Genomic DNA, 55663 nt, shown 5'->3' with positions numbered 1-55663 from the left:
CAGGCCCCTGTCCATCATGGGCTTGCCGAGGGCCAGCGTCGGCTGGCTGTTGGTGAAGGAGGTGCGGAAGACGTTGGGTGCGCACAGCGCGCGGGTCGCGGCATGCGCGCCGGCATTGGGAATCAGGTTCAACACGCCGGTCTCGCGGGCCACGCGCTGTATCCCCATCTGCACGCCCGAGTGCACGGTGCCGATGAGGACATCGACCTTGTCACGCTGCACGAGCCGGTTGGCGTTCTCCACGCCCTTGGACGGCTCCGATTCGTCATCGAGCTTGAACCACTCGATCTCGCGGCCGCCGAGCTTGCCGCCCTGTTCCGCGATGGCCATGCGCACGCCGTTCTCGATCGCCACACCGAGCTGCGAGTAGGTGCCGGTATAAGGCAGCATGAAACCCACCCGGATGCGGCTGGATTGCGCGCGCACGATCCCGGGCAGCAGCAGTCCGGTGGACGCCGCTCCGACGATGGCGGCGCCGCGGGACAGGACGAGGCGGCGGGTGGTCATGAAGGTTCCTTCGTTGTGGCTGTCGCGGGCGCGATTTGACCGCGCGCCGCCGCCCGCCGCCACATGGCTTTCCCTCAGCCGGCGGCGCGCAGCTTGAAGCGCTGGATCTTGCCGGTGGCGGTCTTCGGCAGCTCCGAGACAAAGGCGATCCAGCGCGGGTACTTGAAGGGCGCGAGGCGGGTTTTCACGTGCGCCTGCAGTTCCTCCGTGCTCACCTGCTGCCCGGACTTGAGCACCACGTAGGCCTTGGGCTTGGTCAGGCCGTCCGGGCCGGCCACGCCGATCACCGCTGCTTCCAGCACGCCGGAGTGCGTCATCAGGCAGGCCTCGACCTCGAAGGGCGACACGTAGATGCCGCCCACCTTGAGCATGTCGTCGCTGCGGCCGCCGTAGGTGTAGTAGCCATCGCCATCGCGCGTGTACTTGTCGCCGCTGCGGGTCCACTCGCCGGCGAAGGTTGCCTTGGTCTTGGCGCGGTTGTTCCAGTACATGATCGCGGCGCTCGGGCCGTTGATCTGCAGCTCGCCGATCTCGCCGACACCGCATTCGCGGCCGTCATCGCCGACGATGCGAAGCTCGTAGCCCGGAACGGGTTGGCCCGTGGTGCCATAGCGCACCTTTCCGGGGCGGTTGGACAGGAAGATGTGCAGCATCTCGGTGGAGCCGATGCCGTCCAGGATCTCGCAGCCGAATTCCGCAGTCCAGCGCTGGCCGATCTCCGCCGGCAGCGCCTCGCCCGCGCTGGTGCACACGCGCAGCGCGATCGCTTCGCGCTGCGGCCGATCGCCGTCCGCGAGCAGCGCGGCAAACAGCGTCGGCACGCCGCAGAAGATCGAGGGCCGGAACTCCCTGAGGATGCGGAACACCTCGGCGCAGGTGGGGCGCGTGGGCAGCAGCACCGTGGTGGCGCCGACACTGAGCGGAAAGGTGAGGGCGTTGCCCAGGCCGTAGGCGAAGAACAGCTTGGCCGCGGAATAGACGACGTCATCCTCGCGGATGCCAAGAATCGCGCGGCCATAGAGTTCGGCGGTCTGCACCAGGTGCGAGTGCAGGTGCACCGTGCCCTTGGGCGTGCCCGTCGAGCCGCTGGAGTACAGCCAGAAGCAGGCGTCGTCGCTGGAGGTACCGGCCACTTCCATGTCGGCGCTGCCCGAGGCGATGAGATGCGCCACCGAGTGCTCGCCGCTGTCGCCGGCCACGAACATCTGCTTGAGCGTGCCGATCTTGCCCACCAGCGGCTCGAAGGTCGGCAGCAGCGGCTTGGAGACGAACAGCGCCTGCGCGCGCGAATCGCGCAGCATGAACTCGAAGTCCTTCGTGGTCAGCAGCGTGTTGGCCGCCACCGGCACCACGCCGGCGAGGATGCAACCCAGGAAGACCACGGGCCACTCGAGCGTGTCGAGCATCGCCACCAGCACGCGCGTCTCCGGCGCCATGCCGTGGGCGCGCAGGGCGCTGGCGAAGCGGTGCGCCTGGTCCTCGAGCTGCGCATACGTGAGCTGCGCGCCGCTGCTCGCGTCGACATAGGCCACCTTGTCGGGCCGCGCGGCATTGCGCCGCAACAGGTCATGCGCCGCGTTGTAGTCACGCGGAATTTCGACGCGCGGCGGCGTGGTGCTGTGGTCGGCGTGGCTCAGGTGCATGGTTGTCTCCTCGTACCGATCGTTCTCGCTGGATGTCGTGGATGCCCTGGATGCCTGGATATCCCGGATGTCATCCCGGGCTTGACCCGGGATCCACGACGGCGCTCACTCAAGCGCCGCATGGATTGCGGGTCAAGCCCGCAATGACATGGTTTGCGTATCAGGCCGCCTGCTTCTGCAACGCCGGAATCGCTTCCTTCTCCAGCCATTCGCGGCACCACGCCGTCGCCACTTCCTCCGGCATCGTGCCCGCGCTCGCATCGTGGCACCAGACCTCGCCGATGCGTTGCGCGCCCAGGTCGCGCAGGCGCTCGTCGAACTTCTTGCCGCCGAAGCAGAAGGTCTGCAGGTAGGTGCGGTCGCCCAGCGCGATCACGCCGAAGCGCACGTGCCCGAGAAACTTCGGCTGCGCATCCAGCGAGTCGTACAGCGCGCGGGCGTTGTCCGGCACGTCGCCCGAGCCATAAGTGGAGGAGCAGATGAGATAAAGTGCATCTTCGTCGAAGGCGCTGATGTCCAGCCCGTCCATCAGCACGACCTCGATCTCGGCCACGAGGTCGGCGCAGTCCATCTGGATCGCCTGCGCGACATAGTCGGCCGTGCTGGTCATGGTGCCGACGAGGATCTTGAGCTTCATGCGGTTCCGATCAGATGCAGTAAACTGCTTGACATGGCGATGATCGGAAGTATATTGCAATCTTGATCCAGCGCAAACTCCCTGCCGAAACCGCCGCCATGCAGCCCCTCACCGACAGCGCGTCCCGCGCCACACTCGCGGAACTGGGTTCCCGCGTGCGGGCCTGGCGCGCCCGCCGCGGCATGACCCGCAAGCAGCTCGCCGCCGATTCGAACTTGTCCGAGCGCTTCCTCGCCGACGTGGAAAGCGGCAAGGGCAACGCCTCGATCAACTCGCTGGCGCTGGCGGCGCAGGCCCTCAACATCACCATCCTCGACCTGCTGCAGGACGCCCCGCGACCCGCGCTGGCCCGCGTGCAGGGCCTGCTCTCGCGCCTGGACGACGGCCAGCTCGATCAGGCGTACTCGCTGCTGGGTGCCACCTTCGGCCTGGCCGATGCGCAGGGGCGTGAGCAGCGCATCGCCTTGGTCGGCCTGCGCGGCGCCGGCAAGACCACGCTGGGCGCACAGCTTGCGCAGGAGCGCGGCGTGCCGTTTGTCGAACTCGACCGCGAGATCGAGCGCGAGGCCGGCACCAGCATGAACGAGATCCTGCTGCTGCACGGCCAGGCCGGCTATCGCCGCTACGAGCGGCGCGCCCTGCTGCGCATCGCCGAGGAGCATGGCGACGGTGTCGTGATGACCACCGGCGGCAGCATCGTCAGCGAGCGCGAGACCTTCGACCTGCTGCAAAGGCACTTCTACTGCGTGTGGGTGAAGGCCAGCCCCGAGGAGCACATGAGCCGCGTGGTCGCACAAGGCGACATGCGGCCCTTCAATGCGGGCGACGGCGGCGACTCGTCGCGCAGTGCCATGGCCGGCGCGCTCGAGGACATCCGCCGCATCCTGGCCAGCCGCGAGGCGCTCTATGCGCGGGCCGACGCCGTGGTGGACACCGCCGCGCGCAGCATCAAGCAATCCCTGAAAGACCTGGAGCGGGCCGTGCCCGCGCCGCAAGCCATCCTGGAGACCCGATGAATGCGATCACCGAACCCCTGCTGTTCAAGCAGGTGCTGGCTGGCGAGGAACGCGAACTGGTGAGTTTCGCCACGCATCCCTCCCGCTACCGCCACTGGAGCCTCTCGGTGGACGGCGAGGTCGCGCGCCTGAAGCTCGATATCGACGAAGACGGCGGCATCAAGCCCGGCTACAAGCTCAAGCTCAATAGCTACGACCTGGGCGTCGACATCGAGCTGCACGATGCCTTGAACCGGATCCGCTTCGAGCATCCTGCCGTCAAGGTGGTGGTGTTCGAAAGCGGCAAGGACCGCATCTGGTGCTCCGGCGCCAACATCTACATGCTGGGCCTCTCCACGCATGCCTGGAAGGTGAACTTCTGCAAGTTCACCAACGAGACCCGCAACGGGCTGGAAGACTCCTCGCGCCAGGAAGGACTGAAGTCGATCGCCGCCGTGACGGGCGCCTGCGCCGGCGGCGGCTACGAACTGGCGCTGGCCTGCGACCGCATCGTGATGGTCGACGACCGCTCCTCCACCGTGAGCCTGCCGGAAGTGCCGCTGCTGGGCGTGCTGCCCGGCACCGGCGGCCTCACGCGGGTGACCGACAAGCGCAAGGTGCGACGCGACCTGGCCGACATCTTCTGCACCACCAGCGAAGGCGTGCGGGCCGATCGCGCGCGCGACTGGAAACTGATCGATGCGCATGCGAAGCCGCAGCAATTCGGCGCCCTCCTGGAGAGCGAAGTCGCATCGTTGCGGGCGCAATCGAATCGCAGCGGCCCGCGGCAGGGCCTGGAACTCACGCCGGTGAAGGTGACGATCGACGAGCAGGGCTATCACTACCAAGTGGTCGACGTGCAGATCGACCGCGCGGCACGCATCGCCACCTTCACCGTCCACGCGCCCAAGGCCACGGTCGAAGCCACGCCCGAAGCGATCGTCGCGGCCGGCGTGAACTGGTGGCCGCTGCAGCTGGCACGCGAGCTCGATGACGCCATCCTCAACCTGCGCGCCAACGAACTCGAGATCGGGACCTGGGTTCTGAAGACCCGCGGCGACGCGCAGCTCGTGATGCAGGCCGACGCCACGCTGGAAAAGCTCCAGCAGCATTGGCTGGTGCGGGAGACGCTCGGTGCGCTGCGCCGCACGCTGGCGCGCCTGGACGTGACTAGCCGCTCGCTGATCGCGCTGGTGGATGAAGGCTCCTGCTTTGCCGGCACCTTGTACGAGCTGGCCCTGGCCTGCGACCGCATTTACATGCTGGACCTGCCGGATGCGCCCGATGCAGCGCCGGCCCTGCGAATGAACGCAGCCAACTTCGGCCGCTATCCGCAGGTCAATGGCCTCACGCGCCTGCAGACCCGCTTCAACGAGGACGCCGACACCATCGCGCAACTGCAAGGCCTGCAGGACAGCCCGCTGCGCGCCGACCAGGCGCTGGGCCTCGGCCTGGTCACCTTGACGCCCGACGACATCGACTGGGACGACGAAATCCGCCTGATGCTGGAAGAGCGCGCCTCACTGTCGCCGGATGCATTGACCGGCATGGAAGCGTCGCTGCGTTTCCCGGGCAAGGAGACGATGGAGACGCGCGTGTTCGGGCGCCTGTCGGCCTGGCAGAACTGGATCTTCATCCGGCCGAATGCGGTGGGGGAAGAGGGCGCACTGAAATTGTTCGGCACCGGCAAGAAGGCGAAGTTCGACTGGAAGCGCGTTTGACGTTGAAAGCGCTGGGGTGCCTTCGGCAGCCCAGCCTACGAAGACCGGTATGCGTAGGCTGGGCTCGCGCAGCGACCCCAGCGAAGAACCACAAGGACCCCCATGACCACCATCGACCTCCAGGCCAAGATCCCCAACAACGTCAACCTGGCCGACAACCGCCAGCTGCAACGCGCGCTGGAACACTGGCAGCCGGCGTTCCTGAACTGGTGGGACGAGATGGGCCCGAGCGACTTCAAGGCCAAGGACGTCTACCTGCGCACGGCCGTCGGGGTCGATGCCTCGGGCTGGGCGCAATACGGCTACACGCCCATGCCCGATTACCGCTGGGGCATCTTCCTGGCCGACCGCGAGGAGAACCGCAAGATCGGCTTTGGCGACCACATGGGCCAGGAGGTCTGGCAGGACGTGCCCGGCGAATACCGCTCCACCTTCCGGCGCCTGATCGTCACGCAAGGCGACACCGAGCCGGCGTCGGTGGAGCAGCAGCGCCTGCTCGGTCACACCGCGCCCTCGCTCTACGACCTGCGCAACCTCTTCCAGGTCAACGTCGAAGAGGGCCGCCACCTGTGGGCCATGGTCTACCTGCTGCACGCGCACTTCGGTCGCGACGGTCGCGAGGAGGCCGAGGAACTGCTGATGCGCCACAGCGGCGACGCCGACAAGCCGCGCATCCTGGGCACCTTCAACGAGCCGATGGACAACTGGCTGTCCTTCTTCATGTTCACGTACTTCACGGACCGCGACGGCAAGTTCCAGCTGAAGTCCTTTGCCGAGAGCGCCTTCGACCCGCTGGCGCGCACCACGCGCTTCATGCTGACGGAGGAGGCGCACCACATGTTCGTGGGCGAGACGGGCGTCGGCCGCGTGATCAAGCGCACGCTGGAGGTGATGAAGGAACTGGGCACCGACGACTGGCAGCGCGTGCGCAATGCTGGCGCGATCGACCTCCCGACGATCCAGAAATTCCTGAACTTCTGGTTCACCAGCTCGCTGGACCTGTTCGGCTCGGAGTCCTCCTCCAACGCCGCCAACTACTTCGCCAACGGCATCAAGGGCCGCCCCGACGAAGCGAAGTTCGCGGACCACGTGGAGTCCGGCACGACGATGAGCCTCCAGGTGCCGGACGGGCAGGGCGGCTTGAAGGACGAGAGCGTGAACGTGCGCAACGGCATGAACGAGGTGACGCGCCTGGAGTACGTCAAGGACTGCAACATCGGCATCACGCGCTGGAACATGGCGATCAAGCGCGCGGGCGTGCCCTTCGAGCTGAAGCTGCCCTCCACGCGCTTCCGGCGCCAGGTGGGCGTGTGGGCCAGCGTGCCGACCAACCCGCAGGGCCAGCCGATCGCGCAAGCCGAATTCGATGCCCGCAAGGGCGAGTGGCTGCCCGGCGACGAGGACATGACTTTCATCAAGAGCCTGATGCACCGCGTGACCGACCCCGGCAAGATGGCCGCCTGGATCGCCCCGCCGGACCGCGGCATCAATGCGCAGCCGGTGGAGTATGAGTACGTGAGGCTTTGAAGCGCGGGTTGTGCGGATGTCATCCCGGGAGCTGGATTTCGCCCGGGCCGCTCCCGCGTAGAATGCAGGTTGGCGGAGCGTAGCGCAGTCTGGTAGCGCATCTGGTTTGGGACCAGAGGGTCGTAGGTTCGAATCCTATCGCTCCGACCAATGAAATCAGGGACTTAGCGTGGTCCCAGTTGGTTCGATTGCTCTCCGGGGTAACGCCTGGGTAACGCAGCGCGGAGCCGAGGGGCTTTTCCGCGCCGCCTCGCACCACGTTGAGCACGGCTACCAAGGCGCTTGGGGGGGAACTGCTCAGGTCCCTTCAGTCCAAATCCGGCGTTGTTGAACAGAGCGTGTCCGGCGTGATCGCTGTCGCCAGTTCGCGCGCTCGCGGGTGGTTGCGGTGCCGCCCGGAGTGGTCCTACGCGCCATCGTGTTCATGGCCAGGTGCTTCCAAAGTTGGCTTTTATCCAACTTCAGGGGTCTACCATGGGATCAAGTTCGCGCCCTTTGCGAGCACTGCTCACACCAGCGGAGGTTGCCGCATTGCTGCGAGTCCCGGTGACAACCCTCGCCGCGTGGAGGTGCACCGGTCGGGTGGCGTTGCGTATATGAAGGTTGGCGGGCACGTCCGCTATCGCCCGGAAGACGTGGAACACCTGAGAGACCACGGGACCGGAGGCTCGCTGCGATGACGTCCAGAGTGCGCGACCGGCGTCCCGCTTGGTGGCCTGCCCGGAGGGACTCGAACCCCCTACCTGCTGCTTAGAAGGCAGCTGCTCTATCCGGATGAGCTACGGGCAGTGTCGTTGCGATTGACGCCGGAATCAGCATGCCGAGAAGGAACGCGTCGCGGGCGGATTCTCGCATCGTTTCGCGCCGTGGCCGCGGCATGGCCGCACACCGCGTTGAGCCTGCATCAGGTCAGTCCGCGCACTTGCCAGGGTCGCCTCTGACGCAGCGCACGGTGTCTTGTTGCTGCGCGAGTGAATCGCCCCGGCTTTTGAGGAGGCTCAACACTCTGAGAGGATTGAGCCATGAACAAGTCGAACAAGTTCTCACCCGAGGTCGTGAGCGCGAGGTGACCGCCACTCAAATCCTGAAGGATTTCATCGACAAGCACCGTGACACCTTCGGGGTCGAGCCGATCTGCAAGGTCTTGCAGATCGCCCCGTCAGTTTATCGGCGACACGCGGCGCTGCTGCGCGAGCCGCATAGGCGCTGCGCCAGGGCGCAGCGCGACGAGGCCCTCGCACCGGAGATCCAACGCGTCTGGCTGGGCAACATGCAGGTCTATGGCGCCGACAAGATCACGAGGCAGTTGGCACGCGAGGGCACGGTCGTAGCTCGCTGCACGGTGGGGCTGATGCGGCGCCTGGGAGTGCGAGGCGTGATGCGCGGCACGGTCGTGAGGACCCAGCGACAGCAAGGCGCCTTGCCCGCTGGACCGGGTCAACCGGCAGTTCCGGGCAGAGCGGCCGAATCAACTGTAGGTCAGCGAGGCCCTCTTGCCGGCCAGTTCGCTTGGCGAGGTCAAGGAGCAACTAAGCCACCGCATGCACCACAGCATCCCCGAGCAGGGCCGATGGCTGAGAGCTGTGGTGAGGGGGTACTTCGCATAGCACGCTGTGCCGACCAACGCCCGGGCGCTCGGCGCATTCCGGCACCACGTTACAGACCTCTGGCGACGAACGCTGCGGCGTCGCAGTCAGAAGGACCACATGAGTTGGAGCCGAATGACGAAGCTCGCTGAAGCGTGGCTGCCGCCACCCCGAATCCTTCATCCATGGCCGGACCAGCGCTTTGCCGTCACTCACCTGAGATAGGAGCCGTATGCCCGAATCGGGCACGTACGGATCTGTGCGGGGGCGTTCAGCAATGGGCCTCCCCACCGTAATCCTCGGTCGAAAGCAGCCGTCCAGGACATCCGGGAACAACGAATTGACCATCGCGCACGCTGCCAACCGTTTCACCGGACGCCCACAGTTGCCGGGCTCTCAGTGCGATTCCGTGACTACGCGGTTTTCGATCGCGCCGATGCCCTCTACCTCACAGCGCACCACGTCTCCGGGCTGGAGATAGCCTGGCGGCTTCATGAAATGCGCCACGCCCGCCGGAGATCCCGTGGAAATCACGTCGCCTGGGTACAGCGTCATGGCTTGGCTGATGTACGCAACGAGTTGCTCAACGCCGAACACGAGGTCGCTTGTATCGCCATCCTGCCGCACCTTCCCGTTGACGAAGGTCTTCAGACCGAGGGGTTTACCCCACTCGATCTCGTCGAGCGTGACCAGATATGGGCCCATAGGGTTGAAGGTGTCGTAGCTCTTGCCCATGAAATGAACTCGGTAGAACGGGTTCGACTCGTGTTCTGCCAACTGGATGTCGCGTGCCGACATCTCGTTGATGACGCAGAAGCCCGCTACGTGGTCGCGTACCTCGGCTTCGCTGATCCTGCGGGCGCGGCGGCCGATGATGACCCCCAGTTCCACTTCATAGTCCAGCTTGCGCGTCTCGGGCGGATGCACGACATCGTCGTTGGGCCCGCAGATGCTCGAAGTCGCCTTCGCCAGGATCATCGGTTGCCTGGGCGCGACCGACTCCTTCAGCACAGCCGTGGCCTCCGCCACGTGCGTGTGGGTGTTGGCGCCGGCGATCATCAGCTTGCGCGGCACCGGCACGGGCGCGCCGAGTCGGACCTCTGCCAGGGCGACGCTCGGGGCGCCATCGCGGCGCGCCCAGGCGCGGGAAATCAGCTGCTTCCAATCCTCCTGCTCCAGCAGCAGGCGCATGTCGCTGACCGGGCGCAGGGCACCCGCCGCTTGCATGGCAGCCTCGAGATCGATGATCCGGTCGCGGTCGACCATGCCGGCGCGTTCGGCGCCAAATTTGCCGTAGCTGGCAAGTCTCATGTGTGCTCCTTACTTGCTCACTGCAGTGAGATGTTGCTGGCCTTGATCACACGCGCCCAGCGCGCTGTTTCGCTTGCCATGTACCTGGAAAACTCCTCCGGTGTCCCCGTCAGCGGTTCGACCTCGGCTTCGGCCAAGCGCTGCTTGACGCCCGGATCCTGCATGGCAGTCGCAAAGGCGGAATTGAGCTTCGCGATCACTTCGCGCGGCGTGCCTGCGGGCGCGACGAAACCCTGCCAGGCGTAGACCTCCACGCCGGGGACACCGGATTCGATGACGGTAGGCAGGTCTGGGAACGCCGGGCGGCGCTTGTCGCTGGCGATGGCGAGCGCCCTCAGCTTTCCGCCCTTGAGCTGCGCCTGGGCGGTGGCGATGTCCAGGAACATGACCTGGACCTGGCCGGAGAGGAGATCGTGCGCGGCGTCGGCGCCACCCTTGTAAGGCACGGCGACCATGTCGAGGTCTGCCTGTTGCTTCAACAGCTCCATCGCCACATGCAAGGGGCTGCCGGGGCCGGGCGCCGCGTAGTTGATCTTTCCCGGATTGCTCTTCGCGTACGCCAGGAACTCCGCCATGTTCCTGACCGGCAACGTGGAAGGGTTGACGAGCAGCAGCAGCGGGAAGCGGCCGGTCAGGCTGATCGGCGCGAATGCCTTTTGCGGGTCGTAGCGCAGCTTCTTGTACAGCGAGGTATTCAAGGCATACGTGCCCACGTCCCCGATCAAGAGGGTGTATCCGTCCGGCGCGCTGTTTGCCACCAGTTCGGAGCCGATGGTGGTGCCTGCTCCGGGCTTGTTGTCGATGACCACCGGCTGACCCAGGACCTCGCCGACCTTGCCGAACACCGTCCGTGCGAAGAAGTCCGTCGCGCCGCCGGGTGGGTAAGGCACGATCAGACGGACCGGCTTGGTGGGATACGCGGTCTGCGCAAAGGCCGCTGTGGTAAGAACCGCAAGCAGGGCCGCAAGGAAATTGATCAATAGCCGTCTCATGGCGTTGTCTCCGTGTTCTCGTTGGTTCCAGCACCGGCTGGCGCAAGTACGATAGGCCGGTCCGCGGCTTCGCTCAAGAACTTGATTGGGTCTGTCCGCCGAGCGGACGCTTCCATGGCCCCCCACACCTCTGCCTCTTCAGCTGACCGTGCGTCCCGCGAGCCCGGCAAGTCCATGCGTGGCGCCGCGCGGACGCTGGACGTGCTCGCGGCATTGAACCGGAACAACCGGGTCACGGTCAGTCAGCTCGCCCTGGCCACGGACATCTCGCGGCCGGCCCTGTACCGATTTCTCGCAGCACTTTGTGACCAAGGCTATGTCGTCAGGCGGCCGGGCAGTGACAAGTATGAGTTGACGCCGCTCGTGCGCTCCCTGAGCGAAGGCTTCAAGGACGAGGACTGGCTCCGCACCGTCGCCACGCCGGTCATCAAGCATCTGCAGGAGCAGGTCGTTTGGCCCACCGACCTGTCGACGTTCCACGGCAACGCGATGTACTTGCGCGAGACCACGCGGCTCGCCAGTCCCATGACCATCGACCGTGTCACGGTGGGGATGCGCCTGCCGATGCTCCGCTCGGCGGCCGGGCGCGCGTACCTGGCGTGGTGCCCTGTGAGCGAGCAGCAGTTGATCCTGGAGAACCTGCGGGCGAGCGAGCATCCGGATGATGCAGGCGCCCGCGATGCCCAATGGGTAGTCAATCTGATCGCGAACACGCGCCGTCGCGGCTATGGAGAGCGGCAGGAGGAGGTGGTGGAACGAACCGGCGCGATCGCGGTTCCCATCCAGCTGGGCCGACGTATCGTGGGGTGCCTGAGCATCACCTTCATCGCTTCGGCACTGACTCCGCAGCTGGCCGCGCGTCGGCACCTCGAGGCCATCCGCTGCGCTGCGCACGACATCGAAAACGGATTGGATTGCCTGGAACTGGCGGCACCCGCGGACCCCTTTTCGGTTGATGCGCAGAGCTGAGGTCAGTCCTGCTGCAGCTGCGAAGCGAGAAAGCCGACCAGGTCCAGCAGTTGCGTCCCCACTGGGTCGGTGTGCCCGCCGGCATACACGGCCAGCTGCTTTTCGCGGCTGGCGAGCGCCTCGTAGATTTCCACCTGTCCTTCGGACGTGAAGAATTCGTCTTCGCTCTTTTGCTGGAAGAGCACGGGGATGGTGACGCGGCGGGCATCCTCCACCAGCCGGCCGCTGTTGACGCGGCTGGTGCCCCACATCCCCAACACGGCCGCCCGGATGCGCGGCTCGCAGGCCACGAAGGGCAGCCCATACGCCGTTCCCATCGAGATTCCGTACCAGCCGATCGCCTGGGGATCGACCTCGGGCAGCGTGCACAGATGATCCAGGGTGGCGCGCCAGTCCGCGATCATGGAGTCGACGGAGCCCCCCGCCGCCCACAGCGCGCGGAACTCGTCGCGCACGGCCGCCCCAGCGTCGAGCGACGCGCGACGGTCCCCGTGCACGGGCCCGTCGATCGCGGCCACCACGAAGCCATGCACCTGCACCAGCGGCATCGCCGCATCCAGCACCAGCTGCGAAGTCTTGTGGCCGCTGCCGCCATGTCCTATCAACACCAGGGGCCGGGGGCCGGACGCACCGGCGGGGATCCAGGTCACGGCCGGGACGCGGCGGTCCTGTGCCTGGATCGAGAAGCGCTGTTCCACGGCTTGAAACTGGCGCGGGTGTCCGGAGGAAGTGCTCATGCCCTGCATTGTTGGCCCGCGCGGCATGCCAGTGGGCGATGTGGGCATAAGCCATCAGACATGGCGCAGGGCCCGCCAACTTCTGATACTTGGCCCCTCGATGCGCCCAGCGCCCCGCACCGCGGCGGCGCCCGCGCGCACGCATTCCCCCCGAGGAGACAAATCCCGTGCAAGCCAAGAACATGATCGCTGCGCTGCTGGCGCTGGCGGCGAGCAGCGTCGCCGTCGCCGACGCGTGGCCGTCGCAGTCCATCCACCTGATCGTCCCGTATGCGCCCGGTGGCGGCAACGACGTGATCAGCCGCCTGGTTGCCAGGCAGCTGGAAGGCAAGCTGAAGGTGCCAGTGCTGGTAGACAACAAGGGAGGCGCCAACGGCTCGATCGGCGTGGTGATGTTGAAGCAGGCCAAGCCCGACGGCTACACGCTCGCCACCATCCCCTCTGGTCCGCTCGACGTGAACCCGTTCCTCATGAAGGGCATCACCTACGACCCGGCGAAAGACTTCACGTACATCGGCCCGATGGTGAAGTTCCCGCTGTTCCTGGCGGTGGCGCCGAACTCCGGCGTCAAGACGGTGGCACAACTGATCGCCAAGGCAAAGGCCGAACCGGGCAAGGTCACCTACAGCTCCGCCGGCATCGGCAACAGCACGCACCTGGCCGGAGCACTGCTCGCGCACGCCACCGGCACGCAGATGACGCACGTCGCGTACCGGGGCAGCGGCCCGGCCGCCGTGGCGCTGATGGGTGGAGAAGTGACCTTCACCTTCGGTTCGGGTCCGTCGATCATGGACTTCGTGAACAGCGGCAAGGTCGTCGGTCTCGGAGTCTCGGAGCCGGCGCGGCTGGAGTCGGAGAAGAACATCCCGACGATCGCGGAACAGGGCGTGCCCGGCTTCGAGGCTTCGTCGTGGGCCGGCATCGTCGGACCCGCGGGCCTGCCCAACGCGGTCGCCGACAAGCTGACCCAGTCGCTGCGCGAGGTGATGGAGGACCCCGAGTTCCGCAAAGTGGTGTTCGCGCGCGGCATGGTGCCCATTTCCGGCAACGGCAAGGAGTTCGAGACGATGGTGCAGAAGGACGCGCGCAAGTGGTCCAGGCTGATCACCGAAGCCGGCATCAAGGCCGAATGAACGAGACGGACGCGCACCATGAACGACCAGCCGCAGCCGAAGAAGGCATCCCTCTGGATGGCCGAACAGATCGCGAACGCGGGCGTGAGCCACGTGTTTTTCCTCGAAGCGATCCTGCGCGACACGCTCAACGAGCTGCGCCGCCTGGGCGTGCGCACCGTGCTGCCGCACACGGAAAAGGCAGCGGCGTACATGGCCGACGGCTACGCTCGCATTTCCGGCAAACCCGGGCTGTGCTGGGCGCAGTCGGTAGGGGCTGCCAACCTCGCCGCCGGCCTGCAGGACGCCTGGCTGGCGCGCACGCCGCTGATCGCCATCACCGGTCGCAAGCCGCAGGCGGAGCAGGACCGCAATGCCTACCAGGAGATCGACCACGCCAAGGCGTTTGCCGCGGTCACTCGGCACTCAGGCAACGTGACGCGCGCGGCCGACCTGCCGCGGCTCCTGGCGAACGCCTGGCGCACCGCGCTGGCCGGGGCGCCTCGTCCCGTTCACCTGGACGTCGCGGGTCTGATGGCGGAATTCCTGGAGAAGGAAACGCTGGACGACAGTGCGGTCCCCGCCGACCTGCTGCGAAACATTCAGAGGCCTCTGCTCGCGCCCGCCGACTACCAACTGCAGGCAGCAGCCGCCGCGGTGCGCGGTGGCCGCAAGGTGGTGATCGTGGCCGGCAGCGATGCGGTGGTGACCGGGGCCGGCCCCGCGTTGTGCGCCCTCGCTCGCCAGATCGGCGCGCCGGTCGCCACCACCGTGGGTGCCCGCGCCATCCTGCCAACCGAGGACGCGCTCGCCATCGGCACGGTCGGCAGCTATGGCATGTTCGTCACCAACCGGATCGTGCATGACGCGGACGTGGTGCTCGTGGTGGGCGCGCAGCTGAGCGACCAGAACACCCATGCGTGGCGCATTCCTGCCACGCATCAAGCGCTGGTTCAGATCGATGCAGACCCGACCGAGGTCGGGCGCGTCTATCCGCAGGCAGTTCCGGTCGTGGGCGATCCCAGGCTGGCCCTGGAGGCGTTGGCCAACCTGCTGGGCGACTACCGAAGCGACGAAGCGTTTGGCCGCCAGGCGACGCTGGCGATGGCCGCGTGGCGCCAGGAAGTGGCACCGCTGCGCACTGCGGACGGCAGTCCCATCCGCGTAGAGCGCCTCTGCGCGGAAATCACCCGCGCGCTACCCCACGACGGCATCGTCGTGGCAGACACCGGCTACTCCGCGATCTGGACGTCGACCCACATGGAGTTCACCGCCGGCCAAGGCTACCTGAGGGCGGCGGGGTCGCTGGGCTGGTCCTTCCCGGCGGCGCTTGGCGCGAAATGCGCAGCACCGGACCGCAAGGTGGTGTGCTTCAACGGCGACGGCGCCTTCTACTACCATCTGGCGGAGCTGGAGACGGCGCTGCGCTACGACCTGCCGATCACGGTTGTCGTCAACAACAACTCGGGCTTCGGGCAGGACGCCTGCAACATGGTGGCGCGCGGCATGCCGATGGAGCAGGTGCGCGAGCTGGCTGCGTTCCGGTCCACCGACTTTGCCGCCATCGCGCGCTCCTTCGGCGCCAATGGCATCCGCGTGACGCAGACAAGCCAGTTGAGGGGCGCGCTGGACGAGGCAATGAATGCAGACAAGGTGACCGTGGTCGACGTCGCCACGGATTTCCTCGGTCGCGCGCCGGACCCCTGGGCGCCTGCGGCTTGAGCGGCTGCGGGGACCTGCGGGGCCGCGCCACCCCGGCAGTAGAATCGCCGCAGCCGACCAGCGACCGCGAGTCGGACGCCCGCAGCCCACGCGCGGCCCTGCGCGTGGTCATGCACGGAACCGCAGGGGGCGTCCGCGCCGCACCTGCCATGCCCGACAAGCACCTGGACATCTACCTTCTGCGCTGCCTTCGCGCCTTCGTCGAGGAGGCGCATGTCACCAAGGCCGCGGAGCGCATGGGTTCCACGCAGCCCGCCATGAGCGCCGTCCTGCGCCGGCTGCGCGGGATCTTCAATGACCCACTGCTGGTGCGCACGGAAAAGGGCATGGTGCCAACCGAGCGCGCGCGGGAACTCGCCGCCACGCTTGGCGCCGCCATCGACACGATCGACCGCGCACTGGTGGCCGATCAGCCGTTCGACCCAGGCACCGCGGAACTCACGTTCGAACTGGCGGCGAGCGAATCCGTCTCCTTCATGCTGCTGCCCTCGCTGATCGAGCGCATGCGCCAGCTGGCACCGCGCGTGCAGTTGCGCGTGCGCATTCCCGAACTCCAGCGGGCACGACAGGCCCTGGAGGAAGGCGAGATCGACCTGCTCCTGAGCTTCACCCGCACCGCGCCGGAAGGCTTGCGCTCCAGTGCGCTGTGGGCGCAGAAGCTGACGGTCATCGCGGCCCGGTCGCATCCTCTGAACGGCGAACTGACGCTTGACGCGTTCCTGCGGTGGCCGCATGCAGGCCACAAGCTGGGGCGCGGCGGCTCCTCGATCGAGGTCGCCGTGGACGCCGCGCTGCAGCAGCTCGGACGCGAACGCAGAATGGGCGTGTGGCTGCCCTCGGCCATTGCGGTGCCGGCGGTCGTGTCGCGCACGGACTTCCTGGCGACCATTCCCGTGGGCATCGCGGATCGCTTCGCCCCCTTGCTGGGGTTGCAGACCTTCCCGCCGCCACTTGCGCTGGCCGAGGTGCGAGTGGGAATGTATTGGCACGACCGCATGCACCAGAACCCGCCGCACAAGTGGCTGCGCCAGGTGGTGCGCGACGTGGCAGGCAAGCTGGCCGCGCAAGCGCCCAGTGCCCGCCCGGACTAGCTCAGATCCATTCCACCTCGGGCTTGTCGCCCGGCTGGATGGATTGCAGCAGGCCTTCCTCTTGGCCCGGGGCCGCCTCAACGCACTCGAAGCGACGAGGCACGTACGGCGGAATGGAGCAGACGTCGTACTTGTTCAACAGCACGGAGTGCTCGGCATGTTGGCCCCAGATCACCATCCACTTGCCTTCGAGGCAGATGAACGTTTCATTGGTGTCGTGGTTGTGCAGCATGGGACCGTTGCCCGGCACCGCCTTGATGTAAGACATCTGGAAGCCTTCCTTGACCGGGATCGCCGACCAGGGATCCGAGGCACCCTCCGCGACCAGACCGGTGCCCACCACGAGGAAGTTCTTGCGTGCATGGCCGGCAAGCTGGCTGTCGTGATAACGGTTGGGGGGGTACTTCAGCTGGTCGAATCGGGCCACGCGCTTGTCCATCTGTTCGGGCGTGCAGTGGACGATGGGCATCCGGTATTGCTTGGTCATTGCGTATCCTGGCTGAGTGAAACGCCGCGATCTTAGGTTCGCGCGCGGGCCAGCGCCATGCATCGCGCGGGATGGGCGCATGCGTAATCGTGATGTGCAGAACATCGCGCCGCGCAGGTGAGCCAGGGGCACGCACGCCCGCGCTGTCGATCGAGCGACGCCGCCGAGAAGACAGAGGGGAGAGGAGCGATTCATCGCACCCGGGAAGCCGCCCGTGTGCGGGACAAAGCCTCCCTTTGGTCCAGGGTGTCAAGCGACATCAGAATTTGACCCCCGCATTGACTCACGGTGATTGCTAGTGGAGGGGCTAAGTACGCCATGAGCCTCATGTCACTCGACGGGCACGGATGGCTCGGCGAGCATCTGACCATGAGGAAGATCAGCATGGGAACTCGCAAAGAGTTGGTCCAGGCGGTTGGCGCGCGCTACCGCGTCAGTCCACAAGGTGATCGCGGCGCGATCCTGGACGAGTTCGTCGCGACGACGGGGTATCACCGCAAGAACGCCATCCGGCTGCTGGGAACAGCACCCAAGGACGTGTATCGCCGGGCGTCGTCGCGGCGATACGGCGAGCCGGTCGCCCAGGCGCTTGCCACGCTTTGGGAGGTGTCTGGGCGCGTGTGCTCGAAGCATCTGAAGCCATTCCAACGCGGGTCGGAGCTGGTCGCCTTCCGCCGGCCATACCAACGCACGCCAATCGATCGCGATCTCCACGTCGTTCGCGGTGTTCTTCACCTGCTGCGCCGAGGAAGCACGGCGTGCTTAGGGGTGCAAGCCTTGCCGTGATTGGCGCGGACCTTTGCTCTTCGCCAGCACCCAACTGGAAGAAGTCGAAAAAAGGAGATGTTCATGAAAACCGGACTCAGATTCGTTGGCCTGGCCGTCGCGCGATCGGCCCGAAGCCGTCCTCGGGCGGCCATCCAAGCCTGGTTGCCGATGTGCCGGCTTCCTGCCGCGAGACGCTGTGCGGCCCGCTTGGCGCAATCCGGAGCATCCCCAATGCGCCCGAATCTCCGCTGCTTCAGACTGTCGGCTGTTGATCGTCCGATCAACTGTGCTGATCCACCAGCGCCGCCCCGGTTACCGCCGGTCGCAGTGCCCTTTTCCACGCAGCGGAGAGAACCCGATGCCCGTCTTGACCAAGGATGCCCTGGAGCGACTCACGCGCGCCATTTTCGAAAGGGCGGGCGCGCCCGCCGACCTTGCGGATCGCGTCGCGCAGGTGCTGGTCGAAAACAATCTCGCCGGTCACGATTCGCACGGCGTGCTGCGCATCCCGGAGTACATCCGCAGCATCCACGACGGCGAGATCGTGCCTGCGGCCCGACCGGTCGTGATCTCCGAGACAGACACCACCGCGCTGGTCACCGGAAACTGGGCACTGGGGCAGGTGACTGGCGCGTTCGCTGCCGACCTCGCGATCGCCAAGGCGAAGCAGCACAAGGTGGCGGCGGTGTCCGTCGTTCAGGCCGCCCATACGGGGCGCCTGGCGGCGTTCACGGACCGTGCCGCCCGCCAGGGGGTGGTCATGTTCATGGCCATCGGCACCGTGGACCGGCCGATGACGGCGCCTTATGGCGGCGCGGCCGCCGTGCTCGGCACCAATCCGATCGCATTCTCCATTCCGAATCCCGGCGGTGCGCCGGTCACGCTGGACATCGCCACGTCGGCCATAGCGGCCGGCAAGGTCAAGGTGGCGAAGGCCAGGCACGAATTGCTGCCCCCGGACGTCATCTGCGACCGGGACGGCAAGCCCTCGCGCGATCCCTCGGCATTCCTTGACGGCGGCTTCCTGCTGCCCTTCGGCGGACACAAGGGCTACGCACTGGCGGTGATCGCCGAACTCCTGAGCGGACCTCTGGCGGGCGCCGACGCCTTCCCCGGGGTCACCAAGCGCAGCGGCATCTTCATCTTCGCGGTGGAAGCCACCGTGTTCCGGCCATTCGAGGAGTACGCGAAGGCGATGGCGGCAACGCTGGATCGCATCAAGTCCGTGCCGCCGGCACCGGGCTTCGAGGAGGTGCTGGTGCCCGGGGAGCCGGAGCACCGCGCGCGCCAGCAGCGGCTTGAGGCCGGCATCCGCCTCCCGGCGGATACCTGGGGCGCGCTGTCCGATGTGGCGGGGACCCTGGGCGTCGACATGAAGGGGTTTCCGGTGCTGCCCGACTGAGGAAAGCGTGATGACACGCGCTGGCGACGGGAGCACGAAAGTTTCGACATCGATCACGGAGGCTGGATGTACGCGTTGAACAGGTACTGGAAGGTCGCGGCCTGCGCGCTGCTGCTGGCGACGAGCGCGGTAGGCGCGCAGGACTTTCCCGCGCGGCCGGTGGACCTGACCGTGCCGTTCCCACCCGGCGGAGCAGCCGATGCCCCGGCACGTTTCCTCGGCGAAGGCCTTGGCAAGGTGTGGAAGCAGCCGGTCGTGATCAACAACCGCGCGGGGGCAGGCGGCGGCATCGGCGCGGGGTATGTCAAGCGCGCGGCACCGGACGGCTACACGCTGCTGGTCACCAACCCGGGCCTGCTGTCGCTGCCGGAGTCGGAGCGGATGTTCGACCGCCCCCCGCCGTACGAGCGCTCGGACTTCCAGCCGCTGGCGCTGCTCGTGTCCGATCCGACGGTGCTCGTCGTGAAGGCGGACGCGCCCTGGAAGACATTCCAGGATCTGGTCGCCGATGCGAAGAAGCGGCCGGATGCCATCTCCTATGGCTCGTCGGGCGTGTACGGCGCCTCGCATCTGCCGATCGAGATGGTGGCCCACAGCGCGGGAATCAAGCTGCGCCACATCCCGTACAAGGGTGGTGGTCCGTCCATCATGGCCGTGCTGGCGGGGGAAGTAGCGCTGACGGCCAGCGTGCCGGCGGCCGTGGCGCCGTACATCAAGAGCGGCGCACTCAGGCCTCTGGTGCAAACAGGTGCCAGGCGACACCCATCGCTGCCAGACGTTCCCACATCCGTCGAGCTCGGCTACAACGGGGCCGAGTTCTATCTCTGGATCGGGGTGTTCGCACCGGCGAAGACACCGGAGGCGCTGACCCGCAGGATCCGTGCGGACATCGCGCAGGCGGTGCAGCAAGACCCTGCCTTCGCTCAGCGCATGTCCGGCGCGGGGGCACTGGTGGACTACCGCGACGCGCCCGCGTTCAACGAGTTCCTGGACAAGGACTTCGCACGGATCAAGGCAGCGGTCCAGCGCATCGGCAAGGTGGAGTGAGCGCAGCACTCGAGCGCACCGCTCCAGCGGCCCGGTGCAGGTCGGCAAGCCCGAATGGGCGCGCTGGGGAGGCGCTATAGCTGACGCGAGTTGCGGGCAATCTCGACGAAGGCCCGCAGATAGTCGATGGCGGCATCGCTTTCGCGCATTCCGAGGTGGATCTGCTTGGCGATGCCGCGCGGGCCCAGGCGCACGGGAACGATGTCGAACCTGCCGGCGGACTCTTCCACCAGCCAGCGGGGCAGGGCAGCCACGCCGCGGCCGCTGGCCACCATCTGCAGCATGATGTCGGTCGTCTCGATCGGTTTGTGCCGCTTGGGCGTGATGCCCGCGGGCAGCAGGAACTGGTTGTAGACGTCGAGGCGGTCGGTGGCGACCGGGTAGGTGATGAGCACCTCTCGCTCCAGGTCCTTGGGCTTCACGTAAGCGGCTTTCGCCAGCGCGTGGCCCCGAGCGACGACCAGCACCTGCTCGTAGTCGAACACCGGTTCGAAGCGAAGGCCGGGCTTGAAGAGCGGATCGGGCGTCACCAGCAGGTCGATCTCATAGCCGAAGAGCGCACCGATGCCGCCGAACTGGAATTTCTGCTTCACGTCGACGTCGACGCCGGGCCAGGCTGCGAGGTAGGGCGACACGATCTTCAACAGCCACTGGTAGCAGGGGTGGCACTCCATACCGATGCGCAGAGACCCGCACTCGCCCTGCGCAAACTGGCGCAGCCGCTCTTCTGCCAATTCCAGCTGCGGCAACACGCGATGCGCCACCCCCAGCAGGTATTGGCCAGCCTGCGTCAAGCGCAGGCTGCGGCCTTCGCGCAGCCAGACGTTCGTGCCGAGCTGCTGCTCGAGCTTCTTCATGCTGTGGCTCAGGGCCGACTGCGTCACGCAGAGTACGTCGGCGGCAGCAGTGAGGGAACCCTGCTTCTCCACTTCCCGCAGCACGGCAAGGTGGATGCGCTCCAGCATAGTCGATAAATTCCGCTCATGGATACGTGAGGAAAAACCATTTTACTTCATGCGTTTGTGTTCCTACGATCCGCCTCCATGACGATGATCCACAACCTCGGTTTTCCCCGCATCGGCGCCCGTCGCGAGCTGAAGTTCGCACTGGAGTCCTACTGGAAGGGCGAGTCCTCGCGCGACGCGCTGACGGACCTCGGCGCCGAACTTCGCAAGCGCCACTGGGAGCAGCAGGCCGGCCTCGACCTCGTGCCGGTCGGCGATTTCTCGTTGTACGACCAGGTGCTGGACATGAGCTTCATGTTGGGCAACCTGCCCGAGCGCGTGCGCGGCTTCCATGGCGATCCGCTGGACAACTACTTCCGGCTTGCACGCGGCCGCTCTGGGCAAGCCACGCAGGAGCACGCCGCCTGCTGCGGCGGCATCGCGGCCGGCGAGATGACCAAGTGGTTCGATACCAACTACCACTACATCGTCCCCGAGTTCAGCGCGCAAACGCAGTTCCAACTCGATGCCTCGCGGCTGCTGGAGCAGTTGGCCGAAGCGAAGGCCCAAGGCGTGAAAGCCAAACCAGTGATCGTTGGTCCGGTCACCTACCTCGCGATCGGCAAGGCCAGGGACGACTCGGACAAACTGGCATTGCTGCCCCGCCTGCTGCCCGCTTATGCCGAACTGCTGGACACGCTCGCTGCGCAAGGTGTCGAGTGGGTGCAGGTGGACGAGCCGCTGCTCGTCACCGAACTGGCTGCGGACTGGCAGCACGCTTTCAACGATGCCTACCACCAGCTCAAGGGCTGCCGGGTCAAGCTGCTGCTGGCGACCTACTTCGGCCAGCTGCTGGAGAATCAATACCTGGCCGCCAACTTGCCGGTCGCCGGCCTGCACGTGGATGCCATCAATGGGCGCGACGACATCCTGGCCCTGCTGAACCTGCTGCCCGGGCACAAGGTGCTCTCGCTGGGCGTCATCAACGGCCGCAACGTGTGGAAGACGGACCTCGCCGCCGTTCTGGACTGGCTGGAGCCACTGGCACAGCGCCTCGGTGAGCGCCTGTGGATCTCGCCCTCGTGCTCGCTGTTGCACGTGCCGGTGGACCTGGAAAGCGAGCACAAGCTGGATGCCGAGGTCAAGTCGTGGCTCGCGTTCGCGCTGCAGAAGCTCGATGAACTGAAGGTGCTGGGCCGGGCGTTGCGCGAAGGCCGCGACGCGGTCCTGGCGGAACTGGCGGCCAACCAGTCGGCGCTCGCTGCCCGCCGCGCATCGCCGCGCGTGAACAATCCCGCCGTGCAGGCAGCGGTTGCCAAGATCAGCGCACGGCTCGGCCGGCGCGAAAGCGCCTACCAGAACCGCGCGACGAAGCAGGCGGCCGTGCTGCAGCTGCCGGCCTACCCCACAACCACCATTGGCTCCTTCCCCCAGACCGGCGAGATCCGCCACGCCCGCAGCGAGTTCAAGGCCGGACGGCTCGACGAAACCGGCTACAAGGCGGCGATGCACGCGGAGATCGCGCGCAGCGTGCGCGAGCAGGAGGCCCTGGGCCTGGACGTCCTGGTGCACGGCGAAGCCGAACGCAACGACATGGTCGAGTACTTCGGCGAGCAGCTGGCAGGCTACGCCTTCAGCCACTTCGGCTGGGTGCAGTCCTACGGCTCGCGCTGCGTGAAGCCGCCCATCCTGTTCGGCGATATCCGGCGGCCGCGGCCGATGACCGTGGAGTGGATCACCTACGCACAGTCGCTCACGAAGAAGCCGATGAAGGGCATGCTGACCGGACCGGTCACCATTCTGAACTGGTCCTTCGTGCGGGATGACCAGCCACGCTCGGCGTCGTGCAAGCAGCTGGCTCTGGCGATCCGGCAGGAGGTCCTGGACCTGGAGCAGGCGGGCGTGCGCGTGATTCAGATCGACGAGGCGGCACTGCGCGAAGGCTTGCCGCTGCGCAAGTCGCAGTGGAAGGACTACCTGGATTGGGCGGTGGAGTCCTTCCGCATCACCGCCAACGGGGTGCGCGACGAGACGCAGATCCACACGCACATGTGCTACTCGGAATTCAACGACATCATTGCGTCGATTGCCGAGATGGATGCTGACGTGATCACCATCGAGACATCGCGCTCGAACATGGAGTTGCTCGACGCGTTCGACAACTTCAAGTACCCGAATGAGATTGGCCCCGGGGTCTACGACATTCACTCGCCGAACATCCCGACGCAGAAGCACATCATCGAGCTGATGCAAAAGGCCGCCGAGCGCATCCCCGCGGAGCGGCTCTGGGTGAACCCGGACTGTGGCTTGAAGACACGCCAGTGGGGAGAGGTGCTGCCCGCGCTGTCGAACATGGTGTTGGCCGCCAAGGCCCTGCGGGCAGGGGCCTGACGGTCAAGCAGGCTCGCCGCACGACCTCGCCCAGACCCCCTGGGCGATCAGGTCGTGGCTGTGGCGCGGATGGCCTTGGCTTCGGAGGCCATTCATTGACCGCGTTCTTGATCTCTCCTCAGGCCAGCCTGGTGAAGCCCTTGGTGAAGAAGTCGTCGCTGCCGAAGTTGCCGGTGAAGGCCGGGGAAAAGGCTCATACGCACCGGCACACGCCCAACGCGATGCGCATCGTGCTCGAGGCCGCGCAGGAGACCTACACCGTCGTCGACGGCGTCAAGATTCCCATGCTGCCGGGGGACGTGCTGCTCACGCCCAACTGGTGCTGGTACGGCCACTCCAACGAGAGCACGCAGGACGCCTACTGGATCGACTTCCTCGACGCGCCGCTGACGGCGATGATCGGGCCGATGTTCTTCCAGCAGCATCCGCAGAAGGACGAGACGGCCACGCACGTCGAAGCTCGGTCGCCCATGCGCATTGCGTTCAGCGACTATGCGCATCGGCTGCTGGACGCGCCGGAGTGCGCACCCGGCGTGCGGACCCTGGTGCTCGGGCCGGCCACGCTGGTGAGCTTCGACCGCGTGGCCGTGCGACTGGCGCGCGATGCGGCCTGGACGCGCGACCGCAGCACCGCCAACGAGGTGTTCACGGTGGTGCAGGGCAGCGGCCGCTCGCGCAGCGGCGAGCGCGAGTTCACCTGGAGCCGCGGCGACATGATCGCCGCCCCGGCCTGGCAGGACCAGCAGCATGTCGCCGACGAGGACAGCATCCTGCTGCGGGTCTCGGACGAACCGCTGATGCGCATGCTCGGCTGGTACCACACCGGCGCCGAGATGGCTGCCGCGAAGGCGCAGGCCTGATAGAGCATCACCTCGAGATCGCCACTGCGGAAGGAGTGATGAACTCCCTTCGCACGCGCAGCGGCGCACGGGACCTCACTCGACGGAGATGCCCTTCTCCTTGATCAGGGCGCCCCAGAATCCCAGATCCGAGCTGATCTTGCCTGCCAGCTGCTCGGGCGAGCTTGGCGTCACGTCCGTGCCCTGGCGGGACAGGGCGTCCCTCACGGCGGGCGTGGCCAGCACCGCCACGAGTTCCTTGTTGATCCTGGCGATGATCTCTGGCGGCGTGCCCGCCGGCGCCAGCAGGCCGGTCCACAGCGCGTCGTCGAAATCCTTCACCCCCGCCTCGTGCAAGGTCGGCACGTTCGCGAGAGCGGGCGATCGCCTGGCCGTGCTCACCGCGAGGATTTTCAGGCGCTTGTCGTTGGCGAACGGCAGCACGCTAGGCAACAGCGGCATCGCGACCTGCAGGTTTCCATTCAGCACGTCGGGAAGCACGAGGGCACTGCCCTTGTAGGGCACGTGCGTCATCTTGACTCCGGTGGCGGAGGCGAACAGTTCCATCGCCAGGTGCGTCGTGGTTCCCGTGCCCGCGGATCCGAAGTTCAGCTTGCCGGGATTCGCCCTGGCGTACTTGACCAGGTCGTCGACGGAATTGGCCGGCAGGTCCTTGCTCACGATCAGGGCCATGGGCACCCGCCCGATCAGGCCGATCGGTACGAAGGCCTTGCGCGGATCGTAGGGCGTGCGGCTGTTGAGGAGCGGGTACTCCACGAGCTCGGAGGTAGATCCGAGCAGCAAGGTGTAGCCGTTCGGCTCGGAGCGGGCCACTTCCCCGGCGCCCAGGCTGCCGCCGGCACCGGTGCGATTCTCGACCACCACGGCTTGGCCGAGGCGCCCTCCCAGCTCCTGCGCGACGATGCGCGCGACCACGTCCGAGCCGCCCCCGGCCGCGAAAGGAACCACGATCCGCACCGGCCGGCTGGGATAGCCCTGGCTCCAGGCAGCGGAGCCGTACACGAGTGCGGCGGCACCAAGCATCAAACGGGAAAGGACACGGCGGCGGCCGCTTGCGAGCGCAGGACTGGCATGCATGGGAGCTCCTGGAAGATGAGGGAAAGCGGGTTCACGGTGCATACACCACCAGATCGAGTTGCACGGTGCATCCCGGCACCAGCAACTCACCGGGGACCTCGATGGCGGAAATCGGCAGCGGCAGCCCCGGCAGGCGTTGCTGCCACTGCCGGCAGGCCGGATAGAAGTCGGCCAGGCTGGTGTGCGCCTGCTGGATGCGCAGCACGTTCTCCAGCCGGGTGCCCGCCGACTTGCACGCTGCATCCGCAACGGACGCAGGTACTCCATCTCGCCCTCGATGGAGCGTCCGAAATGGGGCTCGCAGGGATCGACGCGGGCGGCCGGCACCAGGCCATCGGCGTCTGCCGCCAGCAGTCCGGAGAAGAACAGCAGATCCCCGGCGCGCATCGCGATGGGGTAGCCATCGCAGACGCTGGCCGCCGCAGCGGGAACATCGATCCGCTCGGCCTGCAGTTCGTCGGTGGCCGCGACCAGGTTGATCTCGATGCGTGCATCCGCGATCGCGAAACCGGGCTGCGTCGTCGTCGTGATGGTGGTCGCGGGAATCTTCGCGCCGAAGGTGCGCGCCCAGACCTGGTTGAAGGCCGGCGCATCGCCCAGGTCGGACAGGAACACGTCCGCCTTCACCACGCGGTCCAACGAAGAGCCTGCGCTCTCCAGCGCGACCTTCAGCTTCCTGCGGATCAGATACTCCGTCTCGAGCTGGATGCGGTTGCCCTTCCAGAGGTGGCCCTCGGGCACCTTGGCCTCGGGCGCGATGCCGCCAAGATCGCCTTCCTTCCACGCCGCCATCAGGCCGGCGACGAACACGAGGCCGGCTGTGCGGACGACGGGAACGAAGGACGAGGTCGCGGGCAGATCCAGGCCCTCGGGAAAGATCGGCACGATTGCCGGCCCGTCCGCTGCCGCGGCGACCAGGTTCATCGAAACCGAGGCGCGGGGCAGCAGCAGCCCGGCCTCCAGCACCGACGTGCTCGGCGGGACATGTCTTCCGCATGCGTTGCGCCGGGTCTCGTGGAAGAAGGCGACGGCACGCCAATCCGTGAAGAATTGGTCGGCACGCACGATGCGCGAGAGCTCGCTGCCCCCGGCATGCAGGACCTCCCCTGCGCGCGCCCACAAGGAGCGAAACTGCGTGGTCCACTGCGGCTCGCCGGACAAGGGCCGCGCCGGCGAGCCGAATGCCGATGGCAGCAGTCCGGAGGCGAACACCCAGTTGCCGCCGCGCATGCCGCCGGCCAGCGGCAACTTGCCCGCACCGGCCTCGAACGGCAACAGGGGGCGAACCAGAGAAGCGCCGGACGCTTGGGTCATGAGGATCGAAGTTGTTGGCTGGCGGACTCTTGGCCGCCGGAGGGCGCAAGCTCACGCACCGCCCCGAAGAGCGAGCGGATCACCCGCTCCTCGAGGCGCCGCGTGATGAAGACCAGGCGGGTGGCGTGATCGTCGCTCGGCCAGCGATCGAGCGGCACGGCCGGATGGAAGATGTGCTGCACGCACTGCACGACCACCGGCTGGCCGTCGACGTTGACGATGCCCTTGGCGCGCAGGAGGTCGGCGCCGCGCACCGAGGTGAGCAGGTCCATGGCGGCAGCGAACGCGTCCCAGGTGAATGCTTCCTCGATGCGCAGCGAGAAGGTCCTGATGTCCGCAAGGTGCGGCGACGCGCCGCCGGGGAAGGGCCGCAGCCGGTGGTCCGGGGCTTCGTTGAGAAAGCGCAGCGTGTGCTCGCCCGCCCGCGCGCTGGCCAGCCCGATGCCGACCAGAAGCGCCGGATCGAGCTGGCCGTGCAGCACCGTGTGGATGCTCGCCGTGCGGTTGAGGGATTCGATGTCGGCTCGCACACCGGCCAGTTGCTGCGGTGTCGCCAGGTCCGACTTGCTCACCAGCACGCGGTCGGCCAGGGCCACCTGCTTGCGGGCTTCGGGCTGGTCGCGCAGCAGCCCCTGGCCGTGCACCGCATCCACCAGCGTCACGACCCCGTCCACCCGGTAGTGCGCGGCAAGCATCGTGTCGCTCACCAGGGTTTGCACGACCGGCGCCGGGTCGGCCAGGCCGGTGGTCTCGACGATCACGCGGTCGAAGTCCGGAACCTGGCCGGCGCGGCGCTGGCCGAACAACTCGCGCAAGGTCTCCTGCAGGTCGGTGCGCACCGTGCAGCAGATGCAGCCGTTGACCAGCACCGAGATGTTCTCGGACGAGACGGCGACCAGCTCATGGTCGATGCCGACCTCGCCGATCTCGTTGATCACCACGGCGGCGCGGTTCATCTCCGGCTGGCGCAGCACGTGCGACAGCAAGGTCGTCTTTCCGCTGCCCAGGAAGCCCGTGACCAGCGTGACCGGGATGCGGCCGGCCGGCCCGTCCCGGTGCTGCGCAAGCGCAAGCGGCTGCATCAGATGTCCATCTCGAGGATGTAGAGGCCGCCGCAGAAGCGGTCGACCGTGTACACGATGCGCCGCTCGTCCACGTAGACGTCATTGAGCTGGATCGCACCGGCCGGCGACAGGGGCGGTGCACCGGGCACGTAATACGCGATCTCCTGCACCTGGTAGGGATTGCTGGTGTCGTAGACGCGCACGCCGGCATTGAAGAAGGTGCCGACGATGATCGTGTCCGAACGGAACGAGGCAGGGCCCGGCAGGTTCTCGTGCAGGTTGTGCGCGCCGAAGCGGCCGCCGCGTTTGGCAAAGGCCTCGAACGGGGGCGCCGGGAAGGTGCCGATCGGCACGGGATTGGCCTCGCTGCGGGCATCGAGCACCCACACCAGCTTGGGCCAGTCCGCGCCGTTGTCCTGCACGCACTCGTCGCTCACGATCCACAGCTTGCGCTCGAACAGCGGCAGCACCGTGTGCGTGAAGCCGTTGAAGGGCGGCGAATGGTTCCAGCTGGAGACCACGCGCGGACGCGCCATGTCGCTGATGTCGAGCACCACCGCGCCGCCGTCGATGTAGCCCACATAGGCGCGGTCGGGACGCTCGGGAAAGACATTGGTGTTGTGCACGCGAAAGCCCGTATCGAACTGGGCGGGTAGGCGGGGCGGCGGCGGCGCCTCGTCGCCCACGCGCGTGCCCGGCAGCCACCAGCGGCCCGCCTCGACCGGCCGCGTGGGGTCGCGCACGTCGATGATGCGGTAGAACTGGTCATCCAGCGGGTTGTGCGGCTGGAAATCCGGCGCGCCGGAGGCCAGGTGCACGTACTGCCCGTCGACGAACCACAGGGCATGCACGCCGCGCGAGTGGGGACCCGAGCAGTCGAAGTGCGACAGCAGCCGCGGCGACTCGGGCGTGCTGATGTCGAACAGGTCGAACCCGGCCGGCGTGAGCCCCGGCACCTGGCACTGGTAGGCCACCGCCATCAGGTCACCCGACACGTCGAGCGAATTCGAGCGCACACGCATGTGCGGCAGGTCGGTCTGCACGATGACCCGCGGCGCGCGCGGATCCGTGACGTCGACGCCGGTGAAGTTCTTCGGCGCGGCCTCGTGCGCGAGCCAGAGGATGCGGCGGCCATCGCGGCACTGCTGCATGGCGATGCCCTCGCCGAGGCCGCCGAACCCCTGCAGCTCGTGCTGCGCGAGCAGCTTCATGTTCAGGGCCAGCGTCTTGTCGGCCCGCCCGGCCTGGCCGGGGCTTGCATACGTCTTCATGGTTGTTCCTTGGTGGCCGATCCGGTCGGTCACTGGTGAAGCAGGTGGGTGAGTTCGCGCGCGGCGCTGCGCAGCAGGGGCAGAATGGCCGCGATGCGCTGGTCCGTCATGCGTCCCTGGGTCGCCGCCACGGTGACGGCGGCGATCGGATTCCCGGCGGCATTGAAGATCGGCAGGCCGATGGCGCGCACGCCCGGCACGGCGTGATTGCCCGTCACGGCGTAGCCCGAAAGCTTGGCCAGGCCGCACAGCTCCAGCACGTCGTCGGCCTCCAGGTCGCCGTACGCGCCGAGGCGCGGCGCCACCGCCTTGATGACGGCCGCGATCTCCTCTTCGGCCAGCGCGGCAAGCAGCGCCAGGCCGCCCGCGCTCACGCCCAGGGGCTGGCGGCTACCCACGGGCACCGAGGGCGTCTGGATCGGGTAGCCCCCCTGCACGCGCAGGATGCAGACGGCGTCGAGACCGCTGCGCAGGAAGAGAAAGGTGGTGTCGCCGGTCGCCTCCGCCAGTTGCGCGACCACCGGCTCGCACACGTCCTTGAGGTTGAACTGGTGGGTGGCCGAGATCCCGAGCTCGAACAGCAAGGGGCCGAGGCTGTAGCGGCGGGTGCGCGCATGCTGCTCCAGCATGCCTTCGCAGGCGAGGGCCTTGAGCAGGCGATGCGCCGTGGGCCGCTCCAGCCCCATCTCGCGCGCCACGTCGACCAGCCGCAAGCCGCCGGGCGCGTGCGCGGCGATCACCTGCAGGACGCGGATGGCCCGGCTGATGGTCTGCGTGCCCGGGACATCCGTGGACGCGGGCCGCTGGAGGCTGTGCATCGGTCGGCCGTCCGTGGTCAGTCCAGCACGACGCCCGCGGACTGCACCGCCTTGGCCATGGAAGCGGCCTCGGATTGCATCCGGCTGGCGAATTCGGCGGGCGTGCTGGTCATCGCATCGGCACCCGCATCGAGCAGGACCTTCTTCATCTCGGGCGAGGCGACGGCCTTCTTCACTTCGGCGCCGATGCGTTCGACGACCGCTGCGGGCAAGCCCTTGGGGCCGAGGATGCCGCTATAGAGCAGGAGGTCCATCGGAATGCCCGCTTCGCGCAGCGTGGGCACGCCGGGTGCGGTGGGGACACGCTTCGCCGACGTCACGGCGAGGCCATGGAGCCTGCCAGCCTTCATCTGGGCGATTGCGGGCGGCATGCTGGAAAAGCTGAAGGCCACCTCGCCGCCGATGAGCGCCTGCGTCGACGGCGCCCCGCCCTTGTAAGGGACGTGCAGCGCGTCGATGCCGGCCAACTGCTTGAACGACTCCGCGGCCAGGTGGGTGATGGCGCCGTTGCCGGAAGATGCATAGGGCAGCGGCTGAGGCGCGGCCTTGGCCTTCGCGATGAGCGTCTTCACGTCGGTGGCGTTGGAGGCGATGCTCGATACCAGCATCAGCGGCGTGGTCGCCACCAGGCTGATCATCGTGAAGTCGTTCCACGGCTGGAAATTCAGCCTCTTGTACGCCGCCGCGCTGATGGCGTGGCTGGTCATGTCCTGGAAGTACAGCGTGTAGCCGTCCGCCGGCGCGTGGGCGACGAACGTCGATGCGACGGTGGTGGCTGCGCCCGGCCGGTTGTCCACGATGACGGTCTGGCCCATCTGCACGGTCAGCCGCGCCGCCAGCGCGCGCGCCAGCACGTCGGAAATGCCGCCGGGCGTGAAGCCGACCACCAGGGTAATGGGCCGGGAGGGATAGGGCGCGTTCTGGGCCGAGGCGAGGGGCGCGATCAGCGAGGCGCCGACGACGGCGGCCGCCAGCTTCAACAGGAAAGTCGTCATGGGTGCGGATGCGGATGGGTGCGTGAGGGAGGAACAGCGTGGAGAGGCCTGGACACCGCGGTGATGTGCAGGTTCCGGACCAGCTTAGGAGTCTGGTCTTCCGGGTGTCAACACATCTCCGCGTTGTTCCAGTATTTGGAACTCCTGCGCCCCATGTCCGCGCGTTTTCACCAAGATGGGGCCGCGCTGGCCGCTTTGGGGCATGGGCCGGCCAGGCGCCGACGCACGGACGCGTGTCCAACATGTGGAATCCGATGGCATTCCATTGCGTGTGCGGAGACGCGCCATTAGCATCCCGGCGCAGCGGGTCACCCGTCCCGCATTCCCGAGGCCCACCTCCGCATGGCACGTCCGCTCCTTCCCCGGCACACCCGCTACGACTACCACCCGCTGCCCGGCCGCCGGGATTACAGCTGGCCCGGCGGCAAGCGCCTGGCCTTCGTGATCACCACCAATGTCGAATGCTTCGCCTTTGGCGCCGGCAACGGCCACGACCCGGCGAAGAGCGGCGAGCCGCAGACGCACCGCAACTATGCCTGGCGCGACTACGGCAACCGGATCGGCATCTGGCGCTTGTTCGACCTGTTCGACCAGCTTGGCCTGCCCGCCGCCCACAACGTGAACAGCCTGGTCTACGACCATGCGCCGCAGGTCATGGACGCGATCCGCCGCCGCGGCGACGAGATCGTGGGCCACGGCCGCACCAACGCCGAGAACCACCGGGGCCTGTGGGAGGCGGACGAGGAACGCATCCTCCAGGAGGTGGTCGCCACTTTCGTGCGGCACGAGGGCCGTGCGCCCAGCGGCTGGATGGGGTCCGGCGCCTACGAAACGCCCTGGACGCCCGACCTGCTGAAGGAAGCGGGCTTCAAGTACCTGATGGACTGGCCGATGGACGACCAGCCGGTCTGGATGCGCACGCGCAGCGGCCCGATCCTGTCGGTGCCCTATCCCATCGAGCTCAACGACTCGCAGGTGATCACCCATCGCAAGCAGGACGCCTCCGAGTTCTGCGACATGATCGTGCAGCAGTTCGACGAAATGGCCGAACAGTGCGAGCGCCATCCGCTGGTGATGAACGTCTCGGTGCACCCCAACATCTTCGGCCAGCCCTTCCGGCTGCGCCTGCTGCGGCAGGCACTGCGCCACTGCCTGGAGAGCCCGTCCCGCGACCGGCTCTGGCTGGCGCGCCCCGGCGAGATCGCCGACTTCTGCTACAGCCTGCCGCCGGGCGTGATTGCCGGCAGCGAAATTTTCAAGGAGACCCCATGACTTCGTCCCTCGGAGCGAGCGTGCGTGCACGCGCGCCCTACCAGTCCATCGTCAACCGCCCCGTGCTGCGCCTGCCCGGCGATGCGCGCGTGGTGGTCTGGAACATCGTCAACGTGGAGGTCTGGGATCCCGCCGGCGCCATGCCGCGGGCGGTGCTCTCGCCGCCCATGGGTGCACCGCTGCTGCCGGACATCCCGAACTGGGCCTGGCACGAGTACGGCATGCGCGTGGGCTTCTGGCGCATCCTCGAGGCCATCCAGAGTCGCGGCATGCCGGCGACCTTCGCCCTCAACGGCCAGACCTGCGAGGTCTACGAAGAGGTGTGCCGCGCAGCGCTGGAGGCCGGCTGGGAGTTCATGGGGCATGGCCACGTGCAGCGTCCCATGCACAAGGTGGAAGACCAGAAGGCCGCCATCATGCAGACCATCGAGGCCATCCGCCGGTTCACGGGCAAGGCGCCGCGCGGCTGGGAAAGCCCGGGCCTGACGGAGACCGACGACACGCTGGACCACCTGGCCGAATGCGGCATCGAGTACGTGGCCGACTGGGTTCTGGACGACCAGCCGGTGGCGCTGCGCTCGCCCAAGGGCAGGATCACGTCGATCCCGTACACCGTCGACACCAACGACGTGGTGGTCTCCGCGGTGCAGCAGCACCCTTCCGACGAAATGCTCAAGCGCGGCAAGGCGCACTTCGACCGGCTGTACCGCGACGGAGCGAAGCAGCCGCGCGTGATGGCGCTCTCGGTGCACCCCTACCTCAGTGGCGTGCCGCACCGCATCGGCTACGTCGAGGAGCTCTACGACTACATCCTCGGCCACGACGGTGTGGTGGTGTGGAGCGGCGAGCAGATCCTCGACTGGTTCCTTGCGCAAAACGGGGGGCAGCCGGGCACGCACGGCAAGGCATGAGCGGCGCGCAGCAGTTCCCCCGCGTCCTGGTTGTGTCGCTCGGCGGCACGATCGCCATGACTTCCAGCGGCCTGGGCGGCATCCGCCCGACGCTGACGGGCGAGCAGTTGCTGGCGGCGGAACCGCGGCTGGCGCGCGTGGCCGAACTGGAGGCCGTCACGCCCATGAACCTGCCCGGCGCGTCGCTCTCGCTGCAGCAGCTGTGCGGCGTCGCGTCGCTGCTGCGCGGCCGGCTCACCGGCACTCCGGATGCGCCTGTGGGGGCGGTGGTGGTGCAGGGCACCGACACCATCGAGGAGACGGCCTTCGTGCTGGACTTGCTGGCCACCCAGGGCGGCGCCCCCGTGGTGGTGACCGGCGCCATGCGCGGCCCGCAGGCGCCCGGTGCGGATGGCCCGGCCAACCTGCTGGCGGCGGTCACCGTGGCCGCCGACGCGCGCCTGCGCGGCCTCGGTGCCGTCGTGGTGCTGAACGACGAGATCCACGCGGCGAGATGGGTGCAGAAGTCCCACACTTCCCTCACGAGCGCCTTCGACTCGCCGGGGGTGGGCCGCATCGGCCTGGTGGCCGAAGGTCGCGTGCATCTGCTTGCCAGGCCCGAACGCGTGCCGGCGCTGCCCACGCCGCACGCGCCGTCCTTGTGCGGCGAGGAGCCACTCGCCGCCATCGCGCAAGTGTCGCTGGGCCTCGGCGAAGACGGCCGGGTGCTGGATGTGCTCGCAGGGCTCGGCTACGCCGGTGCGGTGATCGAGGGCCTCGGCGCGGGCCACGTACCGGCCTCCTGCGTCGACCGCTTGCAGGCCCTCGCCGGGCAAATGCCCGTGGTCCTGTGTACGCGCGTTCGCGCGGGGCCCGTGTTCACCGGGACCTATGGATTCCCGGGCTCGGAAATGGACTTGCTGGCGCGCGGGCTGCTCGCGGCGGCACACCTCACGCCCGCCAAGGCACGGCTGCTTCTTGCCCTGCTGGTGAGCGCCGGCGCCGGCCGCCCGGCGGTGGTCGAGGCGTTCGCCGGGCTGGGGTGAGGCATTCACCGCGCCACATCTCGCTCTGGCCGAAAGCGCAACGATGTTCGACGGCGAACGCCACGCCCGCCGGAGCCGGTCCGCCGGTGCGACGTGTCATTGGCCGGGCGGGCTGCAGGGCTCGCTTTTTTTCCACCACAATCCGGTGCGATGAGCAGCCAGGACAAGATGCTTTCCCTGCTCGACGCCTTCAGCGTCGACGCGCCGCTGTGGTCCGCCGAGGAACTCGCTGCGCGCTCCGAGTTGCCGCCGTCCACCTGCTACCGCTACCTCAAGTCGCTGCACCAGGCCGGCTTGCTGGCGCGCGTCGGCAGCGGCTCCTATGTGGTCGGCCCCCGGGCGCTGGCGCTGGATCGCATCTCGCGCTCGTCCGACCCGGTGTACAGCGTCGGCAGCCCGCTCGTCGCAGCCTTGTCAAAGCGCACCGGTTTCAGTGCGCTGCTGTCGGTCCTTTATAGCGACTCGGTCATGTGCGTCCAGCAGGTCGCCACCGAGGACGCCCCACCGGGCCTGTTCGGGCGCGGGCAGCAGCGGCCGCTCGTGGCCGGCGCGACGGCCAACATCATCCTGGCGCACCTGCCGCCGCACCAGTTGCGCAGTGTCTTCAGCAAGCAGCAGGAAAGCATCAGCGCTGCGGGCTTGGGGCGCGACTGGGAGACGCTGAAGGCCAAGCTGGCGCGCATCCGCCAGCAGGGCTACGCTTTTTCGGCCGGCGAATTCCGCGCCGGCATCGCCGGGCTGGCAGCGCCCTTGTTCAACAAGGACGGCGAGGTACTGGGCAGCGTGGCGCTCGCCACCTCCACCCGCTCGCCTCGCCTGGCCGAATTCAAGGGGCTGGCGCCGCGACTGCTCGAGGCCGCGGCGGCCATCTCCCGAGGCATCGCCGAAAGCGCGAACGTGGTGGACCTGCCGGCTCGCGCGCTGGGATAGTCAGCCATGGGTGCTTTGGGGAGGAAAAAGATCTCCTACAATGTGAGAATCTTTTGGAACTCCGGCGGCCAGGCCGCGCACCCATGAACCCCTCCCTCGACGACATCCTTCGCAACCCGGTGAAGGAGAAGCTGGCCCGCGACGAAGTCGTGGCTTCCATGATGGTGCGCCTGGTGAGTGGCGTGGAGATCGCCCGCATCGCCAAATCCGCCGGCTTCGATACCTTCTACATCGACATGGAGCACTGCAGCTTCTCGCTGGAGACCACCAGCCAGATCTGCATGGCCGCCCTCGAGATCGGGATTCCGGCCTTCGTGCGCGTGCCGGCCAACAGCCCCGAATACATCTCCCGGGTGCTCGATGGCGGGGCCGTCGGCGTCATCGCGCCGCATGTGCGCAGCGCCGAACAGGCGCGCGAGGTGGTGCGCTACGCGCGCTTCGCGCCGCAGGGCGACCGCTCCGCGAACGGCGGGCTGCCGCACCTGCAGTACCGCAGTTTCCCGACCACCGAAGCCAACCTGGCGCTGAACCGGCAGACCATGGTCATCGTGATGATGGAGGCGGTCGCCGCGCTGGCGCAGGTCGAGGAAATTGCCGCCGTCGATGGCGTGGACATGATGCTGGTCGGCACCAACGACCTGACCGCCGAATGGGGCATCCCCGGCCAGTACGACGACCCGCGCGTCACCGCCGCCTATGAGCGCACGATCGCCGCCTGCCGCAAGCATGGCAAGCACGTGGGCATCGGCGGCCTGGCCTCGCGCCCCGATCTGGTGGAAAAGTTCGTGCGCATGGGCGCGCGCTTCGTCTCCACCGGCACCGACCTTTCCTTCCTGATGGCCGCCTGCACCGCCAAGGCCAAGGCTGTCGCTTCGCTCACCCGCTAAAAACTCGAATCCAGGAGACAGCATGCAGTTCACGCGCCGTACCTTCGCCACCGCCCTCGCCGCGGCCACTCTCGTCGCCGGCGCCGGCAGCGCGCTCGCACAGGGCAGCTACCCCGACAAGCCGGTCAGGATCGTGGTGGCCTTCACGCCCGGCGGGCCCACCGACGTGGTGGCGCGCCTGATCGCCCAGAAGCTCACCACCAAGTGGGGCCAGCAGGTGATCGTCGACAACAGGCCGGGCGCCGCCGGCGTGATCGGCTCCGAGGCCGTGGCCAGATCCCCGGCCGACGGGTACACGCTGCTGATGGCCACGGCGGGCAATCTGACCGTGAACCAGCACCTGTACAAGAACATGAAGTTCGACCCGGTCAAGGACTTCACGCCGATCGCCCAGACCGCCGGCGTCGACTTTGTTCTGGTGACGCAACCGAACGCGCCCTTCCACGACGTGAAGGAACTGGTGGCTGCTGCGAAGACGAAGCCGGGCACCGTGACGAGCGCCACCTCCGGCAACGGCGGCGCCCCGCACCTGGCCGCCGCCCTGTTCGAGAACGAAGCCGGCGTCGACCTGAACCTGGTGCCGTACAAGGGCACCGCCGATGCCGTGAATGCGGTGCTGGGTGGCCAGACGCAGCTGGATTTCGACGCGGCCTCGCAAGTCGTGCCGCAGATCAAGGCGGGCAAGCTCAAGCCGCTGGCGGTGCTTGGCGCCAAGCGCTCGCCGCTGCTGCCGGGCGTACCCACGATGGCGGAGGCTGGCCTGCCGAAGTACAACTTCAGCAACTGGTTTGGCCTGGTCGGCCCTGCGCATATGCCCCGGGAGGTCGTCGAGAAGCTGCAGAAGGACCTCACCGAGGTCCTGAAGGACCCCGAACTGCACGCCCGCTACCAGATGCTGGGGCTGCAGGCTCCCACGGCGACCTCGGCGGCGCAGTTCGCAAACCTGATCCAGGCCGACTCGGCCAAGTGGGCCAGCACCATCCAGCTGGCGCACATCGCCGCCGAGTGAGGACCGACATGGGCATGACGATCACGGAAAAGATCCTGGCCCGGGCGGCCGGGCTGGATGCTGTGCAACCGGGCCAGTTCCTGGACTGCAAGGTGGACCAGGTCGCCAGCATGGACCTGCAGGGCAAGCTGGTCTTCAACACGCTCGGCGCCATCGGCTCCGAGCAGCTGTTCGACCGAGAGCGCGTGGCCTTCACGCTGGACCACCAAAGCCCGGCCCAGACCGTGGCTATCGCCGACGTGCACGCGGCCATTCGCCAGGCGGCGAAGAAGTTCGAGGTGAAGAACCTGTTCGACGTCGGCAGCGGGATCATGCACGTGGTGATGCCCGAGCAGGGCCTCGTGCTGCCCGGTGAACTGGTGGTCATGAACGAATCGCATACGCCCACCGGCGGGGCGATGGGCGCGGTGGTCATCGGCGTCGGCCAGACGGATGCTGCCGTGGCTGCGGCACTGGGCGAGATCTGGCTGGTGGTGCCGGCCACGATCCGCATCAACCTGCACGGCAAACTGGCTGCGGGTGTCACCACCAAGGACGTGGCGCTGCACCTGATGAAGACGCTCGGCTACGAGCGCCGGGCCATCTACAAGACCATCGAGATCGGCGGCACGGGCGTGGCAGCGCTGTCCATGGACGCGCGCTTCACGATCACGAACTACTGCTCGGACATGGGTGCCAAGTCGGCCATCTTCGAGCCCGACGCGGTGACACTGGAGTACGCCGCAGGCCGCGCGCAGCGGGACTTCACGCCCGTCTTCAGCGATCCGGACTGCAGCTACGAGGACGTGATCGAGGTCGATCTCGGCGCGCTCGAACCGCTGCTGGCGTGCCCGCACGCGCTGGACAACATCCACAGCGTCGCGTCGCAGGCCGGCAAGCGGATCAACGAGGCCTTCATCGGCACCTGCACGAACGGCCGCTTCGAGGACCTCGCCGCCGCTGCGACGATCATGGAGGGCCGCAAGGTTGCGGACGGTGTGCGCTTCGTGGTCGTGCCCGCTTCGCGCGAGGTGTACCAGCGGGCGCTGAAGGCCGGCCACATCGCCACCTTGTCGGAAGCCGGCGCGCTGGTGTTCCCGCCAGGCTGCGGTCCCTGCATGGGCGAACACAGCGGTGTGCTGGGCGCGGGCGAAGTCGCCATCAGCTCGGGCAACCGCAACATGAAGGGCCGCATGGGCAGCCCCGATTCCTTCGTCTACCTCGGCTCGCCGCACACGGTGGCGGCCTCCGCGGTGCGGGGTGTGATCACCGATCCCCGCACGCTCGAACCCGTGAGCAAGGAGCTGGCCCATGTCTAAGCAGATCCGCGCCAATGCGTACCGCGTCGGCGATGACGTGAAGGCGTTGGACATCATGCCCACGCGCTTCAAGAGCTCCACCGGGTTGTCGGACGCTGAACTGGCGAAGGCCGCGTTCGCGGACCTTGATCCTTCCTTCTCGGCCAAGGCGCTCGCGGGCGATTTCGGCATCGTCGTCGCGGGCATGAACTTCGGCGGCGGCGGCAAGACCGTCGAAGGCCCGGTATTCGCCTTGCGTGGTGCCGGCGTGCGCCTGGTGATCGCGGAGTCGTTCGCGCGCTTCTTCCTGCGCAACGCCATCAACAACGCCTTCCCGGTGCTGGTCTGCCCGGGCATCACGCAAGCGGTGCAGACGGGGCAGGCGCTCGATGTGGACCTGGTGACTGCGCGCATCAGCAACCTCGCGAGTGGCCAGGTGCTGACCGCAACTCCCTTGTCGGCAACCGCCCTGCAGATCCTGGACGCGGGTGGCCTGGTGCCTTACGCCAGGGAGAAACTGGCGCAGAGGGCGAGGGTACGAGCGAGCGCCTGAACCTTGGGGCCGGCCACGCCGCCGGGAGCTCCCGCGAATGCACGGGAGTGAATCGCCCCGGGATTCTTGTAGCCGATGGGTTCGAGCAGGCGACCGTGGTTAAACCAGGACACCCGTTCGAGCGTGGCCAGCTCCACCCACCTGCGTTCTTCTCTCATCGCGGTGGATGCGTAAAGCCCCTCACGAGAAGGGGCACGCTGTGTGCCCCTTGTTGATGGTGGATCAGTCCGCGTCAGTGTTCGTAGATGACCACGTCATTGGCGACCCAGTGGCCTGTCACCCAGGTAGAGGCGCCGTTGTTGATCTCGTAGTGGCCCCGCTCCCATTGATAGCCTTCCCGCGGCGCCGGGATCACTTCCTCCACCGTAGCGGGCGGACCGCCCAGCACCACCGTCGGGGTGCTCGGGACAACCGCCACTGCGGGCGGATTGTGCGCTTGTGCCGCCGCGCCGCCGATCGCCGCGCCGCTAAGGGCGGCGATGCCGGCCACCACGGCCGGGACGAAGGCATGGGCGCCGCTCATCGCGAAGAGCCCACCCGCGGTCGCGAGTGCTGCAATCACCTTGTTGTGCTTCATGTCAATCTCTCCTGGTAAAGACATGGGAACAGCATGCGGTCGCGCAGGGCGGCGGTGCATCGGCCAATCACGATGAGCAGGGTCGGAACCTTCGGGCCAGCAGTGTGCGTACCCAGACGGCGATCTCTCGAGCTGAGCCTCGGCAGAAGCGCCACTTTGGAGCTTGCTCAAGCTGCTCGAGTCTCTCCGGCTGACGGGCTTCGTCCAAAGGGGCTGCATGGCACTCTCCACAAGAAGCAGGGAGGGGGGGCACTGTGCGGACGGGGGATTACCTGGCGGTTTCACGCGCCCATCAGCGATGACATTCGCAATGCCGGCGCACACGGGAACCGGCAGCGCACGTCAGGGGCCGCGAAGCCCCTCCTGCGTCGCGTCGAGTCGTGCACGACGCGCCGGCTGCTACTGCGCAGCGATCCCCGGCATGGTCGCCGCGGACTGCGCCGGCTGCAGCGTCCCGTTCAGCAACGCCGCCTGCGCCGCCTCTCGCGCGGCCTCTTGCGCTTGCAGCTTGGCCAAGATGGGCGCATCCGCCGCCCGCTGCGCCGCGTACATCGCCGGCTCCTCCTGGGCCAAGGTCATTCCGGCCTCGCCAGGAGCGAGGATGTCGCCGTCCCGGACCGCGATGTCGCGTTCTTCCCTCGCCTCGGCGCGGGTCTTGCCGACCACGATGGGCTTGGCCGGGTATTCGGCGGGATACTCCTGCGCCAAGGTCTCGCCGGCGTCGCCGGGAGCGAGGATGTCGCCGTTGCGGATGGCGGTCATGGTTTCGGCCTTGACCTGCGCGCGCGTCTTGCCGGGTGGCGGCGCGGGCTGGGCCGGGTAGGCGGCCGGATCTTCCTGCCGATAGGTCAGGCCCGCGTCGCCGGGAGCCATGATGTCGCCGTTCCTGATGGCCTGCATCGTTTGGGCCTCCACCTGGGCCCGCGTCAGCCCCTGCGCGGACACTACGCCCGCGACCGCGGCCAGCAGGACGGCCGCCGCCAGCTTGTGCTGGTAGTTCATCTCGGTTCCTTTCAACTTCACCATTGCATCCGGTTCAGCGCAGGCCCGAGGAGCCAGGCTCTGCGACCGGATGCTGTGAGGATAGGAAGGCATCGGCGACGGCAAGCTTTCGCGCGGATTACATCGGCGTCACGCACCGGCGGCGATCGCTTCGTTTGCAGCGGCCGCTTCAGGGACCGCTCTGGAGCGCGCGGATCGCATCGGCCATCTCCCGGGACAGGCGCGAGAGCGCGCGGCTGTGCGCGGACGCGAGCGCTGCGAAATCGCTTCCCCCTGCCGGCTGCCCGGGCGCGTCGGGCGCGACCAGCGTGGTCGATGCGCCGTCGAGCAGTCGCTGCGCCGAGGCCGACGCTGGGTGCCGCGCATCCTCACCCGGCGCAGCAGCGCACGGATGCGGGCCAGCATCCAGCGCGGCGAAAACGGCTTCGTCAGGTAGTCGTCGGCGCCGTTGCCAGTGCCATTCATGGCCCCCTCCACGGCCAACGTCGCCGTGACCTTCGGATCGCCGCCAGGCCCCGAGCCCCTCGAGGGTCATCGTCGGAGTTGACGGCTTGCTGCGTCAACCGATGGAAGTCACCTCGAGCAGGAGGGCTGAACACCACCGGGACGCCTCGGCGACGGTCTCAGTGCAACTCGGTGCTGCGAGCCAATGGAGCCGCGGCGAGGGCGCGGCGCCACGCACTGACCGCCAGCACGCCAGCGAGGCCGGCAGGAAACAGGGCGGGTGCCGAAGCGGCGACGCGGGCGTCCAGCGACAGCAGCGCCGCCGAGAGCAGCACCCAGCCGGCAATGCCGAAGGCGAGCCACAGATCGTCGACGAACAGCCCCAGCAGCTCGCCGACCATCGTGGGCAGCAGGCCGCGTGGCGCGCGTGCCGGCGAGCCGCTGCTGGAGGGCGTCCGGGCCGGCGGCGCCGGCAGCCGCGCGCAGGCCCTGGCCAGCAGCCAACCCATGGCCAGGAAGGCGGCGATCAGGAGCAGAACGATCGCGTCCGACCCGGGCCAGGCGAAGCCCAGCCCCTCGCCGGTCCAGTAGGTGCCGAATGCGGTGAGCATCACGCCCACCGAAAACTTCAGCGTGTTCTCCGGCACCGTCGCGAGCGGGCGGTGCAGCAGCAGGCCGAGCAGGGCCACGAGCAGGAGGGCGAGCAGCGCACCGGCCGACGCGGGCAGCAGCATGCCGCCTTTGAGGCTCAGCGCCACCACCACGAACACCACTTCGATGCCCTCCAGCAGCACCGCCTTGAAGGCGGTGAGGAAGCCGGTGGCGTCGATGCCACCGCCCCCCCGTGGATCACCCTGCAGGGCCCGCGTCCGGGTCGAGAACTCGAGCGCCTCGTCGCGCAGCGCGATCACGCCGGCGGAGCGCAGCACCGCCTTTTGCAGCCAGCGCATGCCGAACAGCAGGAGCAGCAAGCCCACGGCCAGCTGCAGCTGTGCCAGCGGAATCGACTGCAGCGAAGGCCCCAGCGCCGCGACCAGGGCCACCAGTGCCGCGACGCCGGCAGCCGTTCCCAGCAGGGACGACTTCCAGCCGCGCGTGAGACCCACGGCCAGCACGATGGTGAGGGCTTCGACGAACTCGACCAGCGAGGCGAGGAAGGAGGCGAGCACCGTAGGGCCCGCGGAAGACCAGCTTGTCATGGAAACGCTCCGGCAGCGGTTGTTGGAGGAACCGGGGGACGATAGGAAACCCGCCCTGCCGGCGCTTGACGCGCGGATTACAGTGCTGAAATCCTGCCGTCATCGGGCAGTGCGCGAGGCCGGCCAGACTGCAGCTTGCCAACCATCATCCTCCATGCGCATCCTGATCGTCGAAGACGAACCGAAAACCGCCGCCTATGTCCGCAAGGGCCTGATGGAGCAGGGTTACGTGGTGGACGTCGCCAGCGACGGCTTCGACGGCCTGCACCTCGCCACCACCAGCCGCTACGACCTGATCCTGCTGGACGTGATGCTGCCCGGCCTCGAGGGCTGGGAGGTGCTGCAGGGGATCCGGCGCCAGCAGCCCACCCCCGTGCTGTTCCTCACCGCGCGTGACGCCGTGGAGGACCGCGTCAAGGGCCTCCAGCTCGGTGCCGAGGACTACCTGGTGAAACCCTTTGCCTTTTCGGAGCTGCTGGCGCGCGTGCAGAACATCCTGCGCCGCGGCAGCATGCAGAGCGAGCAGCCGCTGCGTTTCGCGGACGTGGAGGTAGATCCCTTGCGGCGCCGGGTCACGCGATCGGGCCAGCGCGTGGAGCTGACCGTCAAGGAATACGCGCTGCTGGGATACTTCATGCGGCATGCCGGGGAGATGTGCTCGCGCACCTTGATTGCCGAAAACGTGTGGGACATGAACTTCGACAGCGACACCAACGTCGTCGACGTCGCGGTGCGCCGGCTGCGCGCCAAGCTCGACGATCCTTTCCCGCAAAAGCTGATCCACACCATCCGCGGCGTCGGCTACGTCTTCGACGAGCGGGCACAGTGAAGGCCCTGCGCCACTCGCTGACGGCGCAGATCGCCGCCGCCATCGCGCTGGTCTCCGGGCTCACCATCCTGCTGCTGGGAATGCTGATGGACAGCCGGCTGGGCGGCGAGCTGCGCGAGGAGACCGAGCTGCTCCTCCTGTCCAACCTGGCCCTGCTGCGGGACGACCTCGCCGCGGCAGGCAACGACCCGGCCGTCCTGCCGCGCCTGGTGACGCGCGCAGGGCGCCGCACCCCGCGCCTGCACCTGGAGGTGGTGGAGGAGCGCGACGCAGCGCTGCTTGCCAGGTCGCCGCAGTTCGACGTGCCGCAGGAGGCGCTGCCGCGCCAACTGCTGGCCGCGCAGCTGCTGCCGCCCGATCCGACCCGTCGCCAGATGGACCAGCTGCGCGACCAACTGGGGCAATCCACCGTGACCTGGCAGGCGGCCGACGGCGGGCGCTACCGGCTGCTGCGCGCGCGGCTGCCGCTGCCCGCCACGCAGGAGCGGCCGGCGCGGGTGCTGCTCGCGACCCTGGCGGTCGAGACCACGCCTTCGCGCGCGCTGCGCGACCGCAATCGCCGCGAGCTCGCGATCGCGCTCTGCGCCGCCGGGGTGCTGTCCGCATTGCTCGGCCTGGGTATCGCGCGCCGCATCGTCGTGAGCGTGCGCCGCTTCGGCGCCACCGCCAGCCGCGTGGGCGCGAGCGACCTGCACGAGCGCATGCCGCTGGAGGGTGCGCCGGCGGAGATGGCGGAATCCACGCGGGCGTTCAACCGCATGCTGGATCGCCTGCAGGACTCGTTCGAGCGGCTCTCGGCCTTCTCGTCGGACCTCGCGCACGACCTGCGCACGCCTCTGGGCAACCTGATGGGCGAGGCGCAGGTGGCGCTCTCGCGGCCCCGCACGGCCGACGAGTACCGGGCGGTGCTGGAGTCCGCGGTGGAGGAGTACGAGCGGCTCTCGCGCATGATCACCAACATGCTGTTCCTGGCACGCGCCGACAACCAGCCGGCCCCCGCCGCGCACTGGGTGGACCTGGACCAGGCGCTGCAGCGCGTGGCGGGCTACTTCGAGCTGCTGGCGGAAGAGCGTGGGGTGGTGCTGCGGTTGGACATGCAGTCACCGGATGGCGTGCCGGCGCGCGCCTGGGCCGACGAGAGCATGCTCGTGCGCGCTCTCGGCAACCTGGTTTCCAATGCGCTGCAGCACACGCCGCCGGGGTCGGCGATCCGGCTGCGCGCGCGCGTCGCGGCGGACCGGTCGTGCACGCTGGAAGTCGCCAACGACGGACCGCCCATTCCGGCCGAACACCAGCCACACATCTTCCAACGCTTCTATCGCGTCGACGCATCGCGGCAGGGCTCCGCCTCGGGCTCCGGCCTCGGGTTGGCCATCGTGCACTCCATCATGGAGATGCACGGCGGCACCGTCGCCGTGGACAGCGGCGCCGGCCGCACCACCACTTTCACATTGCGCTTCTCCGGCAATCCCCTGACATAGCCGTCATGCGCGGGCCATCGTCCCGTGCGCTGCGCTTCCTATCGTGAGCGCATCCGATCGCTGCCCGATTCCCGGAGCAAGCGAGACGGATGTAGAAAAAGGAATCGCAGCATGAACCGCATCCGCAACACCGTCGTCCTGGGCTTGCTCGCCGGGCTGGCAGGTGTGGCCGGCGCGCAGGCCAAGACCCGCGCCCAGGTCGAACAGGAGTATTTCCAGGCCGTGCAGAGCGGCGACGTCATCGGCGCTTCGGGCTACACGCAGCGCGAACTTCGCCCCGACCTCTATCGGCAGCCGCAGGGCAGTGGCATCGTGCGCGCACAGGTGCAGCAGCAGGACGCGAGCCGCAACGGCGACATGCTCGCGCCCGGCCGGATCGGGTCGCCGGAGAACCAGGTCGACGCCTCGCCGCGTGGCACCGCTCACAGCGCTGGAGGAAACCTGCAATGAAGAAAGTCCTCATTCCGCTGGCCGTGATGACCGCCGCCGGTGCAGCATCCGCGCAGTCGTCGGTGACGCTGTTCGGCATCATCGATACCACCGTGGAACACGGCAGCGCCAGCGGTCCCGGCTCGACCCGCATCACGCAGCTCACGAACTCCGGCTACAACAGCTCGCGGATCGGCGTGCGCGGCAGGGAAGACCTGGGCGGCGGCCTCGCGGCTTCGTTCTGGCTGGAAGGCAGCCTGGGCACCGATGACGGGCGTGCCGGCGGGGCCATTCCGGCCGGCAACCAGGCCGTCACGGCACAGGCGGGCAGCGGCCTCAATTTCAACCGCCGTTCCACCCTCAGCCTGGAAGGTGACTGGGGCGAAGTGCGCGCGGGCCGCGACTACACCGCGCCGTTCCTGGGCCTGCTGAAGTACGACCCGTTCCTCACGAACGGCGTCGGCACCTCGCTGGGCTTCGCGGGCGCCGCCGCCAACGGGCTGGCGCCCTCGGGCACCGCTGGCGTGCTGGGGCGCGCGTCCAACTCCGTCGGCTACTTCCTGCCCTCGAACCTGCGCGGCTTCTACGGGCAGGCGCAGTATTTCCTGGGAGAGAACGTGCAGAACGGCGCCACGACCGAGCACGACGGCAATGGCTTCGGCGTGCGCGGCGGCTATGCGATGGGGCCGCTCGACGTGTCGGCGTCCTACGGGCGCACGAAGTTCGCACAGACCGCCGGCACCGGCGACTTCAAGACCTGGAACGTGGGCGGCCAGTGGGACTTCGGCGTGGTGCAGGTCATGGCGGAATACGGCCGTGACCGCCGCGACAGCCTGGCGGCCGTGGAGGGCACGCAGTGGCTGGTGGGCGCCAACGTGCCGGTCGGCCCCGGGACGATCCGCACCTCCTACTCCACCTACAAGGCGGACATGAACACCCCCGGCCTTGCCAATCCGCGCGCCGGCAAGCTGGCACTCGGCTACGTGTACAACCTCTCCAAGCGCACCGCGATCTACACGACGGTGGCGCGCGTGAAGAACCAGGATGGCTCCGCCATCGCACTGGGCGGCGCGACGATCGGCGCCGGGGTGGGCAATGCTTCATCCACCGGTTTCGACGTGGGCGTGCGCCACAGCTTCTGATGCCTTCCTGCCCTTGACCTGATCGCTCCAGGCCTGGCCGGACCTTCCGGCCAGGCCCTTCGCAGCGCGTGCCTTGGTACGCGCTGCGTTTTTACTTTCGGCAGATCCGGGCACCGATCACGCGCCGGTGCGCTCCCGCCATCCACCTCCGAGATACCGGTACAGGTCCACCAGGTTCGTCATGCGCGCGAGCCGCACCTGCACCAGTTCCTGCTGCGCGCCATACAGGTTGCGCTGCTCCGTGAGCACTGCGAGGTAACTGGCGCTGCCGGTGCGGAACTGCAGCTGCGCCAGGTCCAGCGCCTGCTGGCTCGCCGTGACCAGCCGCTCCAGCGCTGCCACCTGCCGCTCGTACGTGCTGCGCGCGGCAAGGCCGCTGGCTACCTCGCTGAAGGCGGTCTGGATCGCCTTTTCGTACTGCGCCACGCCGATGTCCTTCTCGATCTTCGCGACGTCGAGTTCCGCCCGGAGCTGGCCGGCGTTGAAGATGGGTGCCGTGATCGACGGGATGAATCCCCAGGCCAGCGAGCCGGCGCCGAACAGGCCGGACAGCGCGCTGCTCGCCGTGCCCAGCGAACCGGTGAGGCTGATGGAGGGGAAGAAAGCCGCGCGGGCAGCGCCGATGTTGGCGTTCGCCGCGCGCAGCTGTGCCTCCGCCTGCATGACGTCCGGACGCCGCTGGAGCAGGTCCGAGGGAACGCCGGCCGCAAGGTCCGTGAGGAAGGCCTGCGCGTTGAAGGGGACCACCGGCGGAAGGTCCGCTGGCAAGGCCTCTCCCAGCAGCAGCACCAGTGCGTTCTCGGCCTGGGCGCGCGCACGCACCTGCGCCTCCTGGTCGGCTTGGGCCTGCTCCACCACCGTCTCGGCCTGGCGCACCGCGAGCTCCGTTCCGGCGCCGACGCGCAGCTGCAGTTGCGTGAGCTGCAGCGAGGCCTGCGCGGATTGCAGCGTCCGCTGCGTCACGGCCAGCAGTTCGTCGGAGGCGAGCAGCGCCAGGTACTGGTCGGTCACCTGGGATACGAGCAGGATGTGGAACGCCTGCTGCGCCTCGCGCGAGGCCAGGTACTGCTGCAAGGCCGCGTCGCTGAGGCTGCGCAGCCGCCCGAAGAAATCGAGTTCCCAGGCGGCCGACAGCCCGGCGCTGTAGCCGCGCGTCGCTCCGCCGCTGCCGCCGGTACGCCGCAGTTCGGCATTGGCGTCCACCGACGGGAATTGCGCGGCGCGCTGGATGCGATATTGCGCCTGCACCTGCGCCACGTGCAGCGCGGCGACGCGCAGGTCGCGGTTGTTCGCGAGCGCGATCTCCACCAGCCTTTGCAGGCGCGCGTCGGTGAGGAAGTTGCGCCAGCCGACGTCGGCCGCCGGCGTCGTGCCGGCGCCTGGCTGCTCGCCATACGCGGCACCCGTGGGCCAGGCCCCCGGCACCGGCAGCGCCGGACGCTGGTAGGTCGGTTGCAGTGCGCAGCCGGCGAGCAGCGCGCCCGCGAGAATGACCAGTCGCTTCATGCCCCGGCACTCCCGCTCTCGTGCGCCAGCCGCGGCGGCGCCGCCCCTCGGGGCTTGAACAGCCGCCCCGCCACCACGAAGAAGAACATGGGAATGAGGAAGGGCGCGACGAAGGTCGCCGTGAACATGCCGCCGATCACCGCGATGCCGATCTCGTTCTGGCTGGCGGAGCCGGCGCCGCTCGCCAACGCGAGCGGCAGCACCCCCAGGATGAAGGCCATGGACGTCATGAGGATGGGGCGCAGGCGCAGGCGTGCCGCTTCCACCGCGGCTTCCAGCGCGCTGCGCCCCTGCTGCATCAGCTCGCGGGCGAACTCCACGATCAGGATGGCGTTCTTCGCCGACAGGCCAATGGTGGTGAGCAGCCCCACCTGGAAGTACACGCCGTTGGTCATGTGAAAGGCCGAGGCGGCCAGCAGGGCGCCCAGCACGCCGATCGGGATCACCAAGATCACCGACACCGGGATGGCCCAGCTCTCGTACAGCGCGGCGAGGCTGAGGAACACCACGAGCACCGACAAGGCATAGAAGAAGGGCGCCTGCGCCCCGGCCTGCTGCTGCTGCAGCGAGATGCCGGTCCACTCGAAGCCGATCGAGGCAGGCAGCTGGCTGGCCAGTGACGCCATCTTCTGCATGGCCTGGCCCGTGCTTCGCCCGGGCCCGGCCTGGCCGATCAGCTCCACCGAGGACAAGCCGTTGTAGCGCTGCAGCTGCGGCGGGCCGTAGGTCCAGCGGCCGGTGGCGAAGGCGGAAAAGGGCACCATGTCGCCGCCGCTGCCGCGCACGTACAGCCGCTTCAGGTCCTCCGGGTTCATGCGGAACGGTGCATCGGCCTGCAGGTACACCTTCTTGATGCGGTTGTCGGTGTCGAGGAAGTTGTCGACGAAGCGCGAGCCCCACGAGATCGAAAAGGTCTGGTCGACATCGGTGAGGCTCACGCCCAGCACGCTGGCCTTCTCGCGATCGATGTCGACCTTGAAGGTGGGCGTGTCGTCCAGCCCGTTGGCGCGCAACTGCGCGATGTCCGGATCGCTCTTCGCCAGCGCCAGCAGCTGGTCGCGCGCCTTGAGCAGCGCGTCGTGGCCGACACCGCCGCGATCCTCCAGCTCGAAGTCGAACCCGGCGGAGCTGCCGAGGCCGCGGATCGGCGGTGGATTGATGGTCGTGACCACGGCGTCCGGGTAGCGCGCGAAGTGTCCCGCCACCCGCGCTGCGATGGCCGGCAGCGCCAGGCCGGGCGCGGTGCGCTGACCCCAGTCCTTGAGGCGGACGAACACCTGTCCCTGGTTCTGTCCCCGCCCCGCGGGGCTGTTGCCGTTGACCGAGAACACCGCATCCACGCCCGCTGCCTCGTCCTTCATCAGGTAGCGCATGACGTCGTCCACCACCACGCCGGTACGCTCCTGCGTCGCGCCTGGGGGGGTCTGCACCTGCACGAAGAAGTAGCCCTGGTCCTCGTTGGGCAGGAAGGAGGTCGGCAGCTTCATGAACAGCAGGCCGACCGCGACCACGCAGGCGGCATGGATCAACAGCCAGCGGCCCCAGCGGGCGATCACGCGCCGCACACCACTGGTGTAGCCGTCGCGAGTGCGGTCGAAGCCGCGGTTGAAGCCGCCGAAGAAGCCGGTGCGGTGCCCTTCGGCCGGATCGCTGGGCTTGAGGAGCGTGGCGCACAGCGCCGGCGTCAGCGTCAGGGCCACGAACACCGACAGCAGCATGGCGACCACGATGGTCAGCGCGAACTCACGGTAGATCGCGCCCACCGAGCCGCTGGAGAAGGCGACCGGCACGAACACCGCGGAGATCACCAGCGCCACGCCCACCAGCGCACCGGTGATCTGGCCCATGGCCTTGAGGGTCGCCTCGCGCGGTGGCAAGCCTTCCTCGCTCATGACGCGCTCGACGTTCTCCACCACCACGATGGCGTCGTCCACCAGCAGGCCGATGGCGAGCACCAGGCCGAACATCGACAGCGTGTTGATGGTGAAGCCGACCGCCGCCATCAGCCCGAAGGTCCCGAGCAGCACCACCGGCACGGCGATCGCCGGAATGAGCGTGGCGCGGGCGTTCTGCAGGAACAGGTACATCACCAGCACCACCAGCGCGATGCCTTCCAGCAGCGTCTTGACCACTTCGTCGATGGAGACCTGGATGAAGGGCGTGACGTCGTTGGGATACACCACCTCCAGCCCGGGCGGGAAGGAGGGTTGGAGTTGCGCGATGCGAGCGCGCACCGCGCTGGCCGTTGCCAGCGCGTTGGCGCCCGTGGCGAGCTGGATGCCGATGCCGGACGCGGGCTGTGCGTCGTAGCGGTTGTCGATCGCGAAGCTTTCCGCGCCCAGCGCGATGCGCGCCACATCGCGCAGCCGCACCTGCGATCCGTCGGGCAGGGCCTTCAGCACGATGGCTCCGAACTGTTGCGGCGTACGCAACAGCGTCGATTCGGTGATCGTGGCCGTGATCTGCTGCCGCGGCACGGCGGGCGTGCCACCCAGCTGCCCGCCCGATACCTGGACGTTCTGGCCCTGCACCGCCGCCAGCACGTCCAGCGGCGTCAGCCCGAAACCATCGAGCTTGGCGGGGTCCAGCCAGATGCGCATCGCGTACTGGCTGCCGAACACGTTGAGGTTGCCGACGCCGTCGACCCGGCTCAGCGGGTCCTGGACGTGCGACACCACGTAGTTGGCGATGTCGAACTTCGACATGCTCTGGTCGCGCGAGTAGAAGCCCACCACCATCAGGAAGGCGTTGGTGGACTTGGTGACCCGGATGCCGGACTGCTGCACCTGCTGCGGCAACTGCGGCACCGCCAGCTGCAGCTTGTTCTGCACCTGCACCTGGGCGATGTCGGGATCCGTGCCCGGCGCGAAGGTGAGGGTGGTGGTCGACTGCCCGGTGTCGTCGCTGTTGGACGCCATGTACAGCAGGTGGTCGATGCCATTCATCTGCTGCTCGATCACCTGCACCACCGTGCTCTCCACGGTGGCGGCGGAGGCGCCGGGATAGCTGGTGCTGATCTGCACGGTGGGCGGCGCCACCGGCGGGAACTGCTCGATGGGCAGCCGCAGCAGCGACAGACCGCCCGCGAGCATGACGAGGAGGGCCAGCACGATCGCGAAGATCGGCCGCCGGATGAAGAAGCTGGCCATGTCGGGTCTGCCTTTATTTCGCCGCGACCGATGTCGCCGCCGCCTCTTTCGCCAGCACCTGGGCGCCGGGCTTGACCTTCTGCAGTCCGGCCACGATGACGCGCTCGCCCTCCTGCAGCCCGCTCACCACGACCCACCGGTCCCCCTGCGTTCCCTGCAACTGCAGCGTGCGTCGCGCCACCCGGTTATCGGTACCCACCACCAGGGCGGTGGCCTGGCCCTGCGCGTCATGGGTGACGCCCGCCTGCGGAACCAGCAGCGCGTCGTCGCGCACGCCCTCGTCGATGCGTGCGCGCACGAAACTGCCGGGCAGCAGCATCATGCGCGGGTTCGGGAAGAGGGCACGCAGCGTGATGGAGCCGGTGGCGGGATTGACGCTGATGTCGCTGAACTGCAGCGTGCCGCTCACCGGGTACGCCGTGCCGTCTTCCAGCGTGAGCGTCACGCGCGTCGGGCCGGAGCTGCCGGCCTTGAGCCGGCCGCTCGCGACCTGCTGGCGCAGCTGCAGTCCGTCGACGCTGGATTGCGTGATGTCGACGTACATGGGATCGATCTGCTGCACGGTCGTCATCAGCGTGGCCGCACTGCCTTGCACGTACGCGCCCTGCGTTACCAGCGACGGGCCGCTGCGGCCGGTGATGGGCGACAGCACGGTGGTGTAGTCCAGGTTGATCTGCGCCGCGCGGACTGCGGCTTGCCCGGTGGCCACGTCTGCTTCGGCCTGCGCCCGCGCCGCCACCGCGTTGTCGTAATCCTGCTTGCTCACCACATTGGCGTCGGCGAGCACCTTGTCGCGCTCGGCCAGCGCGGTCGCCGACACCACGTTCGCCTGCGCCTTCTGCAGGCCGGCCCGCGCGGCCTGCAGCGCCGTGACGTAGGGAGCGGGATCGATGGCATACAGGCGCTGGCCCGCCTTCACGTCGCTGCCCTCGCGGTACGCGCGTTGCTGCACGATGCCGTCGACACGCGCGCGGATCTGCGCCACCAGGAAAGGCGAGGTGCGCGCGGGCAGCTCGATGCTGACCGGCACCGTGGCGCGGTGAACGGTGACGACAACCACCTGCGGCAGGGCCGCGGCGGTCTTGGCCGGCGGGGCCGGCGAGCAACCGGCCAGTGCCAGCGTGGCCAGCACCAGGAGATGGCGGCAGGGTGGAGTGGAATCGGCTCTCATGGGGGCTCCGGAATGGGTCACGTCAACGCCCGGGCAGGACGGGAAAAAACAGGCCGCGCCTGGCGCCCTGCGGCAGGGAAGCTCGCGCACATCGATCCGCCGATTTCCCCGGTGCCCAGGCCGATGCGGGAGCTCATCAGGCCGGAGTGGCCGAGGGGAATGCCTTGCATGCGTCAACTCCAGTGGTCGTGAGAGTGACGTCAGCTTCGGCTGCGGCGGCAACCCCTACATGACGCGCAGATTACAAAGCGGAAAGCCATTGTTTGCGGCTACGCATTCGGCGCAATGCAGGGGGAGCAGGCAGCCTGGAACGCCGCCGCATGGGCGGTGGCTATGCCGAAGCCCGTCTGCGGACCGGCGTCTCAGAAGATCCCGCACCGTCTCCAGCCCGCTTGCTTGACGGAGAAACGGGCGATGAGGTTGTTCGGGATGCTGCGGTTCGAAGGCTAGTTGGAGTGCTCCACGTTGATCAGCATCATCTGCCCCCTCACCGTATCGAACTGGGCCCGAATCCGGTCGCCGGCTTTCAGATCCTTGAGCATGTCCTTGTCCTTCACTGCGAAGACCATCGTCATCGCCGGCATGTTCAGGTTGGGAATTGCTTCGTGCGCCAGCGTCAGCGTGCCACCGCCTACGTCCACCTCTTCGATGTGTGCATTGACGAACGGCGGAGAAGGCTGCATGGCGTTCGCGGCTGGCGTGCGTTCCACGGGCATGGTCATGCCTGGAGAGTGCAACTGCGCCTGGCATCCCACCAACAGAAGCGGGAGTGCCGCGGCGATAACGAGGGATTTCATCCAGGGAGTCCTTTCCGAGGCGCTGCGAAGAGAATCGGCGGCGACTGGCCGGGTCGGCGCCACCGTGACGGCTGCGCGACCGAGTCGCTGGCGACAGGTCCGGGGCAGCAGTTGAACATATCGCGCAGCTATCGCGAAGAGATCATTCCGGCCTCGTCAGTTCGTCCCGGCCGGCGTGAAGCTGCGACCCTGTTGGTTTCCGGCGTCGACCTTCCCGCCGGCAAGGACGTGGCGCTGCAGCCCGGCGGCGGCTATCACATCATGCTGCTGGATCTGAAGGAGCAGGTGCACGCCGGCTCGCAAGTGCCCGTGACCCTGGTGTTCGAAGGCGCGGATGGACGCAAGGAAGCCGTGGAGATCCAGGCCACGGCACGCGTGCTGAACGCGACCAGCGACTGAACTGCCCGAGGCGGTGGCCGCCGCCTCTTTTGACGCTCCTCAATCCCGGCGCCCGGCCCTGGTGCCCGGGTTCAGAGCCCGCGCACGCGGGCTCCTTTTGCTTCAACTTGCCTGGTGGCAAGCTTTTGTCTTCAAAAGTTCTCGCCATGGATCCCAGGGAAGCATTCCAAGGTCGACGGTCTGTCGGAATAGATCGTCGCGGAAACCATCGAAGTGCTGCTCGAATGCTTGGCCATCATCCGGGTCGAAGTTGTCGGGAAGGCATCGCCGCTGCTGCCCTACCTGTCCGCGCGTTTCGGCATGCTGCAGCGCCTCGCGCCGCATCACACCGAGCGCGGCCCGCGACTGAGTGCCGCGGCGCGCAAGACAGCGCGCTGTCGTTCACAATCTGCGACCTGAAAACTATGCACCCCGCGCTGCGGCGGCTCAGGCGCCGCGGTGTTGTGCCAAAACTTGACGGGGACTTTCTCATGCAACGCCTCTTCTCTCGGGCCGGTATCGCCGCGCCCATCCTGTCCTGCGTGGCCGTTATCGCTGGCTGCCCCGGCGGCGCCCTGGCCCATGGCTTCGTTGGCCAGCGCTTCTTCCCGGCCACCCTTGCCACCGACGACCCCTTCGTCGCCGACGAACTGTCCCTGCCCACCGTGTCGGTGACCCATAGCGAGGCGAGCGCCGATGCCCCGGCCGGAAAGCAGACGGCTGTCTCGATCGACGTGTCGAAGCGGATCACCGATGACCTTGGCATCTCGTTCGGCAGCGCATGGAACCGCTTCCACTTCGCCGACGGCACCCGCACCACCGGCTTCGACAATTCGGAGCTCGGACTGAAGTACCAGTTCTATCGCAACGAAGCGGCCGAGGCGCTGGTGTCGGCCGGCATCTCCTGGGAGATCGGCGGCAGCGGCAGCCGCTCGCTCGGCGTGGACCGCTTCAGCACCTACACGCCGACCATCTTCTTCGGCAAGGGCTTCGGCAATCTGCCGGTCGACGCACTGCGGCCGCTAGCAGTGACCGGCACTGCGGGCCTGGCCATTCCGAGCCGCAGCAGCACCACGACCACCGCAGTCGACCCGGACACCGGATTGCCAGCAACGCAGGTGCAGCGCAACCCCGACGTGCTGAGGCTGGGCCTGTCCCTGCAATACAGCATTCCCTACCTGCAGTCGATGGTGAAGGACACGGGACTTGGCGCGCCCTGGAACCGCATGATCCCGGTCGTCGAGATCGCAGCGGCGAGGCCGGTCAACCGGGTCGAGGACCGTTCGTGGACCGGCACGGTCAATCCGGGCGTCCTCTGGGTGGGGCAGAAGGTGCAGGTCGGGCTGGAGGCGGTGCTGCCGATGAACCATGCGAGCGGCCGTGGCGTGGGCTGGCTCGTGCAACTGCACTTCTTCCTCGACGACATCTTTCCGAACACGATCGGCCGGCCCCTGATCAGTGCCTCGCGATGAAGTTCGCCGGCATCGAGGCGCTGGAGGGCGCCTTCAGCAGCCTGGAGGTGACCGACGCCAACGGCCTTCTTCCTCCGAAGGCCCGGATGCTGCGGGCGCCGTATGACCTGGTGAAGACAGCAGGTCTTCCGTGGGCGCGTCGCGTGTCATGAATCCGCCACGCGCCCGGGGTACGTTGCAGCCTGACTCCCCGCTCCCGAGCCGCGGCCCGGAAGATGGCAGTTCGCACTGGAGAAAAACGATGGATGCATTCGCTACCGCCGCGGAGTTCATTTCGTCCCGTCCGCTCGCGCGCGCGTCGCACCGGATCCTCAAGAACTCTTGTTCGGAGCGGGAATTGCGCGAAGCCGTCGGGGGCATCACCGCGTGAAGCCTTGCGCCGCTCGTTCCCACCAGCGCGATGCCAGCCCATAGGCCGGCTGCAGCGGGTGCCTCAGCGCGCGGGCAAACACCGCACCTGCCGCGGAGACGGGCAAGGCGGCCAGAACGTCCAAGGGAAAATGGACGCCCAGGAAGACGCGGCTCCAGCCGACCAACAGCCCCAGCACGAACAGGACCGCTCCCCACCGGCGAAAGCGTGTGCCGGCGATCGCGGCGGCAGCGATCGACCAGAACACGGTGACGTGATCGCTCGGCAGCCCGGGGTCGGGCTCATGCGCCAGCAACTGGCGACCGACGTGCAGCATGAAAGGCCTTGGCTGCGGCCACGCGTGCGTGATCACCTGTGCGAGCGCGAGGGCGATCAGGGCCGCCACGAGCATCTCGAGCAGGTTGCCCCGTGCTTCTTCATCGCCGAGGACCCATGCTGCTGCCATGGCGAGCGGAACACACCAGATCAGCCACTGCGCGATAGCCAGTGCGATGGCAATCTGCCAGACCGGCGTCTTCGAAGAGGCGTTGAGAAGCGTGAACAGTTGCAGATTGTCCATTCCGGCTGGCGCAGCGCCACGTGGCAGCAATCCGTTCGATCATGCCCTGCGCTGCTGAGATGAAACTGAGGCGCCCGGAGGCGCCGACCAGCGCCGTGTTCAAGCTGGCGGCCGCGACAGCGCGCGCTGCGCTCGGGACAGCCCGGCGCGTGCGATGCGCTCCACGTACAGGTAGACCAGAATGCGCGAAAGTTGCTGCGCGATGTAGGTGTCGGCGTAGAAGTCCAGCTCGTGCAGCGGCATCGCATCCGAGGTGACCGCGATCGACATGATCTGGAAGTCCGCGGGATTCGCCTTCTCCCAGGT

49 protein-coding genes, 2 tRNA genes, 3 pseudogenes and 1 other annotated feature (1 of these 55 cut by a window edge) are annotated in these 55663 nt (G+C 67.8%); of the genes and pseudogenes, 30 read left to right on the top strand and 24 right to left on the bottom strand.

From position 1 onward, the window contains the following. The 3 genes from JWP60_RS12610 to JWP60_RS12600 form a co-directional block, all read right to left on the bottom strand. Positions 1-507 carry the 5' end (the start) of an ABC transporter substrate-binding protein gene (locus tag JWP60_RS12610; RefSeq protein ID WP_299791488.1) on the bottom strand. Its footprint begins 687 nt before the window's first position, so 507 of the gene's 1194 nt are visible here — the first part of the coding sequence; it begins with the start codon at positions 505-507; its stop codon lies off the left edge, out of view. Between the two features lie 74 nt (positions 508-581). Continuing rightward, the gene (locus JWP60_RS12605) at positions 582-2150 is read right to left on the bottom strand and encodes a benzoate-CoA ligase family protein (RefSeq protein ID WP_299791486.1); all 1569 of its coding nucleotides are present in this window, start codon (positions 2148-2150) and stop codon (positions 582-584) included. A gap of 160 nt (positions 2151-2310) precedes the next feature. Further along, positions 2311-2787: a flavodoxin domain-containing protein gene (locus tag JWP60_RS12600; protein ID WP_299791483.1), complete on the bottom strand. Its 477-nt coding sequence runs from the start codon at positions 2785-2787 to the stop codon at positions 2311-2313. Between the two features lie 62 nt (positions 2788-2849). On the opposite strand from JWP60_RS12600, the gene JWP60_RS12595 reads away from it, so the two are divergent. The 4 genes from JWP60_RS12595 (at position 2850) to JWP60_RS12580 (ending at position 7180) form a co-directional block, all read left to right on the top strand. After that, complete coding sequence (locus JWP60_RS12595) at positions 2850-3803, top strand: helix-turn-helix transcriptional regulator (RefSeq protein ID WP_299791480.1); 954 nt, start codon at positions 2850-2852, stop codon at positions 3801-3803. Then, a complete protein-coding gene (gene boxC / locus JWP60_RS12590) occupies positions 3800-5503 on the top strand; it encodes a 2,3-epoxybenzoyl-CoA dihydrolase (protein ID WP_299791477.1) in 1704 nt (567 codons plus the stop codon). Before JWP60_RS12595 ends, boxC begins: the two co-directional genes overlap by 4 nt. A 102-nt stretch (positions 5504-5605) precedes the next feature. Further along, entirely contained in the window at positions 5606-7030 is a 1425-nt protein-coding gene (boxB, locus tag JWP60_RS12585) for a benzoyl-CoA 2,3-epoxidase subunit BoxB (protein WP_299791474.1), read from the top strand. Between the two features lie 73 nt (positions 7031-7103). Further along, positions 7104-7180: transfer RNA gene (locus JWP60_RS12580), tRNA-Pro, on the top strand. 562 nt (positions 7181-7742) lie between these two features. Here the strand turns inward: JWP60_RS12580 and JWP60_RS12575 are convergent. Beyond that, positions 7743-7819 (bottom strand) — tRNA-Arg (locus JWP60_RS12575). Between the two features lie 288 nt (positions 7820-8107). Then, positions 8108-8189, top strand: a sequence feature (AL1L pseudoknot). On the opposite strand from JWP60_RS12575, the pseudogene JWP60_RS12570 reads away from it, so the two are divergent. Continuing rightward, positions 8109-8505: pseudogene (locus JWP60_RS12570) on the top strand (IS3 family transposase); the annotation flags it as partial. It overlaps the preceding feature by 81 nt. 507 nt (positions 8506-9012) lie before the next feature. Here the strand turns inward: JWP60_RS12570 and JWP60_RS12565 are convergent. Both JWP60_RS12565 and JWP60_RS12560 read right to left on the bottom strand, forming a co-directional pair. Continuing rightward, positions 9013-9927, bottom strand: coding sequence for a fumarylacetoacetate hydrolase family protein (locus JWP60_RS12565; RefSeq protein WP_299791471.1), 915 nt, complete (start codon positions 9925-9927; stop codon positions 9013-9015). 17 nt (positions 9928-9944) lie between these two features. Next, positions 9945-10907: a tripartite tricarboxylate transporter substrate binding protein gene (locus tag JWP60_RS12560; RefSeq protein WP_299791468.1), complete on the bottom strand. Its 963-nt coding sequence runs from the start codon at positions 10905-10907 to the stop codon at positions 9945-9947. Positions 10908-11033: 126 nt separating this feature from the next. Between JWP60_RS12560 and JWP60_RS12555 the strand changes: the two genes are divergently transcribed. Further along, a complete protein-coding gene (locus JWP60_RS12555; RefSeq protein WP_299791465.1) occupies positions 11034-11888 on the top strand; it encodes an IclR family transcriptional regulator C-terminal domain-containing protein in 855 nt (284 codons plus the stop codon). Between the two features lie 2 nt (positions 11889-11890). Here JWP60_RS12555 and JWP60_RS12550 read toward each other — a convergent pair whose 3' ends face one another. Then, positions 11891-12625: a dienelactone hydrolase family protein gene (locus JWP60_RS12550; protein WP_299791462.1), complete on the bottom strand. Its 735-nt coding sequence runs from the start codon at positions 12623-12625 to the stop codon at positions 11891-11893. Between the two features lie 167 nt (positions 12626-12792). Between JWP60_RS12550 and JWP60_RS12545 the strand changes: the two genes are divergently transcribed. From JWP60_RS12545 to JWP60_RS12535, 3 genes are all read left to right on the top strand, one after another. Beyond that, a complete protein-coding gene (locus JWP60_RS12545; RefSeq protein WP_299791459.1) occupies positions 12793-13758 on the top strand; it encodes a tripartite tricarboxylate transporter substrate binding protein in 966 nt (321 codons plus the stop codon). A gap of 18 nt (positions 13759-13776) precedes the next feature. After that, a complete protein-coding gene (locus JWP60_RS12540; RefSeq protein ID WP_299791456.1) occupies positions 13777-15459 on the top strand; it encodes a thiamine pyrophosphate-binding protein in 1683 nt (560 codons plus the stop codon). 149 nt (positions 15460-15608) lie between these two features. After that, entirely contained in the window at positions 15609-16550 is a 942-nt protein-coding gene (locus JWP60_RS12535; RefSeq protein WP_299791453.1) for a LysR family transcriptional regulator, read from the top strand. A 1-nt stretch (position 16551) separates the two neighbouring features. Here JWP60_RS12535 and JWP60_RS12530 read toward each other — a convergent pair whose 3' ends face one another. Beyond that, a complete protein-coding gene (locus tag JWP60_RS12530; RefSeq protein WP_299791450.1) occupies positions 16552-17037 on the bottom strand; it encodes a hypothetical protein in 486 nt (161 codons plus the stop codon). Between the two features lie 318 nt (positions 17038-17355). Here JWP60_RS12530 and JWP60_RS12525 point away from each other — a divergent pair, with 318 nt between their 5' ends. The 3 genes from JWP60_RS12525 (at position 17356) to JWP60_RS12515 (ending at position 20254) form a co-directional block, all read left to right on the top strand. Further along, positions 17356-17823 carry a hypothetical protein gene (locus tag JWP60_RS12525; RefSeq protein WP_299791447.1) on the top strand — a complete coding sequence of 156 codons (468 nt, stop codon included), beginning with the start codon at positions 17356-17358 and terminating at the stop codon, positions 17821-17823. Between the two features lie 340 nt (positions 17824-18163). Next, on the top strand, positions 18164-19207 hold the full coding sequence (locus JWP60_RS12520) for an Ldh family oxidoreductase (RefSeq protein ID WP_299791444.1): 1044 nt from the start codon (positions 18164-18166) through the stop codon (positions 19205-19207). A 159-nt stretch (positions 19208-19366) separates the two neighbouring features. After that, entirely contained in the window at positions 19367-20254 is an 888-nt protein-coding gene (locus JWP60_RS12515; RefSeq protein WP_299791441.1) for a tripartite tricarboxylate transporter substrate binding protein, read from the top strand. Between the two features lie 74 nt (positions 20255-20328). Here the strand turns inward: JWP60_RS12515 and JWP60_RS12510 are convergent, their stop codons facing one another. Continuing rightward, on the bottom strand, positions 20329-21219 hold the full coding sequence (locus tag JWP60_RS12510) for a LysR family transcriptional regulator (RefSeq protein WP_299791438.1): 891 nt from the start codon (positions 21217-21219) through the stop codon (positions 20329-20331). A gap of 78 nt (positions 21220-21297) precedes the next feature. Here JWP60_RS12510 and metE point away from each other — a divergent pair, with 78 nt between their 5' ends. Both metE and JWP60_RS12500 read left to right on the top strand, forming a co-directional pair. Next, positions 21298-23589 (top strand): 5-methyltetrahydropteroyltriglutamate--homocysteine S-methyltransferase, encoded by a 2292-nt coding sequence (gene metE / locus JWP60_RS12505; RefSeq protein WP_299791435.1) that lies wholly within the window; start codon positions 21298-21300, stop codon positions 23587-23589. 107 nt (positions 23590-23696) lie between these two features. Beyond that, entirely contained in the window at positions 23697-24449 is a 753-nt protein-coding gene (locus JWP60_RS12500; RefSeq protein ID WP_299791432.1) for a cupin domain-containing protein, read from the top strand. A 75-nt stretch (positions 24450-24524) separates the two neighbouring features. Here the strand turns inward: JWP60_RS12500 and JWP60_RS12495 are convergent, their stop codons facing one another. Genes JWP60_RS12495 through JWP60_RS12475 form a run of 5 tightly spaced genes read right to left on the bottom strand, consistent with a single transcriptional unit; the run spans position 24525 to position 30988 of the window. Further along, a complete protein-coding gene (locus tag JWP60_RS12495; RefSeq protein ID WP_299791429.1) occupies positions 24525-26840 on the bottom strand; it encodes a tripartite tricarboxylate transporter substrate-binding protein in 2316 nt (771 codons plus the stop codon). Then, on the bottom strand, positions 26837-27922 hold the full coding sequence (locus tag JWP60_RS12490) for a GTP-binding protein (protein WP_299791426.1): 1086 nt from the start codon (positions 27920-27922) through the stop codon (positions 26837-26839). Before JWP60_RS12490 ends, JWP60_RS12495 begins: the two co-directional genes overlap by 4 nt. Further along, positions 27922-29175, bottom strand: a complete 1254-nt coding sequence (locus JWP60_RS12485) for a hypothetical protein (RefSeq protein WP_299791424.1) — start codon at positions 29173-29175, stop codon at positions 27922-27924. The genes JWP60_RS12490 and JWP60_RS12485 overlap by 1 nt, the downstream gene beginning before the upstream one ends. Before the next feature lie 29 nt (positions 29176-29204). Further along, positions 29205-29993, bottom strand: a complete 789-nt coding sequence (locus JWP60_RS12480; protein WP_299791421.1) for an IclR family transcriptional regulator — start codon at positions 29991-29993, stop codon at positions 29205-29207. Positions 29994-30010: 17 nt separating this feature from the next. Next, on the bottom strand, positions 30011-30988 hold the full coding sequence (locus JWP60_RS12475) for a tripartite tricarboxylate transporter substrate-binding protein (RefSeq protein WP_299791418.1): 978 nt from the start codon (positions 30986-30988) through the stop codon (positions 30011-30013). A gap of 342 nt (positions 30989-31330) precedes the next feature. On the opposite strand from JWP60_RS12475, the gene JWP60_RS12470 reads away from it, so the two are divergent. The 8 genes from JWP60_RS12470 to JWP60_RS12435 all read left to right on the top strand — a co-directional run bounded on the left by JWP60_RS12470 (position 31331) and on the right by JWP60_RS12435 (position 38852). Continuing rightward, on the top strand, positions 31331-32260 hold the full coding sequence (locus JWP60_RS12470) for a polysaccharide deacetylase (RefSeq protein WP_299791415.1): 930 nt from the start codon (positions 31331-31333) through the stop codon (positions 32258-32260). Then, positions 32257-33171, top strand: a complete 915-nt coding sequence (locus JWP60_RS12465) for a polysaccharide deacetylase family protein (protein WP_299791413.1) — start codon at positions 32257-32259, stop codon at positions 33169-33171. The genes JWP60_RS12470 and JWP60_RS12465 overlap by 4 nt, the downstream gene beginning before the upstream one ends. After that, positions 33168-34196, top strand: a complete 1029-nt coding sequence (locus JWP60_RS12460; protein ID WP_299791410.1) for an asparaginase — start codon at positions 33168-33170, stop codon at positions 34194-34196. Before JWP60_RS12465 ends, JWP60_RS12460 begins: the two co-directional genes overlap by 4 nt. A 150-nt stretch (positions 34197-34346) precedes the next feature. Further along, a complete protein-coding gene (locus tag JWP60_RS12455; protein ID WP_299791407.1) occupies positions 34347-35126 on the top strand; it encodes an IclR family transcriptional regulator in 780 nt (259 codons plus the stop codon). 83 nt (positions 35127-35209) lie between these two features. Continuing rightward, positions 35210-36013 carry an aldolase/citrate lyase family protein gene (locus JWP60_RS12450; protein ID WP_299791404.1) on the top strand — a complete coding sequence of 268 codons (804 nt, stop codon included), beginning with the start codon at positions 35210-35212 and terminating at the stop codon, positions 36011-36013. Between the two features lie 22 nt (positions 36014-36035). After that, positions 36036-37022, top strand: coding sequence for a tripartite tricarboxylate transporter substrate binding protein (locus JWP60_RS12445; RefSeq protein WP_299791401.1), 987 nt, complete (start codon positions 36036-36038; stop codon positions 37020-37022). Positions 37023-37036: 14 nt separating this feature from the next. Next, positions 37037-38320: a 3-isopropylmalate dehydratase large subunit gene (locus tag JWP60_RS12440; protein WP_299791398.1), complete on the top strand. Its 1284-nt coding sequence runs from the start codon at positions 37037-37039 to the stop codon at positions 38318-38320. Beyond that, a complete protein-coding gene (locus JWP60_RS12435) occupies positions 38313-38852 on the top strand; it encodes a 3-isopropylmalate dehydratase (RefSeq protein ID WP_299791395.1) in 540 nt (179 codons plus the stop codon). The genes JWP60_RS12440 and JWP60_RS12435 overlap by 8 nt, the downstream gene beginning before the upstream one ends. Positions 38853-39084: 232 nt before the next feature. On the opposite strand, the gene JWP60_RS12430 is transcribed toward JWP60_RS12435, so the two are convergent. The 4 genes and pseudogenes from JWP60_RS12430 to JWP60_RS12415 form a co-directional block, all read right to left on the bottom strand. After that, positions 39085-39429 carry a hypothetical protein gene (locus JWP60_RS12430; protein ID WP_299791392.1) on the bottom strand — a complete coding sequence of 115 codons (345 nt, stop codon included), beginning with the start codon at positions 39427-39429 and terminating at the stop codon, positions 39085-39087. A gap of 399 nt (positions 39430-39828) precedes the next feature. Continuing rightward, positions 39829-40431, bottom strand: coding sequence for a DUF4148 domain-containing protein (locus tag JWP60_RS12425; protein WP_299791389.1), 603 nt, complete (start codon positions 40429-40431; stop codon positions 39829-39831). A 372-nt stretch (positions 40432-40803) separates the two neighbouring features. Further along, positions 40804-40881, bottom strand: a pseudogene (locus JWP60_RS12420) (DNA-binding response regulator); the annotation flags it as partial. 173 nt (positions 40882-41054) lie between these two features. Next, positions 41055-42074 (bottom strand): hypothetical protein, encoded by a 1020-nt coding sequence (locus JWP60_RS12415; RefSeq protein WP_299791386.1) that lies wholly within the window; start codon positions 42072-42074, stop codon positions 41055-41057. Between the two features lie 154 nt (positions 42075-42228). On the opposite strand from JWP60_RS12415, the gene JWP60_RS12410 reads away from it, so the two are divergent. The 4 genes from JWP60_RS12410 (at position 42229) to JWP60_RS12395 (ending at position 45955) form a co-directional block, all read left to right on the top strand. After that, entirely contained in the window at positions 42229-42903 is a 675-nt protein-coding gene (locus tag JWP60_RS12410) for a heavy metal response regulator transcription factor (RefSeq protein WP_299791383.1), read from the top strand. Beyond that, positions 42900-44384 (top strand): heavy metal sensor histidine kinase, encoded by a 1485-nt coding sequence (locus JWP60_RS12405; RefSeq protein ID WP_299791380.1) that lies wholly within the window; start codon positions 42900-42902, stop codon positions 44382-44384. Before JWP60_RS12410 ends, JWP60_RS12405 begins: the two co-directional genes overlap by 4 nt. A gap of 111 nt (positions 44385-44495) precedes the next feature. Next, positions 44496-44834: a hypothetical protein gene (locus tag JWP60_RS12400; protein WP_299791377.1), complete on the top strand. Its 339-nt coding sequence runs from the start codon at positions 44496-44498 to the stop codon at positions 44832-44834. Beyond that, the gene (locus JWP60_RS12395) at positions 44831-45955 is read left to right on the top strand and encodes a porin (RefSeq protein ID WP_299791374.1); all 1125 of its coding nucleotides are present in this window, start codon (positions 44831-44833) and stop codon (positions 45953-45955) included. The genes JWP60_RS12400 and JWP60_RS12395 overlap by 4 nt, the downstream gene beginning before the upstream one ends. 117 nt (positions 45956-46072) lie before the next feature. Here the strand turns inward: JWP60_RS12395 and JWP60_RS12390 are convergent, their stop codons facing one another. From JWP60_RS12390 to JWP60_RS12375, 4 genes are all read right to left on the bottom strand, one after another. Beyond that, positions 46073-47461 carry an efflux transporter outer membrane subunit gene (locus JWP60_RS12390; protein ID WP_299791371.1) on the bottom strand — a complete coding sequence of 463 codons (1389 nt, stop codon included), beginning with the start codon at positions 47459-47461 and terminating at the stop codon, positions 46073-46075. After that, the gene (locus tag JWP60_RS12385) at positions 47458-50610 is read right to left on the bottom strand and encodes an efflux RND transporter permease subunit (protein ID WP_299791369.1); all 3153 of its coding nucleotides are present in this window, start codon (positions 50608-50610) and stop codon (positions 47458-47460) included. The genes JWP60_RS12390 and JWP60_RS12385 overlap by 4 nt, the downstream gene beginning before the upstream one ends. Positions 50611-50623: 13 nt before the next feature. Next, a complete protein-coding gene (locus JWP60_RS12380) occupies positions 50624-51781 on the bottom strand; it encodes an efflux RND transporter periplasmic adaptor subunit (protein WP_299791366.1) in 1158 nt (385 codons plus the stop codon). Positions 51782-52227: 446 nt separating this feature from the next. After that, positions 52228-52578 (bottom strand): copper-binding protein, encoded by a 351-nt coding sequence (locus tag JWP60_RS12375; protein WP_299791363.1) that lies wholly within the window; start codon positions 52576-52578, stop codon positions 52228-52230. Positions 52579-52782: 204 nt separating this feature from the next. On the opposite strand from JWP60_RS12375, the pseudogene JWP60_RS12370 reads away from it, so the two are divergent. The 4 genes and pseudogenes from JWP60_RS12370 to JWP60_RS12355 all read left to right on the top strand — a co-directional run. Continuing rightward, positions 52783-52977 (top strand): annotated as a pseudogene (locus JWP60_RS12370) (copper chaperone PCu(A)C); the annotation flags it as partial. Between the two features lie 213 nt (positions 52978-53190). Then, positions 53191-53376, top strand: coding sequence for a hypothetical protein (locus JWP60_RS12365; protein ID WP_299791360.1), 186 nt, complete (start codon positions 53191-53193; stop codon positions 53374-53376). Positions 53377-53381: 5 nt separating this feature from the next. Next, entirely contained in the window at positions 53382-54428 is a 1047-nt protein-coding gene (locus JWP60_RS12360; protein WP_299791357.1) for a hypothetical protein, read from the top strand. After that, complete coding sequence (locus JWP60_RS12355; protein ID WP_299791354.1) at positions 54425-54580, top strand: hypothetical protein; 156 nt, start codon at positions 54425-54427, stop codon at positions 54578-54580. The genes JWP60_RS12360 and JWP60_RS12355 overlap by 4 nt, the downstream gene beginning before the upstream one ends. 207 nt (positions 54581-54787) lie before the next feature. Here JWP60_RS12355 and JWP60_RS12350 read toward each other — a convergent pair whose 3' ends face one another. Together JWP60_RS12350 and JWP60_RS12345 are read right to left on the bottom strand one after the other, a co-directional pair. Continuing rightward, a complete protein-coding gene (locus JWP60_RS12350; RefSeq protein ID WP_299791351.1) occupies positions 54788-55357 on the bottom strand; it encodes an undecaprenyl-diphosphatase in 570 nt (189 codons plus the stop codon). 99 nt (positions 55358-55456) lie between these two features. After that, positions 55457-55663, bottom strand: a 207-nt coding sequence (locus JWP60_RS12345; RefSeq protein WP_299791348.1) for a hypothetical protein, incomplete at its 5' end; no start/stop codon positions are given.

It is taken from the genome of Ramlibacter sp. (genome assembly GCF_028291745.1).
GTDB lineage: Bacteria > Pseudomonadota > Gammaproteobacteria > Burkholderiales > Burkholderiaceae_C > Ramlibacter.
This window is presented reverse-complemented; position numbering and strand designations above follow the sequence as displayed.

What these genes read in the sequence shown, in the direction of transcription:
- JWP60_RS12565 (WP_299791471.1), bottom strand. Translation starts at nt 9,927, where the DNA reads ATGAGACTTGCCAGCTACGGCAAATTTGGCGCCGAACGCGCCGGCATG.
- JWP60_RS12435 (WP_299791395.1), top strand. Translation starts at nt 38,313, where the DNA reads ATGTCTAAGCAGATCCGCGCCAATGCGTACCGCGTCGGCGATGACGTG.
- JWP60_RS12390 (WP_299791371.1), bottom strand. Translation starts at nt 47,461, where the DNA reads ATGAAGCGACTGGTCATTCTCGCGGGCGCGCTGCTCGCCGGCTGCGCA.
- JWP60_RS12465 (WP_299791413.1), top strand. Translation starts at nt 32,257, where the DNA reads ATGACTTCGTCCCTCGGAGCGAGCGTGCGTGCACGCGCGCCCTACCAG.
- JWP60_RS12400 (WP_299791377.1), top strand. Translation starts at nt 44,496, where the DNA reads ATGAACCGCATCCGCAACACCGTCGTCCTGGGCTTGCTCGCCGGGCTG.
- JWP60_RS12360 (WP_299791357.1), top strand. Translation starts at nt 53,382, where the DNA reads ATGCACCCCGCGCTGCGGCGGCTCAGGCGCCGCGGTGTTGTGCCAAAA.
- JWP60_RS12490 (WP_299791426.1), bottom strand. Translation starts at nt 27,922, where the DNA reads ATGCAGCCGCTTGCGCTTGCGCAGCACCGGGACGGGCCGGCCGGCCGC.
- JWP60_RS12480 (WP_299791421.1), bottom strand. Translation starts at nt 29,993, where the DNA reads ATGCACAGCCTCCAGCGGCCCGCGTCCACGGATGTCCCGGGCACGCAG.
- JWP60_RS12555 (WP_299791465.1), top strand. Translation starts at nt 11,034, where the DNA reads ATGGCCCCCCACACCTCTGCCTCTTCAGCTGACCGTGCGTCCCGCGAG.
- JWP60_RS12355 (WP_299791354.1), top strand. Translation starts at nt 54,425, where the DNA reads ATGAAGTTCGCCGGCATCGAGGCGCTGGAGGGCGCCTTCAGCAGCCTG.
- boxB (WP_299791474.1), top strand. Translation starts at nt 5,606, where the DNA reads ATGACCACCATCGACCTCCAGGCCAAGATCCCCAACAACGTCAACCTG.
- metE (WP_299791435.1), top strand. Translation starts at nt 21,298, where the DNA reads ATGACGATGATCCACAACCTCGGTTTTCCCCGCATCGGCGCCCGTCGC.
- JWP60_RS12485 (WP_299791424.1), bottom strand. Translation starts at nt 29,175, where the DNA reads ATGAAGACGTATGCAAGCCCCGGCCAGGCCGGGCGGGCCGACAAGACG.
- JWP60_RS12410 (WP_299791383.1), top strand. Translation starts at nt 42,229, where the DNA reads ATGCGCATCCTGATCGTCGAAGACGAACCGAAAACCGCCGCCTATGTC.
- JWP60_RS12470 (WP_299791415.1), top strand. Translation starts at nt 31,331, where the DNA reads ATGGCACGTCCGCTCCTTCCCCGGCACACCCGCTACGACTACCACCCG.
- JWP60_RS12430 (WP_299791392.1), bottom strand. Translation starts at nt 39,429, where the DNA reads ATGAAGCACAACAAGGTGATTGCAGCACTCGCGACCGCGGGTGGGCTC.
- JWP60_RS12440 (WP_299791398.1), top strand. Translation starts at nt 37,037, where the DNA reads ATGACGATCACGGAAAAGATCCTGGCCCGGGCGGCCGGGCTGGATGCT.
- JWP60_RS12535 (WP_299791453.1), top strand. Translation starts at nt 15,609, where the DNA reads ATGCCCGACAAGCACCTGGACATCTACCTTCTGCGCTGCCTTCGCGCC.
- JWP60_RS12605 (WP_299791486.1), bottom strand. Translation starts at nt 2,150, where the DNA reads ATGCACCTGAGCCACGCCGACCACAGCACCACGCCGCCGCGCGTCGAA.
- JWP60_RS12510 (WP_299791438.1), bottom strand. Translation starts at nt 21,219, where the DNA reads ATGCTGGAGCGCATCCACCTTGCCGTGCTGCGGGAAGTGGAGAAGCAG.
- JWP60_RS12380 (WP_299791366.1), bottom strand. Translation starts at nt 51,781, where the DNA reads ATGAGAGCCGATTCCACTCCACCCTGCCGCCATCTCCTGGTGCTGGCC.
- JWP60_RS12520 (WP_299791444.1), top strand. Translation starts at nt 18,164, where the DNA reads ATGCCCGTCTTGACCAAGGATGCCCTGGAGCGACTCACGCGCGCCATT.
- JWP60_RS12450 (WP_299791404.1), top strand. Translation starts at nt 35,210, where the DNA reads ATGAACCCCTCCCTCGACGACATCCTTCGCAACCCGGTGAAGGAGAAG.
- JWP60_RS12375 (WP_299791363.1), bottom strand. Translation starts at nt 52,578, where the DNA reads ATGAAATCCCTCGTTATCGCCGCGGCACTCCCGCTTCTGTTGGTGGGA.
- JWP60_RS12495 (WP_299791429.1), bottom strand. Translation starts at nt 26,840, where the DNA reads ATGACCCAAGCGTCCGGCGCTTCTCTGGTTCGCCCCCTGTTGCCGTTC.
- JWP60_RS12425 (WP_299791389.1), bottom strand. Translation starts at nt 40,431, where the DNA reads ATGAACTACCAGCACAAGCTGGCGGCGGCCGTCCTGCTGGCCGCGGTC.
- JWP60_RS12445 (WP_299791401.1), top strand. Translation starts at nt 36,036, where the DNA reads ATGCAGTTCACGCGCCGTACCTTCGCCACCGCCCTCGCCGCGGCCACT.
- JWP60_RS12540 (WP_299791456.1), top strand. Translation starts at nt 13,777, where the DNA reads ATGAACGACCAGCCGCAGCCGAAGAAGGCATCCCTCTGGATGGCCGAA.
- JWP60_RS12455 (WP_299791407.1), top strand. Translation starts at nt 34,347, where the DNA reads ATGAGCAGCCAGGACAAGATGCTTTCCCTGCTCGACGCCTTCAGCGTC.
- boxC (WP_299791477.1), top strand. Translation starts at nt 3,800, where the DNA reads ATGAATGCGATCACCGAACCCCTGCTGTTCAAGCAGGTGCTGGCTGGC.
- JWP60_RS12550 (WP_299791462.1), bottom strand. Translation starts at nt 12,625, where the DNA reads ATGAGCACTTCCTCCGGACACCCGCGCCAGTTTCAAGCCGTGGAACAG.
- JWP60_RS12395 (WP_299791374.1), top strand. Translation starts at nt 44,831, where the DNA reads ATGAAGAAAGTCCTCATTCCGCTGGCCGTGATGACCGCCGCCGGTGCA.
- JWP60_RS12475 (WP_299791418.1), bottom strand. Translation starts at nt 30,988, where the DNA reads ATGACGACTTTCCTGTTGAAGCTGGCGGCCGCCGTCGTCGGCGCCTCG.
- JWP60_RS12525 (WP_299791447.1), top strand. Translation starts at nt 17,356, where the DNA reads ATGAGCCTCATGTCACTCGACGGGCACGGATGGCTCGGCGAGCATCTG.
- JWP60_RS12415 (WP_299791386.1), bottom strand. Translation starts at nt 42,074, where the DNA reads ATGACAAGCTGGTCTTCCGCGGGCCCTACGGTGCTCGCCTCCTTCCTC.
- JWP60_RS12600 (WP_299791483.1), bottom strand. Translation starts at nt 2,787, where the DNA reads ATGAAGCTCAAGATCCTCGTCGGCACCATGACCAGCACGGCCGACTAT.
- JWP60_RS12385 (WP_299791369.1), bottom strand. Translation starts at nt 50,610, where the DNA reads ATGGCCAGCTTCTTCATCCGGCGGCCGATCTTCGCGATCGTGCTGGCC.
- JWP60_RS12530 (WP_299791450.1), bottom strand. Translation starts at nt 17,037, where the DNA reads ATGACCAAGCAATACCGGATGCCCATCGTCCACTGCACGCCCGAACAG.
- JWP60_RS12460 (WP_299791410.1), top strand. Translation starts at nt 33,168, where the DNA reads ATGAGCGGCGCGCAGCAGTTCCCCCGCGTCCTGGTTGTGTCGCTCGGC.
- JWP60_RS12350 (WP_299791351.1), bottom strand. Translation starts at nt 55,357, where the DNA reads ATGGACAATCTGCAACTGTTCACGCTTCTCAACGCCTCTTCGAAGACG.